Origin of the sequence: Coleofasciculus sp. D1-CHI-01 (assembly GCF_040218875.1) — a bacterium.
Taxonomy (GTDB): Bacteria; Cyanobacteriota; Cyanobacteriia; order Cyanobacteriales; family Coleofasciculaceae; genus Coleofasciculus.
Map to the genome: position 1 here is coordinate 1 of NZ_JAVJQP010000027.1, position 57,671 is coordinate 57,671.

The window sequence follows — 57,671 nt, forward strand, 5'->3', positions numbered from 1 at the left end:
CACGGAAGGGGGAGCATCAAAGCCCCTCCAAATAAAAAATATTATTCCGCTTCCCTCTCCTTGTAGGAGAGGGCTAGGGAGAGGTTCGGGGAGGGGGAAAGGGGAGGGGTCAGACCCCTCAGTTAATGACCAGCAGTATCCTTGAAGAAGTCGGGGATCTAATTTAGTTGCATGAATTGGAGCAAAATAGCTTGAGTGTCACTATTCCCATTCGCGCCATTAAACTAACTCCAGGTAGCACCATTCAGATTTCTGACGTATCTTGGCAAGACTTTGAACAAATTCTGGTAGAGTTAGGCGAACACCGTAACACCCGCATCGCCTACTACCAAGGCATTCTCTCAATCATGTCCCCGTTAGCCATTCATGAGCGTCCCCATCGCATCATTGCCGATATTGTTAAAACGATTTTAGATAGCCAAGAGCGGGATTGGGAAGACTTTGGTTCAACAACCTTCAAACGTCCAGTTATTGCTGGTGTTGAACCCGATACCTGTCTCTATATCCAGAACGCCAACCGTGTCCAAGGTTGCACATCTATGGATTTGGACATTTACCCACCCCCAGATCTGGCTATCGAGTGTGATGTTACCTCAAAAACCACCCTTGACGCCTACGCCGCGTTACAAGTTCCAGAAGTTTGGATTTATCGCCATCATCAGCTTAGGATATATATTTTCCGCAATGGGGACTATAGTCTTTCCTCAGAAACAGCCATCTTTCCTGATATGTCGATTACCGAACTGATTCCCCCATTAGTGCAACACGCCATTGAACAAGGAACCAGTCGGATGCTGCGGGAATTGAGACGAAAACTGCGTCGATAAGATTATAGAAACTCAGATCTTGCACTCGCGATCGCGATGATTCCAGCCATGTCTCCATTCTCTCTTGTATCAGAATACCGTCCCCAGGCTGAAGACACCAGTGTAGAAACAGATAAACTGACGTTCCACTTACTCCGACACGCCCTCAGCGAGTGTAGTTTTTCTGTCCCCAGTGTTGTGAAATTGGGTCGGATGAAAACCCTACAAATTACCGATATGGAGCGCATTAGCCGTGCTGATTTGCTGATAACCGGAATAGAGTAATTTGATCGCCTAAAGTTTGAGCGCCGACGGGTGATTGAGTTTGAAAACACAAGGCTCTATTTTGCTTCTCCTGAAGATGTTATCTTAAGTAAACTAAGATGAAGGCAGGGTTTATTTTTCACCTTTAATTACTGTAGGATAAGCAAGTGAATCTGGCTCTCCCATAGTTTATAATAAATAGTGCAAATTCTTGTACAATTGCCATTAACTCGCTAACCGTCTCTTCCTAACCCTTACCGACAAGATGATTGACGAAACTCTCAACAAAGAACGCCAGTTTCATGATACCTGGGCAGCCGCCATTGATGTCGATGGCATTCGCGTGGCTGATTATTTTGAAGCCTGTACCGCCCCAGAAAACCGATTTATTCTGCAACAACTGGGCGATATTCGCGGTAAACGTCTCTTAGATTTAGGCTGTGGTGCAGGTGAAAATAGCGTTTATTTTGCCCAAAAAGGAGCGAATTGTGTCGCCGCTGACTATTCACCCGGAATGGTAGACGTGGCGCTAAAATTAGCAGCGGCTAACGGCGTTAATATTCAGGGACACACAGCGAATGCTATGGCGCTGGATTTTGCCGACAATACGTTTGATATTGTTTATGCCTCCAATTTATTGCACCATATTCCCGATCCTAAAATCGCACTACAGGAAATGCACCGTGTCCTTAAACCGGGAGGAAAAGCCTGTTTTTGGGACCCGCTAAAGCATAATCCTGTGATTAATGTTTATCGGCGTATGGCGACTGAAGTGCGTACTGATGATGAAATGCCGTTGGATATTACTATTATCAAAGTGGTCAAGTCTCTTTTTTCGCAAGTAAGCTATGATACCTTTTGGCTGGCAAGCCTTTGGATTTTCTTGCGCTTCTATTTAATTGAAAAGGTTGATCCCAATCAGGAACGTTACTGGAAAAAGATTATTATCGAACATGAACAATTGAGTCCGACGTATCGGCGGCTGGAGACAATTGATCAGAGTCTAAAAAAGATTCCTTTGATCAAACGGTTGGCGTGGAATATCGCTGTTGTCGCGACGAAGTAAGTTAGCTAAATCATTGTGTTTTGGGTATCCTTCTGAAGAAAGAATAATCTAAATTAGCTGTGACAAAAAGGTAGGAGATGCACCGAACCCGACCCAATACCCACTCTCCCAGACGCGATCGCGTCAGTGCATCCAGGATTGATATGGCTGCTAACGGCGTTGCCTGGTATAGTTAATGGCAAAAACTTAAACTATAAAATCATTTCTACTCTTGCTACCGATGAAGTCTTATCTTGCCGCTGCTGTGCAAATGACAAGCTTGCCTGACCTAGAGAAGAATCTGGTTGAGGCAGAAACATTGATTGAACTGGCGGTGCGCCAAGGCGCTGAGCTGATTACTTTACCGGAAAACTTCTCGTTCCTCGGTAAAGAAGAAGATAAAGTGGCACAAGCTGACGCGATCGCCCTTCAGAGTGAAAAATTCCTCAAAACCATGGCACAGCGCTTTCAGATCACGCTGCTTGGGGGAGGATTTCCTGTGCCTGTAGACAATACAAAAGTTTACAACACCGCCTTGCTCATCGATCCCAATGGCGTCGAACTGGTGCGTTATCAAAAAGTTCACTTATTCGATGTGAATGTCCCCGATGGCAACACCTATCAAGAGTCGAGTACGGTGATGCCAGGGGATCAACTACCACCCGTTTGCCGCTCCGAAACATTGGGTAACTTAGGACTATCGGTGTGCTATGATGTTCGCTTCCCAGAACTTTACCGTCATTTAGCCTATAAAGGGGCTGACATTTTGTTTGTTCCGGCTGCCTTTACCGCGTATACGGGAAAAGATCATTGGCAAGTCCTACTCCAAGCACGAGCCATTGAAAACACCTGTTACGTGATTGCACCCGCCCAAACAGGGCGTCATTACGCCATGCGTAAAACCCACGGTCACGCCATGATTGTTGACCCTTGGGGGGTGATCTTAGCCGATGCTGGCGATCAACCGGGTGTCGCGATCGCAGAAATTAATCCGACTCGCCTTGAACAAGTTCGCCGCCAGATGCCATCCCTAGAACATCGGGTTTTTATTTGATGGGTCATTGCTCATTGGTCATTGGTCTTATGTTTTTTGGATGTGAAGTGACCAAACAGGATTAGACAACTGGTTTTGCCGTAAAAATTTGTTAAGCCTAAATTTACAACATAAAACCTATGGATGCTACAGAAATTCGGTCGCGTTATGCCGCAGGAGAAAGAAATTTTCGCAGTGTCAATCTGATTGGTGCTGACCTAAACCAAGCTGACCTAAGTTATTCTGACTTGAGTGGTGCTAATCTAAGCGAAGCTAACTTGCAAGGTGCCAATCTAACAGGTGCAGATCTCATTTTTACCACCCTCAGTGATGCGGATTTGAAAGGAGCTAACTTGAGTGAGGCGAACCTGATTGGCGCCAAGATGGGTGTTGCTAACCTGAGTGAGGCAAATCTGATCGGTGCCAACTTAATCAGTGCAGAACTCAGTGGTGCTAACCTCAAGAGCGCCAGCCTGAGTCGCGCTTATCTGAGTGATGCGAGTTTAATTAAAGTTAACTTGAGCGACGCTAACTTAAGCGGTGCTAATCTAAGTATTACGAATCTCATCGGAGCGGATCTCAGTGGTGCTAACCTAATTAGTGCTGATCTCAATGGGGCTAACTTGATTGAAGCCAATCTCAGTGGTGCCAATTTAAGTGAAGCCAAATTGTATCGAGCCAACCTAGCTCATGCCAAGCTAAATGGAGCATTATTGTGTCATGCCGATCTGCGCGACGCCAACTTAGCTAGCGCGGATTTGACCGATGCCAATCTAGATCAAGCTAAGCTAGAAGGAACCTTGATCAGTTTGACTGGAGATTCCCAAACCAGTTCCGTGAGTTAGGATTTCGGTATCCTCTGGTTCGTGCTAAAACTTAGCATTGGGAAAAGCTAGTTCAAGCTGAATTCCCAACAAACAAAACCTACCTACACCTATGGATGCAAACGAATTTCGGTCACGTTATGCAGCAGGAGAGCGAAGTTTTCAGAATGCTGACCTGCGTGATGCCGACTTGCGTAATGCTGACTTGCGCGATACTGACTTACGAGGGGCTGACCTCATGGGGGCTAACCTACGTAATGCTGACCTCAGTGATGCTAACTTACGAGATGCCAAACTAATTGGAGCAGATCTCAGTAAAGCTGATCTGATTATTGCCACGCTCAGTAATGCGGATCTTAGAGATGCTAACCTCAAGGATGCGAATTTGATTGGCAGCAAGCTTGGCGTTGCCAACCTGCGGTATGCCAATCTCAGTGGCGCTAACTTAAGTGGGGCTGAACTAAGTTGTGCGGATATGAGTCATAGCAGCCTGATGATTGCTTACCTGAGCGGCGCTAACCTGATCAAAGCGAATTTGAGTAACGCCGATCTCACCGGCGCTAATCTCAGTATCACCAATATGATTGGAGTCAACCTCACCAATGCTAATCTGAGTGGGGTTAACTTGAGTGGGGCGAACCTCATTGAAGCCAACCTCACAGAAGCTAAACTGAATGGAGCCAATTTAGGTCGGTCTAATTTAGCCTATGCCAAGCTAACGGCGGCGATTCTCAAAGATGCGGATTTAAGCGATGCCAATTTAGCGGGGACGGACTTGACAAATGTCAAACTAGATAGCACCAAACTAGAAGGAACCATCCTTGAGGTCACCTCTTTAAACTTAGTGGAATGAATTGGATATTTCTTCCCCCGACTGTAGAGACGTAGCATGCTACGTCTCTACCATAAGATGCGTCCTAACCGCTATGGCGATTGCTATATTTGGGAAAATACAGATTTGCTACAAATAAAATGAATCAACCAATTATTCAGTTCCTGGCAGCAAAAAATTATAAAAATATACAATTATATCCGTCGAACTATCTCAATAATCTTAACGTCTTTATCGGTTCAAATGGTTCAGGAAAAAGTAATTTTATTAGTTGCTTAGAGTTCTTAAAAAATTGCCTAACAACTATTCCTGATGAAAGTCGAGGGGTTAGTAGTTTTGAAAATGCCGTTGCCCAAATGGGTGGGAATAAAATTTTAGCTGGGAACCTGGATAGTCCGGCTAAAGTCAGCCTTGCCTATTGTTTTTCCAATCTTTCACAGACCAGTACTACACATAGACAAAATGGAATCCTTGATTTAAAGCTTTATATTGATCGAAATAACCCCAGAGTCAGTATTTCCGAAGAATATTTATACGGTGGAGCTGATTTACAGGAATCAGCATCAAGTTCACCGTTTTATTATTATAAATTTCATGAGCAAGAAGTCGGCAAAGGGGTTGTATCTGTTTATGATGAACCCGCTCAATCTAAAACACATTTTGAAAGATTAGAAAATATTTCAGCTAAGGATTTAGGACTTGCTTCTTTGCCAAAAGTGCTTGAATATAGCCAACATGCTCCGGAAAAAACTCCCGTCTATAGAATCAGAAGAGAATTGGTTGAATTGATTTCAATGTGGCAATTTTACAACGCCAATAATATGGATTTAAATCAAATAAGAATGGCAGAACCTAAAATAGGTGGCAGTGACATTTACTTATCTTCATCAGGTAATAATTTGCCGTTAGTTTTGCATAACTTAAGTCAAAAAAATATTGATTTTGAGGATAGTATTAATGTGGCAATGAAATCAATCTTGCCAAAAAGTCGTCGTCTGAGATCTATACATTCTGGTCGCTTATCTCTCACTGTCGAATGGTACTTCGATGGCATAGACGAACCATTTTACCTGAATGAAATGTCAGATGGAACCGTGAGAATGCTATGTTGGGCAATCCTTTTACATTCTCCCATGCTTCCTTCGTTGCTAGTCATTGATGAACCTGAATTAGGATTACACGTATCCTGGATGCAAATTTTAGCAGAGTGGATTAAGCAAGCGTCCCAGAAAACTCAAATCATTATTACAACACATAGTCCTGATCTTTTGGATCATTTTACTGATTGTTTAGACAACGTACTTTGTTTTTACTCAGAAAACCAAACCCATTTTTCAATTAAGTCTCTTTCTCAAGAAATGCTAGAACCAAAACTTGAAGAAGGATGGCAATTAGGTGATCTCTATCGGGTTGGCGATCCCAGTATTGGAGGATGGCCGTGGTAGTATGGGTTTTCGCTGGAGGTGGTGAATCTGAAGTTAGAGGATTAATTCCATTTTTAGAGAAAAATTTTCCAGGGTGTAGATTTGAACGGAAAACACCAGTTCGCCAAAAACCGGGTCCGAAACCGAATCGAGGAATCAGTTATGGTAGAACAGGTCAAAGCTTGATTGAGCAAATCAAAAATGAACTCCCTATCGCCTTGAAAGGAGAAGCCAATAAATGTGATCTCATTTTAGTGTTTGATGATCTGGATTGTCGCGATGCTGAAATGCAAAGGCAAAAAATATTGCAGGAGATATCACAAGTTCATGAATCTGCTGATATCGATAAATTTGTGGGATTCGCTGCACCTGAACTCGAAGCTTGGATTATTGCGGATTGGAATAATTCAATAGCTCAACATCCAGATTTTAGAGGTAGACATCAGCGTATGCGTTGGTGGCTTAGTACCCAAAAGCATATTCCTTTTGATCATCCAGAATCATTTAGCGAATACGATCCACAAAGAGATTGCTGTCGAGAAAAATTATCAGAGGCGCTGATTAATTCCAGTGTACAAGATGAGGATGATCGCAAAAAGCCGCGATTTTCTAAAAAAGAACATACCCCTGTGCTTTTAGGAAAAACAAATCCCCACATAGTTCAAGAAAAATGTCCATTATTTCGCGAACTGTATAACTACCTTAAACATTTCTGTTATTTAAATTAAATCTGCTCAAATGGCTCTGCTGTACTTAGTGATATAAATTTTTATAATTATAGCGCGATGGCGCTTAAGTGAGGTACACAGATCCCCGACTTCTCCAAGAAGTCGGGGATCTAGAGCGCCAGTGCAGTAATCGTATAATCCTATTTCAATGGGTCTATCCTAAGTTGAATCTCACGCTCCATAAACTAGATTCGTCGTAGGCACGAAGCGTGCCAGAAGCGCTCAAGCGCGTTCATCCGTTGAATATTCTTATAAATAGTCCGGTTAAGCGTATTCAGAATCGAATCGGATCAGTTTCGCGAATTTATTTTGACTTAAGAAAAATAGCTATATACGGCGATATGATGTAACTCTAATCCATCAAATAGGAAAATTATCATAACAGTTTCAATACAGGATCAACCAATAAATCTGCCCCAAACCGCACCACATCCGTACAAGGTAAACCAGTCTCATCCTGAACCTGGGCGATCGCGTCTTGTGCTTTCTTCTCTGGCAAATGCCCCGTATTTAAGGCAATTGCTACGACTGGAATTGGTGCAAACGCCCCTCCCGCCCTAGCCACAGTTTCATACAGTGTAATAACCTCTGGTAACGGTGGAATCAGCACATCCGGGCAATGGCGAATATGTCGTTGTCCAGCGCGATGAACTACGATTAACCCTGTCGGTTGTGTGCCTCGAATTAGGGGTAAGGTTGCCGTAGAACCGGGATGAATTAGTGAACCCTGCCCTTCTATGATTAACAACTGATAATCATTACCAAATTTCATCACGATTTGTTCAACCGCACCCGCCGCAAAATCGACCCGAATCGCATCTAAAGGAATACCATCCCCAGCAATCATTAACCCCGCTTGCCCGGTTGCCAAAAACTTAGACTTGATTCCCTTTCGACAAGCGGCGCGATGGAACTCAATACTGGTAGACATTTTCCCTACACTCATATCCGTACCCACGGTTAAAATCCGTTGACAAGACAGCGATCGCGCTTGGGCTTTGCCTATCCCTAAATCCTGGGGTTCCTGACGAATATCCCAAATTTGTTGATTCGGTTGAAGTAATTCCCGTAACTCTGGATCAGATGCCATTGGCGTATGCAAGCCGTTATAAACTGAAAGTCCCGCCGCGATTCCCTGCTTAACTTCTTGCCACCAAACCTCTGGCAACCGTCCCCCCGATGGGGCAATTCCAATCGCTAATATAGTCGGATTGTAGGCGAGGGCAGAACTGACTGAATCCACAATCGGCGCATTACAGTTAATTCCAGTTAATTCAGATAAAGACTCTCCCGCACAATCTTTGTCAATCACCGCTACCACCGTTGCTTCCCCATACCGTAGCAGCGTTAATCCGGTTTTGCCGTGATCGCCGCGAATCCCTTTATGTAATAAGATAGCGACGCGCTGATCACTCGTTAGATACATGGCGTTGCACTCCCAATCCTGATAAATTATTTGGTATCAATCGTCCATCTTGCAGCGTCGCCCCGGTGAAGGGATCGTCGGTTAAATTCAAATGACTGTCTAAATCTAGATAATCGGCGAACGAGGATAAATGAGAGGCGGCGGTATTGGCGAGGGTGCTATCGGAATAGCAGCCATACATCACCTGTAATCCACAGGCTTTAGCCGTATGTACCATCCGCAACGCTTCGGTTAATCCACCGGATTTCATTAGTTTGATATTAATCCCATGAATGCAATCCGCCAGGGGCGGAATATCCTCACTGGTAAAGCAGCTTTCATCCACAAAAATCGGTAGAGGCGATCGCGAATACAGGTGAGGCAAATCCGCCTCTTGTCCGGCTCTAAGAGGTTGTTCGACGTATTTAACACCCTGTTGGGCTAACCAGTCGCACATTTTTACCGCATCGTCTCTACTCCAACCGCCATTCGCATCAACAGTTAACTGGGCTTGGGGGGCGACATCTCGGATAGCTAATAGCATTTCGCGATCGGCTTCAATTCCGTCAGGGGAACCGAGTTTAATTTTAAGCACATTGCCCCCAGTAATCGGTATCCAATTTCGCACTCGTTGTTTTGCGGCTTCAGGTGTACCAATTCCTACCGTGGCGGAAATTGGCACAATCCGGTGACGATTACATCCCCACAATTTCCATAAGGGAACGCCTAAGTGTTTTCCTAACCAATCCTGTAATGCGATATCAATCGCCGCCCTAACCGCCGATGGTGCATCCGCATCTGCCAACACTCGTTCAATTTTCTGGCGTTCCCAGGGGGTGTAAGCTTCTAATGTCGGTATCACTAACTCCAGTGCATCCAACAACATCTGAGTCGTTTGGGGAGTTTGATTTAAGGGATGGGATGGAGTCGCGATCGCAAAGGGAGAGGCTTCGCCCCAACCCTCTATCCCCTGATGTTCTAGCCGCACCCAGATATTGGTGCTTTGGGAGGTTGTGCCGCGACTAATGGTTAAGGGGAATCGCTTGTGAACAGTAAAGGGTTCTAAGCTAAGACGCATAATCCAAGGGTGGTTTGGGGAAAAGGAAGCCCATACTAGGTTATGGTACTGGAATTTCGTGATCTCAACCGGAAGCCGATTGGGTAACGGGCTTAAAACTTGGCTTGACAGCGCTTGAGGTAAATCTGTAGGGTCAGGAGAGTGAAGCGTAACGCACCACTCACCGTTAAAGACTTTGGTGGAATAGATTTTACGGTTAAATCGGGCGCAAGCCTTGCGCCCCTACATTTGGGTGGGTGTACCTTAAACACTGGAGAACCGCTATATTTGTTCGTCACGACTAACCCGGACTCTGGCTCTACAACTAACGGAATAAAGGGCAGAGTAAATTTCAGGTTTCAAATACATTTCTTGGTTGCTAGTAAGCGATAAATAGGCTTTTCGTAATTCTGCCAACGTCTTCATCCGCAAGTTTTTATCTAGTTCTTGCCATAATCCTTCCGCATTGGAAGGATCTGACTTGAACCAGTTGTTGGCAAATTCCTTAATCTTAGGTTCATCAAATTCCAGCACTTCCATTGTCTGGAACCCAGTTAAACCACCGCGCCAGCCAGCCCGACGACAGGTAACTGCGATCGGAGCATTAGGAAATCGTGTGGCTAATTGATTGACTTGATTAACCGCCTGATTGTAAGCATTTTTCGCCTCAGCAGGACTTTTACCACCCAATATTTCGTCTATAAAGCTGATGTAACCACTGATTTACAAGGATATTTTGGCGATTATTCTTAAGAAACCCTCCTCCATTTTGAGTAAGGGCGGGTTTTGCTGAAATATTATGGGTGAGACTCGAAATTAAACGGCTAAACCCGCCCCTACAAGCCTCCACAGGTTTTTCTCTTGAGATGGGATATCCAAGCTTGACTACAGGGAATCCAAAATCGACGGGTTGAGAATGTTCTATTTTGTCACGTTATTTAAAGAATATTTAATAAATTATTTTCCTGCACCCCTCCGCCCCTCCACACTCCTGCACCTTTGTACTCCAACTCTTAACCGGGGGGCCAGTCCATCTGGCGTCCGCCTAAAATGTGTAAATGTAGATGATCCACGGTTTGACCGCCATCAGCACCGTTGTTGATCACCACCCGATACCCTTGATTCAAACCCACTTGTTCAGCCACTCGCTTGGCGGTTAACAGCAAATGTCCCATAAGGGCGTGATCGTCGGACTCCGCCGCCGCTAGCTGGGGAATCGGTTTTTTGGGAATGAGCAGAATATGAACGGGGGCTTTGGGTGCAACATCCTTGAACGCTAGGACTAGATCATCTTCATACACAATGTCAGCCGGGATTTCCCGACGGATAATCTTGCTAAAGATTGTCTCACTCATGGCTAATCGCGGTTTTTGTCTAAAGGCTTGATTAGAAAGTAGCATACAGGAACCAAAACCGCCTAAGATCGAGATAGAGTAAACAATTTGGGAGAAACCTCTCTAATTCAACCGCATCGGTTTTCTATAATTTGTTAGCCTTCAACGAGAGTGCATGGCATTCTCAATATTGGAACAAGACGTTAGTCAGCTATGTCTATCGAAAAACTTCAGCCTGCTGAAAAAGCCGCCGTCGGTGTCTACATGCCTTATTATCAAGGCGCTAAACGCAATGCTCTCCCTCTGGCGATTAGTCTGTATCAACAAGGATCGCTAGAAGGGAATCGCCGTATTGAAGGCGGTGAGAGCATTCCCTTTGTGGCAACCTGGTTTGTCTCCAAGCTACCTTCGGAACCAACTCGCTGCCGATTACAGTTTGACGGCAATGCGGAACTGAGTTATGAGGTAACGTTGCCGAATTCTGAATTTATTAATTACTTAATCGAAATCATTTTGAATTTCAAGCGCACCCGCCTGACCGATTTTTCCCAGACATTTTATCGCAAACTACTACGTGACGAGTAAACTCAAGTGGCATTTTGAACGGAGGAGCGAAATTAGGGGTGACAAAATCCGTGAATTATTTACTAATCGGATCAACTGAAGCATATAGTGGCAAGTCCGCCATCATTCTGGGCATCGCCCATCAGCTTAAAAGTAAAGGACTGGATATTGGTTATGGTAAGCTCTTAGGCTGCACTGAGTATGCGAATAAACTGAATCGGGAAGGCGATGATGTGCAGTTTATTCCGTCTATCCTAGATCTACCAGAAAAACGGGTGCGATCGCCTCTACTCTATCTGGATGATCAGACGATGCAGAAACGCTTGCGGGGTGAGGATTCGACCAATTACCGTCAATCGCTGAAGTCCTATCTCCAGCCGCCGATTGGTGATTTAATGGTACTCGAAGGACCGAGTACGTTGTTTGAAGGCAATTTATTTGACCTCTCGTTGCTGGATATTGCTCAGGAAATAGAGGCTTCAATTATATTAGTCAGCCGTTTTCATTCGGTGCTACTGGTGGAAAAACTGCTATCTGCCAAAAACCAACTTGGCGATCGCTTACGGGGAATTGTGATTAACGCGATTCCGGCTGATCAACTGGAAATCGTCCAATCCACTGTCCAACCGTTTCTAGAGGCGCAAGATATTCCTGTATTAGGGATGTTATCCCAGAACGATTTGCTCCGTAGCGTTACGGTTCGAGAATTGATTCATCAACTGGATGCTCAAGTGCTTTGCCGTCCAGATCGGGTGGATTTATTGGTTCAAAGTTTGACCATTGGCGCGATGAATGTCAACTCTGCCCTAAAATATTTCCGCAAAGGCAAGCACATGGCAGTCGTCACCGGAGGCGATCGCACGGATATCCAAATGGCAGCACTAGAAACCTCAACCCACTGTCTGATTCTAACGGGTAAAATACCACCCCAACCGTTGATTGTCAACCGGGCTGAAGAATTGGAAATTCCTATCTTATCAGTGGATCTCGATACCCTCACCACCGTGGAAATTATCGATCGCGCGTTTGGTCAAGTCCGCTTGCGCGAATCCATTAAAGCCCAGTGCATCCAACAACTGATGGCAGAACATTTTGATATTGAACGGTTGATGAATTTACTTGGTTTAAAAGCGGCTGTTTCAACGCATTAATAATTCATCATTTGTCATTTTTTCTTAATTTTTGGTCATAAATCTGTCTACCTTGCTAGGGCAGATTTTTTGTTTTAATCTTGACTTTTAACTTAGCTGGCTTAATGGTGTCACATCACTGAATAGAATCTCATGAAGTTAGATTTAGAACGATTTTTCGCGGCGTGTAATCCCAGCAAAACCCTAAACATGAAAAATGCTGAGGATCACAATTATTATATCGAATTTGCTGGAGTGCGGGGTGGTAAGGCAATTGAAGCATTAAAGCGGACGATCGCACGGCTATCACCCAACGAACCCACCTGTCAATTATTCACCGGACATATTGGCTGTGGCAAGTCTACAGAGTTATTGCGGTTAAAGATGGAGTTGGAGGCGTTGGACTTTCATGTCGTCTATTTTCAAGCCACAGATGATTTAGATGTCGCGGATGTTGATATTACCGATATTCTCCTCGCGATCGCCCGCCAAGTGAGTACCAGTTTGGAATCGAGTCGGGTGGCGCTACAACCGGGTGGATTTAAGGCGTTTTTACAGAAAACCATTGATGTGCTTCAGACACCGATAGAAGTAGGAGGGGAAGCCAAAGTTCCGGGGATTGGTACAGTTAAAGCGAGTACCGAGGGCAACTTTGAAATCTCCCTTCCCGATGAAATTGCCAAACTGACCATTAAAGCCAAAAATAGTCAGCAGATGCGTTCCAAACTCAGACAGCATTTGGAACCCCAAACCAGTCAAATTTTAGAGTATATTAATCATGAAATCCTCGAAGTTGCTATTGTCCAACTTAAGCAACAGGGTCAAAACGGATTAGTCGTCATTGTCGATAACTTAGATCGCATTCCCAACCAAGCAACCGCCGCCTCCAGTAAACCACTTCCTGAATATATTTTTGTCGATCGCGGCGAACAATTAAGTCAACTCAATTGCCATTTGCTGTATACCCTTCCCCTGTCGCTGATTTTCTCAAATTTACGAGAACCCTTGAAGAATCGCCTAGGAAATGGTCGCAGTCCGATTGTATTATCCATGGTGCCAGTATTTTCACGCGATGGCAAAGAACATCCCGGAGGAATCGCGCTGCTGCAACAGATGATTCTGGCTAGGGCGTTTCCAGACGCGACAGCCGAGGAACGCTTGGCTAGTGTTACGGAAGTCTTTGATAGTCTTGATACATTAGACCGACTGTGCAGAATAAGTGGCGGTCATGTACGAAGTTTATTGGGGATGCTTTATGCCTGTGTCCAGGAGCAAGATCCGCCGATTTCTCGCCCGATTTTGGAAATGGTAATTCGCCAGGAACGGGATAGTTTATTGTTGGCAATTGATAATCATGAATGGGAGTTATTGTTTCAAGTGGTGCGGGAACAACAGGTTAAAGGCGATCATGAATATCAAACATTACTGCAAAGCTTATTTGTATTTGAGTATCAAGATGAACAAGGGAGTTGGTTTGGCTTGAATCCATTATTATTTGAGACACAAAAATATCAGGCCTGGGTGCGGCAGAATGAGTAAATAGAAGATCAGGGTTGTAGGGGCGGGTTTTACCGATAACATATAGGAGAAAACCCCTAACTTAACTAAACCCGCCCTGCTTGGGGTACAAGGGAGACAAAGAAAAGCATTTCAACTTGACACATAACCGACTCCAACCCCCTCTGCGTCCCTCTGCGTTAAAAAAATATAATTTCCACTCTAACAAACTTACTATAAATTGTGATCATGAACACCCCAGATCCCCTAGCCGAAATTGCCGCCTGTAACGATCAGGCATTAAACACCCTAACCCGATCGCTTACTAATTCCCAGGGACGATTTTCCTTAATTCTGGCGCGGTGTAACTATACCTGTTTGCGATCGCAGATTCTCCACCTGCTACACCAACGCTGTTCCCTCAACTTAGTTGAGTTATCTCTAGAATCATCGGCGCAAACCATATATACCGCGATTCACAATCACGTAGAGAATCAGCAACCTGATGCTGTATTGGTAACGGGGTTAGAGTCTGTCGGGGATCTGGATGACTTACTCATCGCCACAAATCAGGTACGCGATTTATTTCGCGATTTTCCGTTCCCAGTAGTATTTTGGGCAACCGATAAGGTATGCAAACGGCTGATCCGAGTCGCCATGGATCTCTACAATTGGGCAAGTCCCAAGCTGGAATTTGTGCTACCTGAACCCGCACTAAGGGCATTAGTCGAGGAAACGGCAGATCAAGCTTTTGCTGATGCAGAAAACTTGAGTTTAGATTGTACTGAATTAGAGGCGATTCAGCAATCTTGCCACAATCAAGGACGAGACTTGCCGCCGAATTTTAATGCTATTTTATCTTTAACCCTGGGAGTCATTCACACCCAAAATAATCAAATCGATGAAGCCATTACTCACTGTCAGCAAAGTTTAACTCTTTGGCAACAGCATCAGTCAGGAGAACGGGTGGGAATTGTTTCGCTGCATCTCGCTTGGGCGTATGCGCTGAAAGGAGAACAGCATGAAGGGGAAATTCGCCAGTATGTTCAGCAATCTTGGCATCACTTACATCAGAAAAACTGTACCGATTCCTTGGCACACCATAGTTGCAAATTAGGGGATTTACTGCGACAGGTGGGTGACTGGGAAAATTTACAACAGTTAGCCGAAAAAGCGTTAGTTTGGCATCAGCAGCAGGGAGATGTACAGAAAATTGCCCAGGATTATGGGTTTTTAGCCGAAGTTGCTTTAAATAAACGTCAATGGCGAGATGCTAAAAAGTTGGCGCAGCAGGGAATTGATGATTGGCAACAGGTATCAGAGTTTGAGATCAAACGGTTAGGATTGTGTTATTTTATTCTGGCACAATCCCAGCAACACTTGGGTCAAGTAAAGGACGCGATCGCGACTTTAGCGACAGCGAGAGAGATGAGCTTAAATGCCACCATTCCCTTACATCAGTATGACCCAAAACTTTACGTTAATATTCTCCAAAACTTACGTACTCTAAAATTTGAACAAGGGGATTATTTAGACGCCTTTCATTTAAAATTAGAACAACGGCAAATTGAGACCCAATATGGATTACGGGCATTTATTGGGGCGGGACGACTGCACCCGCCGCGACAGGTAATTCAGCCCGGTGTCAGGGGAAGACAGCGGTTATCCTTATCCCAAATTGTCGCTTCCTCTGGACGCCAGAAGGATTTAGAGGAACTGCTGGAACGGATTCGACGGCGCGATCGCAAGTTGACGGTAATTTATGGGTCATCTGGGGTAGGAAAGAGTTCGATTTTGCAGGCGGGATTAGTTCCGATTCTGCAACAGACTTATTTTGAAGGGCGAGATATTGTCCCTGTTTTGCTACAAGTTTATAAGGATTGGATAGGGGAGTTAGATAAGGGTTTAGTGGAAGCCTTGAAGAAGGTTAATCGTTCATCTATTTCTGCTAAGGATTCCCTTGAGACTCAATCTGATCCCCCCCCCGCCCCCCTTAAAAAGGGGGGAGCCAACAAAGAATCTACCTTTGATTTAAGGGGAAATAATCAAGTTAACGTTACGAATGATAATAAGGATAGCCAAGAAAATTATGACTCCCTCCTTCCCCATCCCTCGTGCAACAAAAGCGAAGCATCCTCTGACTCCCCCCTTCCCTCGCAGGGAAGGGGGGCTGGGGGGGTTAGGTCAACCCTATCAAAAATTCTCAACCAATTGCGTCAAAATGAACACAGCGAAGTATTAACGGTGCTGATTTTTGACCAATTTGAGGAATTTTTCTTTGATCACAAAGATCCAGCCAGCCGACGAGAGTTTTATGAGTTTTTGCGCGAATGTGTAGAGATTCCTTATGTCAAAGTTATTTTATCTCTGCGGGAAGACTATATTTATTACCTATTAGAGTTAAACCGCACAACGCCGTTAACCAATATTGATAAAAATCATGAGCATATTCTCTATTACCTAGGTAATTTTTCAGCCGCAGATGCTAAAGCCGTTATTGAGAGTTTAACCGCGCGATCGCCTGTACCTTTTGAGCCAGATTTAGTTGACCAATTGGTGCAGGATTTAGCTCAGGATTTGGGAGAAGTGCGTCCGATTGAATTGCAGATTGTTGGCTATCAACTGGAAACAGAGAAGATTACCACGCGGAAAAACTATCGAAAATATGAATCTAAGGAAGAATGGGTTGAGGCGTTTTTAGCTGATGTTGTTCACGATTGTGGATCTGGAAATGAGCAGATTGCCAAACTTGTCTTGTACTTGCTAACTGATGAGAATAACACTCGCCCCCTAAAAACTCGTGCGGATTTGGAATTGGAGTTAGAGGTAAAGAGTGAAACGTTAGATTTAGTTTTAGAAGTGTTAGTCAAATCAGGGATAGTTTTGAGAGTTCCAGCTATTCCAGATGACCGCTATCAACTGGTTCACGATTATCTCGTATTATTTGTTCGTCATCAACAAGTAGGTGAAACAGTGCCCTTGCTGGATTAATCAACTGACTCAGACCATTCAAAACACCCAGCCAGTCTAGATGTGAATAATTATGTCGATTATGGAAGTTTTATTAAGAAAGTCGCATAACATACGCTGATAGGGCTAGTATACAGAGCAAGGTTCTGATAAAAACCTAATTTATATTGGTTGCATTACAGTAGTAGCTTTGAGCTGCCTGATACTGCGTTGGTGCGGACGGGACGAAGGTTGTCGGTGAGTATCAAAAGCTACTGGTCGCCGCTCAACTGGGATGTTGAGCCGACAAATCTCACCTAGCAAATACGGCATAGATTTACAACCCTTAAAATCCACGAAAAACATAAAACCCAAGGGAGATGAACCTTGGGCTTATGAGTCATTTGGAGTAGGCGATCGCTCCACCAATTCCTGCACAAAGGCTTGATGGATTGGGTCAGCAATCCCAGCTTGCAGCCCATTCAGCACCTCCATCATTCTGCCCTCTAATAAAGCTGGCACGTTCAGCCACAATCCGGGAAACACGCTACTGCGAATCATGCCATCGGCATCTGGTTCAATTAAGACAAATTCCTCTGCTTGCAACCGAAACCAACTGAGGCGGTTCTCAAAGGTTGACCACACCAAATATTCCTGTACCCCATTGCGTCGATAGGCATTGCGCTTGACTCCTAAATCAATTGCCGCACTGCTTGTGGCAATTTCCGCCACTAATTCTGGTGTCCCTTCGATATAGCCATCCTCGCTAATCGTTGAGTTACCGCCAACTTCAATTCGCAGCAGGGCATCCGGTTGCGGTTCATTGTCCATATCTAGCCGGGTTGTAGCGTTATCCGATCCGCTAACACCCGGAGTTGCTGTGCAATACACCCCCAGCCAGGTAATTAAATTAAAATGAGGATTACCGTGAAAAACTCTAACTGGGGATGCCACGTAAACCACTCCTTCAATCAGTTCCGCTTTAAATTTTTCTGGGGTCGCCTCATAGCGGCGCTCAAACTCAGCACGAGTCAATCGATCGCCACTTTCCAGGGGTGGAATTGGGATGGAACGAGCAGGCTGCTGCAACACCATAATCAAAAATCAAAGTTTAGAGGATGAAGGAGATGGTTGGTATCCATTTTACAGCACTTTTTTACAGCACTTTCTAACACGGTGTGGTACAGTAACAGCCATGAGCGAACCAATTTATTTATGTATAGCGCTTCGCGCTGGTCTATTTACACGCCTGCGAGATGTATCCTTGATCAGGATTTTATAGAGCATTTGTACTACACCCCCAGGAGAGCAAACTGCTTTCTTGAGTAATTAAGAGGCAGTTATGCGATCGCGTCAAACCGTTGTACCGCCAAGTCCAAATCACAGAGGCAGTTGGCAGTGGTTGCTCCAGTTGTGCGATCGCATTGTGCCAGCCTTAGCTAAACCCACGCTGGCGGGAAGTATTTCTAGGACAGTCGATCAAAAAGTTTTCGGTTGACATAGCCTGATAAATTTCAGCTTAAAGGCTTTGTCTGCCAAGCTTTTGAGTCGTCTCTACACAACATTTTTAGGGAACTTCAGTCTATCCACCAGCCACAGCAGGGACAATACTAACTTCATCGCCATCGCTGAGTTGGGTATTGGTGCCATCGAGAAAGCGAATATCTTCGCTATTGACGTAGAAGTTTAAAAAGCGGCGAGGCTTCCCTTGATCATCACACAAGCGTGCTTTAATTCCAGGACAACTAATTTCGAGTGAGTCCAAAAGTTCAGCAACATTGCCAGCGCTGCATTCAATCATAGCTTTATTGTCAGTGAATTTCTGGAGGGTGGTAGGAATTAAAACTTTTACAGCCATAGATTTGGAATCAGTGATTAATGGGTAAATGTTCGAGATGTTTCCAAGTAGAGATATAGGGAAACAACTTAAGGTGATAAGCAATACTGGTCAGCTTTTGGGCTGTGTACTCGCACTTTTTGCCTCCCTTCTTCTACCCAAGCCGGGTTAACTACCCCCTTCATGAGTAGAGACAAGGCAACAGGCTTTCATCGGCTAAGGGATAAAGGGGGTTCCTGTCGTCGGATTTGGTATTACTCCCCTCTCCCAAGCTTGGGAGAGGGGCTGGGGGTGAGGGTTGTCAACGTATTAAACCAAGACTTGTTGCCATTCCAAACGGTCAAGGGTGTGCGCCCGTTCTAATGCTCGCTCAAAGCTGTCTAATTTGGGTTCAATGGTGAGGGGTTCACCAATATAGCCTTGAACTGCTTCTTGGGTTTTAAGTCCATTCCCAGTTATATAAGCAACGGTGGTTTCATCGGGGTTAATTTTTCCAGCTTCCACCAATTTTTTGAGAACGGCGATGGTTGTACCACCAGCGGTTTCGGTAAAGATACCTTCAGTTTCAGCTAGCAGTTTCATGCCTTCGACGATTTCGGCGTCGGTGACGGATTCAATATTACCGTTGGTTTTCTGGGCGATCTCTAGGGCGTAAATGCCATCAGCAGGATTTCCGATCGCGATCGACTTAGCAATTGTACTCGGTTTTACCGGAGTGACGAAATCCCGTCCTTCCCGGAAAGCTTGGGCAATGGGAGAACAGCCTTCGGCTTGTGCGCCACTGAAGCGAACCGCTTTATCCGCCACTAAACCCGTTTTGACGAACTCTTGGAAGCCTTTGTAAATTTTTGTGAACAGAGAACCGGAAGCCAAGGGCGACACAATATGATCCGGTAGCTGCCAACCCAGTTGTTCGGCGACTTCAAAGCCCAGAGTTTTTGAGCCTTCTGAATAATAAGGACGCAAGTTAATGTTGACAAATCCCCAACCATGGGTATTGGCAACCTCACAACAGAGGCGGTTGACCTGATCATAATTGCCTTGCACCGCCATTACGGTAGGGTTGTAGATTAATGTACCTAAGACTTTGCCAGCTTCTAAGTCAGCCGGAATAAATACACAACAATCTAAGCCAGCATGTGCCGCGATCGCAGCGGTAGAATTGGCTAAGTTCCCTGTACTCGCACAAGATACGGTAGAAAATCCTAATTCTCTAGCTCTAGTTAAGGCTACAGATACCACCCGATCCTTGAAACTCAAGGTGGGCATATTTACAGCATCATTTTTAATATAAAGATTTTTTAGACCCAGGCGGCGGGCGAGGCGATGGGATTTGACTAGAGGTGTCATCCCTGTCCCCACATCAATAGGATTATCGGTAGCCACGGGTAGGAAGGAACGATAGCGCCAAATTGAATTCGGACCTGACTGAATCGTCTCACGGGTGACGTGGCGGCGCAGGGCGTCATAGTTGTAGGTGACTTCCAACGGACCGAAGCAGAACTCGCAAACGTGGATGGGTTGGAGTTCATATTCAGCACCACACTCTTTACAGGTGAGGTTCTTGAATGTGGCAGAAGTGCTGGAGATATGGGGGGTAGTTGCCTGGGTCATGATGTGGTCTCTCTCTTATTCGTCACTGTTTTGCTGATAGTATCACAGCGCAAAACCACCGTCAAATATACCCGACCTTTTTTGTCGGGTTTGATTTTGCCGAGGGGGAGATGGGTAAGATGGGGGAGCTGGGGAAGCTGGGGGAGCTGGGGAAGCTGGGTAAGATGGGGGAGCTGGGGAAGCTGGGGAAGCTGGGGGAGATGGGGGACAAAAGTTCTATAGCCCATTACCCTATTGCCTATTGCCTATTGCCTATTGCCTATTGCCTATTGCCTGACAAATGACGAACACTTCCCTTTATCAAGTCGGTGGGAGTCTACACAAAGATGCTCCCACCTATGTTCAACGAAAAGCCGATCGCGAACTGTATCAAGCTCTAAAACAGGGTGAGTTTTGCTATGTTCTCAACTGTCGGCAAATGGGAAAATCCTCTCTATTAGTTCAAACCCACCATCGCTTGCAAGAAGAAGGATTCCAATGTGCCACGCTTGATATGACCATGATAGGTTCGGAAACGATTACGCCTGATCAGTGGTATAAGGGATTAGTTCTGGATTTAACCCGCAAATTTAAACTGTTTAAAACGGTAAATTTAAAAAAGTGGTGGCAGGAGCAAGAAGATATTTCGTTGCCTCAACGATTTAATAAATTTATCAGCGAAATCCTTTTAACTCATTTCCCTACCAAAAACATTATTATATTCATCGATGAAATTGATAGTATTTTAAGCTTGAATTTTCCTATTGATGACTTTTTTGCTCTAATTCGGTTTTGTTATAATCAACGTAGTCTAGAATCTGACTACAATCGCCTCACCTTTGCCATTTTCGGTGTAGCTACACCCAGCGATTTAATTACCGACAAAAAGCGTACCCCATTTAATATTGGCAAAGCCATCGAACTACACGGCTTTCAACTGGACGAAGCCCAACCCTTAGCCCAAGGATTCAGCCAACAATTTGCTAAACCTGAAGCCATTATTAAAGAAATATTAGCCTGGACAGGAGGGCAACCTTTTTTAACCCAAAAGCTATGTCAACTGGTGCTAGACGTGGCGCAAAATACAGTGAGAGATGATCTAAAAATCCCACCTGGTACTGAAGCCTTTTGGGTTGAATCCGTGGTACGCGATCGCATAATTCGCCATTGGGAATCTCAGGATGAACCAGAACACCTACGTACCGTTCGCGATCGCCTGTTGAGAAACGAAGCACGGGCGGGTAGATTACTGGGCATTTATCAACAAATTTTACAGGAAATTGACATCGAAGCCGATGATAGTCGAGAGCAAACGGAATTATTATTATCAGGTTTAGTCGTCAAAGAACAAGGACAATTAAAACTAAAAAATAGAATTTATCCAGCCGTTTTTAACCGGGACTGGGTTGAAAAACAATTAAACCATCTGCGTCCTTACTCTCAAACCTTGGCAGCTTGGGTGGAATCTCAATTTGCTGATTCATCACGACTCTTGCGGGGACAAGCATTAAAAGATGCCCAAGACTGGTCTCAGGGCAAAAGTTTAAGTGATTTAGATTATCACTTCTTAGCCGCCAGTCAAACCTGCGATCGCAATGAAGTTCAACAGCAGATAGAAGCCGAACGTATCAAGGAAGTTGAAGCCCGCCTTGCTGCTGAACGTCAGATGGCAAAAAAGCAGCGACTACTATTAGTAACCTTTGCCATGATGTTGGTTATCGTCAGTGGATTAGCCGGAGCAATTATGGTTCAAAATCGCAGGTTAGCGATTAGTGAAATTGAAGCAATTACGACCTCTTCAGAATCACTATTTGCCCTGGATCAACGATTAGATGCATTAATCGCCGCCCTGCGAGCCAAACAGAAAGTACAGGCATTAGGTCGAGTAGATACCCAGACCCAAAATTCGGTTGAGAGAGTGATACGAAAGGCAGTGTATGGTGTCAGAGAACATAACCGCCTCTCTGGTCATCACCAGCAAGTCCATGATGTAACATTTAGTCCTGATGGTTCAATAATTGCCTCAGGAGGTGACGATAAAACAATTAAGCTTTGGCAACCTGATGGAACGTTATTAACTACATTTCAAGCACACAGCGATACCATCAAAAGCGTAGCGTTTAGCCCCGACAGTCAACTCATTGCTTCGGCAAGTAAGGATACAACAGTGAAACTGTGGCGACGCGATGGCACGTTAGTTACCACACTGAATGGGCATAATAAGCAAGTGAATAGTGTCACCTTTAGTCCCAATGGTCAGATGTTAGTCACTGGTAGTGATGATCAGACAATAAAACTTTGGACAATTGATCGGACTTGCCTGAATTTAGCAGACAAGGCAGATGAAGTTGGGTTTAATAATATCAGGGTAATAACACAGAATAGTCGTCAAAACTGCTTTGTCCCTAAAATTATCGAAGGGCATCGCGAACAAGTGCGGAGTGTGGCGTTTAGTCCAGATGGTCAATACTTTGCCTCTGCCAGTTGGGATAACACCGTTAAACTTTGGACGCCTAATGGTACGTTACTGAAAACTCTCAATGGTCATCAGAGTGGGGTAAATCATGTAACCGTTAGTCCCAATGGCAAATTTGTGGCTTCAAGTTCTATAGATGGAACCGTCAAACTCTGGCAGCCTGATGGAATATTACTGAAAACGTTAGTCGGACATACGGATGGAGTTTTTGGTTTAGCCTTTAGTCCTGATAGTCAAACCCTTGCTTCGGCAAGTTGGGATCAAACTGTTAGACTTTGGCAAACAGATGGAACTGAACTTACTGTTTTGAAAGGACATCAAAATGGACTCTGGGCGGTGGCGTTTAGCCCGGATGGTCAAATGTTGGCGTCTGCAAGTTTGGATAGTACCATTAAACTTTGGACGCCAGGAAAAACCTTGTTAACCTTTCTCCAAGGACATCAGGATGCGGTTTGGGGTATTGATTTTAGTCCGGATAGTCAAACTCTGGTTTCTGGGAGTTGGGATGGTGCGATAAAACTCTGGCGACGTGAGGGTCAGGTGTTGGCGTCTTTTGAGGGGCATAATCAAGCGGTGTTCGATGTTGCTGTTGCCCCTCCAGTGAAGGGTAATTTGTCCTCTGACAATGGCAGGGTGAAGAATAAAATAAATAATCAAGACAATAGGAAAATTATTGAATCACTGCCAACAAATGAGCTAATAATTGCCTCAGCGAGTCGAGATGAAACGATTAAACTTTGGCAGGGTGATGGGACGTTATTGAAAACGTTACGGGGACATAACAGTGAAATTTTCAGTGTCGCCTTTAGCCCAGAGGGTCAGTTGCTTGCCTCTGCTAGTAGCGATAAAACTGTCAAACTTTGGACACGAGACGGTGAATTGCAGAAAACTTTAACGGGACATAATGGTGTTGTTGACTGTGTAGCCTTTAGTCCAGATGGTCAGTTGATTGCCTCAGCAGGTGAAGATAAAACGATTAAACTTTGGACAAGGGAGGGCATCTTGTTGAATACCTTAACCGGACATGGTGATAGTATTCGTGCCTTAGCCTTTAGTCCCGATAGTCAACGCCTTGCCTCTGCCAGTTGGGATAATACAATTAAACTTTGGACAAGGGAGGGCATCTTACTAGCCACTCTAGACGGGCATCGCGATCGCGTCAACGATATTGCATTTAGTCCCGATGGGCAATTTCTGGCGTCTGCGAGTTTGGATAAGACGGTTAAACTGTGGCGCAATGATGGTACACTCCTAGTCACCTTAGAAGCCCATGGCGATCGCGTCTATGATGTCACCTTTAGTCCCGATGGTCGCACCCTTGCCTCTGCTAGTGTAGACAAAACGATCATTTTGTGGGATTTAGAGCGTACCATTGACCTGAATCAGATTTGGGCGTTTGGTTGCGATTGGGTGGAGGACTATCTGCGGACGAATGTTAACGTGAAGGAACAGGACAAAAAAGTTTGTGACAATGTTCGCCATCCTTAACACGAATCGCACGCTCCTGGTATGCTGGTGGGTTGAGCGGTGGGTTTCGACTTCGCTCAACCCACCCTACAGTATATTAAGGGTTTTGGCGATCCCAAACTTATCCTTATCGCTATATATTTTTATCAATACAGTGTGGTCATTCAGAACAAAAAATTGATATTTTTATCACTTCTACAATATGGATACTTTGACAAAATTAGCGAATCGCCGTTATTTTGACCAACACCTTCAACAAGAATGGCATCATTTACATATAGAACAATCCCCCCTATCCTTAATTTTATGTGACATTGATTGTTTCCAAACCTACAATAAAATTTATGGCACAGCAGCGGGGGATGAGTGCTTACAACGCATTGCTGATTGCCTACGTCGCTGTGTCAAGCGGACAACAGATATCGTCGCACGTTATGGGGGAGAAGAATTTGCGATTCTTTTACCGCATACTAATGCTATGGGAGCTTTTCAAGTAGCAGAAAAGATGCGAGAGAAAATCAAATCCCAAAGCATTGAATTTCAACCGCCTGGCACGTTCAATTTACCCGCGCCTGTTGTCACCGTTAGTTTTGGCGTTGCCTGTTTGGTTGACCCCCATACTGACATTGATGCTTTGATTATGGCGGCAAATCAAGCCCTTTATCTATCGAAACAGCAAGGACGCGATCGCGTTACCCTGAGTTCAGTATAAGTATGGATCTGTCTGCCGCAGAAAACTGACAGTTAGATTGGGTGTGGGGTGTGGGACATGTAGCTGTTCCCTAACCAATGACAAATGACTAATGTCACACATTGCAACGTATTGTAAACAGATGTTGCGACCAATTTAAAAATATGTTGCGAAATGCACCAAACCTTAAATCTGGTCTTATCCTTGGAACTTAAAGAAATGTGTCGAGGTTGATGATGGAACAATTTAACAAATATCGCTTGATCTGCACCCTGAGTTTTGGCGATATCTATGGACAAGTCATTGTGTGGTTAATCGTCATTTTCATAAGTCTTGCCTCTGCACTAGCGCTGTGGAGTGCCGATCGCCAAATTTATGCGTTGGCAACGGTGGGATTAGTATTGGTCTTGTCTTTGCCTTTTTTACTTTTTGCCTTTGTGACCACATTGCTCAATCATATTGAAATACTAGCAATGGATGAGCAGGAAACAACGGCTGCCGATCGCAGCAGTCGCGGTGCATCCCAACCGGCTCAGGCAACGAGCTAGTACCATTCGACTCTAAGTCAGACTAACGTTTCACGGGATGTGGTGTCTCTGTAGGGGCGGGTTTCACCACTATCTTTTCGGTTGCAACCGGATGTAACTAAACCCGCCCCGACTTTCGGTAAGGAATTTTAGTAATCAGTCAAGATAGATAACAGCAGAAATTCAATCGAGTTGAGATGCGAGAACACGATGTCATTATTGTCGGCGGTGGTTTAGCCGGGTGTCGGGCGGCGTTGGAAATTAAACGCACTGATCCGAAGCTGAATGTCGCACTGGTTGCCAAAACCCATCCGATTCGTTCCCACTCCGTTGCGGCGCAAGGGGGAATGGCGGCGACGCTGAAAAATGTGGATGCGGAGGATACCTGGGAAGCCCACGCTTTTGATACGGTTAAAGGTTCGGATTATCTGGCGGATCAAGATGCGGTGGAAATCCTCACCCGCGAAGCCCCCGATGTGGTGGTTGATTTAGAACATCTGGGGGTACTCTTTTCCCGCTTACCTGATGGTCGCATTGCCCAACGTGCCTTTGGGGGTCATTCCCATCGCCGAACCTGCTATGCTGCCGATAAAACGGGTCATGCGATTCTGCATGAACTGGTAAGTAATCTCCGCAAGAATGACGTGACGGTTTACGAAGAATGGTACGTCATGCGGCTGATTTTGGAAGATGGGCAGGCAAAAGGGGTGGTAATGTTTAACCTCCTGACGACTCACCTGCAAGTGGTACGGGCAAAGGCGGTGATGTTTGCCACCGGGGGCTATGGACGGGTGTTTAATACCACCTCCAATGATTTTGCCTCGACGGGGGATGGTTTAGCCATGTCTGCTTTAGCGGGGGTACCGTTGGAGGATATGGAGTTTGTCCAGTTTCATCCAACCGGGTTGTATCCTGTGGGTGTGTTAATTTCCGAAGCGGTACGAGGTGAAGGGGCGTATCTAATTAATAGCGAAGGCGATCGCTTCATGGCAAATTATGCCCCCAGTAAAATGGAACTCGCCCCACGAGATATTACCTCACGCGCGATCGCATTAGAAATTCGTGCGGGTCGCGGGGTGCATCCGGATGGGAATCCTGGAGGTCCTTGTGTCTATCTGGACTTGCGGCACATGGGCAAGGAAAAGATTATGAGTCGGATTCCCTTCTGTTGGGAAGAAGCCCACCGACTTGTTGGGGTTGATGCCGTATACGAACCCATGCCCGTGCGTCCTACTGCCCATTATTCCATGGGTGGCATCCCCGTCAATACCGATGGACAGGTGCGAAGTGGACCCGATGGATTGGTTGATGGATTTTTTGCCGCCGGGGAATCGGCTTGTGTCTCGGTTCACGGTGCCAATCGTTTGGGGAGTAATTCCCTGCTAGAATGCGTGGTTTACGGCAAACGAACGGGGGCTGCGATCGCGCAATATATTCAAAACCGCAAATTACCCGACATTGATGAGCAAGTCTACCTCAATGCTGCTCAAAATAAGATTAATGCATTGCTGGGTCAATCCGGAAGCCTACGCATCGACGAACTGCGTCAAAACTTCCAAGACTGCATGACTCAATACTGCGGCGTCTTCCGCACCGAGGCGTTAATGGAGGAAGGATTGAATCAACTGCAACAGTTGAAACAGCAGTATGAAACTATCTATTTAGATGACAAAGGAAGCTGCTGGAACACGGAATTAATCGAGGCTTTAGAACTGCGGAATCTGATGGTGGTTGGGGAAATTATTCTCACCTCTGCCCTAAATCGCCAAGAAAGTCGGGGTGCCCATTCTCGCGAGGATTATCCCCAACGGGATGATACCAATTTTTTGAAGCATACCTTGGCGTACTATTCCTCAGCCGGAATTGATTTGCAGTATAAATCGGTGGCGATGACCCGATTTGAACCCCAAGAACGCAAGTATTAAGCAATTCTTGCTCCCCTCTCCTCATTCTCCCCTTACTAAGGAGGAAACGTTCCCTCCCCTTGATCAGGGGAGGGTTAGGGAGAGGTTGTGTCAAACTATTGCGTTCGTAAATCATCCTCAAACCCTTACTGTTCCCTGTTCCCTGTTAAGAGTTCCCTAATCTCAACCGTTAACAACCTGCCCCAACATCTGGAAAGGGCGGGTTTTGAGCAAACGTTATCATCTAATAGCGAAACGAAAGTCCCTAAACCCGCCCCTACAAACCATGATCGACTAGCGCAGTGCGATCGCGCCACCCCACACTCACATCCCCAATCGGTGATTCAGCCTATATCCTTCAGGATAATGGATGGGAGTCTTGCAGTTAAAGTGGATGCTCATTACACTTCTCAGGCTTGTCCACACTGCGGTCACACATCTAAAGAAAATAGACCCAATAAAGGTCTAACTTTTGTGTGTCAGCAATGTGGTTATACTCTCCATGCCGATTTAGTAGGTGCTAGAAATGTTGCACTTAGAGTGTTGCTCTCCCACTCTTGGCGAGAGAGTATGGGGCGTATTTCAGCCGTCCCTGATGTATCTGGTGATGAAACCAAAACTGATTACCGCTTGAGGTATTCAGGGCTGAGGTGGAGCCAAGATGCAATCCCCAACTTCAACGAAGTGACACCTCAAGGCGGAACGGAGTAAGTTGGGGTAGTTGAACGCACCAGCCCTACCCAAAGCCAAAGCCCAACCTTTGCTGGGTATACTTGAATAAGTTGACTCTCCAGATTATCAGGTCAACTCGCATTTACGAAACAAGTAGGGGCACGGCACTGCCGTGTCCCTACTTATGTGTTATGTAACGATTGTGTTATGTAAAGGTAGTAACCCGCACCAAGAAAAAATTATCTTTTTAGACAACGTGGTATCAGGATGGATCAGATACAGGCAGAAATTGAGGCAATTCGCTCCCAACTCGAGGCACTACGTCAAGAACGGGATACTCTAACCAATCAGGAGGTTCAACCGGAGAATAATTCACCCAAAGCGATCGCGGCGGCTTATCGCCATCAAGCGAGGGTAGCCGCAGAGGTTTCCGCCGAAGTCCAAGGAATTGATAATGCGATCGCGGCGTTGCAGGCGCAGTTAGAGCAAAAACAGCAACAGCTACAGCCTCTCGCCAAACCCAAGCAACCCTTAACATTAGCTGATGAGGTAGAGATCGCCACTCAACAGGCTTATGATCATGCCAATCGGATTAACGAACTCGCCACTGAACTGGTGGAAGAACTGAGAGCTTTGAAGTCGATCGCCCATGATATGAGTCCTAGCTATTGGCAGTTGCATCACAAGCCGTTTATTACCGGATTTAAGGGTGCGTCTGTTCCCTATCTGCGATCGGATCAGGGGGTTTTAATGATTGGCAAAGTCATTATTTAGGGGTTGCTGAATAAGTCTTGTGGTGAGGATAGGGAACGGGGAACGGTTGTATGTAGTGCGAGCGTCTCGCTCGCTATTTTGTATGGGTTTTTATCTGTCGAGGCAATAGGCTTTCATAGGTTTGTGACTTTTTAAACCCTAGGCAAAAATTCTAAAGCAGTTGTTCTAACAGATTCATAGTTTACTTTTCCTTGCTCGTTGCGGGGCAATTGTTCAACAGGAACCCAATATTTAGGCTGCTTAAACCTACTTAACTGATTGATCAGCGCGGCTTTTAAAATATCCACAGAAACATCCAATGTACGAGGAACGTAAACTGCTGTAACGGCTTGACCCCAATAATTATGCGGTATGCCAATCACACACACATCACGCACTAATTGGGTGGCTAAAATAGCCGCCTCGACTTCGGCGGGGAAAATATTTTCACCTCCGCTAATGATTTTATGGCTCTGCCGTCCGACAATTGTTAGATACCCCTGCTCATCAAAAAATCCCAAATCATCGGATTGCAGCATTGGGATTTTATTAGGCGTTGCATGACTATTGGGGATTGGTGATTGGTGATTGGGGAAGTGTAGAGATGCGCTATTATTCGTCTGTAGGGGCGAGGTTTTAAAATTTGCGCCAGTGGTTGACGATAACATTTCCTCAAAACCCGCTCTGATTGCTCCTTCGCTTCGCTCAAGGACATGGTTTTGAGTTAACTCTTCATCTTCCTTATCTTCCTTATCTTCCTTATCTCCTGAAGAATAGTAACCCAATGCCAAAGACTCTGCTGCAATCGTGACAATTCCGATTTGATTCATCCCCAAAAATTCCCCAGTTGTACTGCGAATGGTAACGTGGGCGTGAGGGAGAACTTGACCGCAACTATTATTCCCCGCTAAAAATGCGTCCGGTTTCAGAGTAACCACTTGAGACGCCGTTTCAGTCATTCCATAAGTTGGCGCTAAACGAATACCCTGTTGTCTCGCCTGAGTTAAGAGAGACTCATAAGCTGGCGCACCACCTAACAAAACCGTGTGAAACTGAGATAACCAATTTGCTGCATTCGCACGGAGTAAGCGTTGTAACTGAGTGGGAACTAGGGAAATAAAAAAATCTCTGGGGTCAATATCTCGTCCTTTCCCCGCCACCACCTCTTTAAAGGGTAGAATAACGAGTCGTCCTCCTGTAGTTAGCGATCGCAGAAATTGCATTAACCCACTCACATGATACACAGGCAAGACACAGAAGGAGTTCACTGGCTTTTGGTCAAAATACAGATGAAACCCTCGCACCGACGCTATTAAAGTATCCCAACTGTGCATCACGAAGCGAATCTTACCAGAGGAACCCCCTGTAGGAATCATTATTTTAGGGTTCGTAGTAAGCACTTTAGTGCTATCAGCGTTCGTAGTAAGCACTTTAGTGCCATCAGGGTTCGTAGTAGGCACTTTAGTGCCATCAGCGCTAAAGCGCTGACTACAAACGCCTAATTCAGTGACACCCATTGTAGGTTCCTTCTTGATTATCCCTTGTCCCTTATTGTGGACAAATGACTCTTGACGAATCACCCTTGACAAATCTCCCCAAATTAAATCGGGTTGAACTAATGCTAAAACCTGCTGCCATTCCTGTTGTGTCCAATTGGGATTACCCAAAAACACTGAACAATCGGCAGCAATAGCAGCGCTCAAGGCAGCAAGGAATCGCCAAGGGTTAGATTCAGCCAGAATAATCTTAGGAACAGTTTGACATGGAAATAAGTTAGAAAATTGATCAAATAATTTCTGATTTATTTCTTGGAATTGATTATTGTCAAAACCAATGAGCCAATCATTGTTTCGCTGTTTTATATCGATTAAAATAGAATTCATTTCCTTAAACCCACCCCAACCAAAATTTAGGGCGGGTTTCGCATTTCAGTTAGGGAAAAAAACCGAAATTAATCCCTAAACCCGCCCCTACAAATACCCTGGTTCCCCTATCTCCTACCTTGCATAATTAATCTTACACCCGTGCTAGGCGCTAAGGTTACGCTCCGTCGCTGAGGGCGCTCAGGTTGCTGCTGTGCCAGAGTTAGTTGATACTGAGAGACAATTTTGGCGAGGACTAATTTCATTTCAAAGAATGCCAAAGCTTCACCAATACAGCGACGTATCCCACCGCCGAAAGGGAAAAACTCATAGGGAGAAAACTTGCGTTCTAAAAAGCGTTCTGGCTTAAATTGATGAGATTCTGGATATAAATCCTGGCGATGATGAGTTAAATAAATACAGCCATAAACTCGGGTTCCCGGTTGTAGCTGATATCCCATCAGTTCAACAGGTTCTTTCACGGCTCTCGGTACAGTTAAGACAGCCACAGGATAAATCCGCAAGCTTTCCTGGCACACGGCTGTGAGATAAGATAAACGAGCAATGTCCACAGGGTCTGCTTGTTGACCGAGAGAGTCCAATTCCTGCAACAGCTTGTTCTGCACATCAGGCGATCGATAAACCCAATACAGCGCCCACGCGATCGCGGTAGCGGTAGTTTCGTGACCGGCTACTAATAAAGTAAACAATTCATCATGCAATTCTTCATCTGTCATGGGTTTACCTTCTTCATCCTGTGCCGATAACAGTAGGGTGAGAATATCTGAACCCGAAGAGTCTTTCTGTTGACGGCGCTCTCGAATTTCCGCATAGATTAGCTGACTCACTTGCTGCTTTAAGCGACGAAACACACCCCAAGGTGTCCAATCTTTCTGTAGGGCTGGAAAAAAAAGTAATCCTGATGTGAAGGGAGATTTAAATTGATCCATCAGGCTAGCAATTAGCCCCTTCAGTTGATAAAAACGCTCTGGATCATGAATGCCAAAGACAGCATTTAAGATAACTTCCAAAGAGATCTCCTGAACCAGGGAACGAGCAACAAAGGTTTGACCTGGACGCACCTGTTGCATTATTTTATCGGTTAGGTCACAGATAAGTTGCCCATAAGTTCGGATGCGTTCGCCGTGGAATGGTGGCATTAAGAGTTTCCGTTCCCGACGATGATGATCGCCTTCTAGCACAAATATTGAATGATCTCCAACAACTGGCTGCAAAAGCCTATCTGAAGGAGCTGTAAATTGCTTGGTATCGTTGGTGAAAATCTGTTGTAGGGCTTGGGGATGACTGACAAACAACATACAGGAATGATTGCTAATAACAGGGGCATTGAAAATATCACCATATTGTTGTCCTGCTGCATCCATGTAATCCAGGGGCTTAGTAATCCACTGAATTTTTTGCCACCATTTGGGGGCTTTGGGTCCTTCGGGTTGTTTAGTTTTGATTTGAATCATAAGCTGTTCAGCCGTTGAATTTGGATGCTAAATTTATCAAAGGGAATAGGCAGTTTGAATGCACATCACCATTAGACAAACCAGTGATTAACTCCAAACCCAACTGCCCGATGGAGATGAGATAATTCTACAGCTAAATTGAGAACCGCTATTCTTGCGATCGCACTTTCAAAGACGGAGGAGAAAACCACGTCGATATCGTGGGCTTGACAAAATCGCCGTAGTTGTGTTGGAGATCCTGCGATCGCGGCTTTAATCACAAAAATTCCTCGCCATCCCTGCTGGTAACAGGTTTTGAGTTGGTTCAACGTGGCGACAGATTCATCAAGGGCGATCGGTGTCCTATACTGATCATGCATTGCCCTCATCACATCAAACTCCTCTGGTGGTAAGGGTTGTTCCAGAAACTCGACAATTCCCGCCTGATCCGCCACCTGCAACCACTGTTGAGCTTGATGCGGTGTAAGTCCGCCATTCGCATCTAAGCGTAATTGAGCCGATGGGGGTAAGATTTGAACCAATTGGTCAAACCACCTCAGTTCCGACTCCATAGAGGTTACACCAATTTTCCATTTAAACGTGCGATCGCCCTGTTGCCAACCTTGCTGCCAAGATGTTAACGCGGCTTCCCCTGTGGGCAAAAGATAGCTGTATTTCAGTGACGCATGGGTTAACGACTGGCTTATTTGTTCCGTTTCAATATGACTCTCTTCCCCATCTCCCCTATCTCCCCCATCTCCCTCATCTCCCCCATCTCCCTCATCTCCCCCATCTCCCCCATTCCTTGCGACTAAAGCATCCCACGCTGACTCAAAGCCAAACTGACAGGCGGGGAGTTCAGCCGGAATTGAGAAAATATCCGTTGATGTAATCTGAGACGGGAACTGCTGACAAAATGTTAGGGCTTGTTCTAAGGTTTCAGAACCAAACCAAGGAAGTGGGGCAATTTCTCCCCAACCCACTCGCCCTTTTTCATCTATCAGACGCAGGATAATTCCCTCGCGTACTTTCCAGATGCCATGATGAGTGGTTAGGGGATGTCGAAATTGGCGCTGGTAAAGATTAAACTCAAAACGATAAGTCACCGCAAACCTTAATTTTCAGTAGTCCGCGCAGGCGGCCTACCCTTCGGGAAGGCTTCGCCTATGTTTGTGTGGTTCCGCGATTTTAATCGCCACGGCTTAAATCTGATTGTCCCATATCCCTCCCCAACCTCCTATGCTAGGCTTTGTGGCATTTGAGAGAGATAGAGGAGTAAATGAGAATGGGAGAAATGATCCCAACCTATGAGTTAATGCCCAACATCTGGGAAGTTTCCGGCGGATTAACCGAACGCGCTTGGGTAGAAATCGATCGCGCGGCACTTGCCCATAACCTAAACCAATTAAAACAGCTTTTGTCTGCCAAAACCCAACTCATGGCGGTGGTGAAAGCAGACGCCTACGGACATGGTGCCACGATGGTTGCCCAAACCGCACTCGCCACAGGCGCTTATGGGCTATGTGTCGCCACAGTAGAAGAAGGCATTCAACTGCGAGAAGCCGGAATTGACGCACCCATCGTGATTTTAGGCGCAACCAATACCCCCGAACAAGTGCGTGCGATCGCGCATTGGCATTTACAACCCACTATCTGTACACCCCAACAGGCTTTGGTCTTTTCTGATACCCTAAGTCGTTGTCAAACCTCCTTATCGGTTCATCTCAACATCGATACAGGGATGTCTCGCTTAGGAATGCCTTGGCAACAAGCCACTGAGTTTGTGCAATTAGTCCAGCGATTACCCCATTTAGAACTCGCCAGTGTCTATTCCCATTTAGCCACAGCAGATAGTCCAGATCCCACAGTGATGAGACTACAGCATCAGCGGTTTGAAGCGGCTATTGCCGAACTTCATGCGGCGAATATCGTCCCATCCTGCTTACACTTAGCTAACTCCGCTGCCACGTTAACTGACCCCGCCTTGCATTACGATTGGGTTCGAGTCGGATTAGCGCTTTATGGACTCTATCCCGCACCACATTTACACCCAAAAGTCAACCTAAAACCCGTCATGCAAGTTAAAACGCGGGTCACTCAAGTGAAAACAATACCGGCGGGGACGGGGGTGAGTTATGGATATAAATTCAGGACACAAAAACAGTTACGTTTAGCGGTAGTGGGTATCGGTTACGCTGATGGCGTTCCCCGGAATCTCTCGAATAAAATGACCGGATTAATTCGGGGTCAACGGGTGTCCCAAATTGGGGCGATTACCATGGATCAACTGATGTTGGATGTGAGTAATATTCCCGATTTACAGGTTGGTGAAATCGTCACCCTAATTGGACGAGACGGGGACAGGCAAATCTCTGCGGATGACTGGGCGATATCGTTAAACACAATATCCTGGGAAATCCTTTGTGGCTTTAAGCACCGACTCCCGCGTATAAACTACCCAGACCTGCCTAACGGCTGAGGTCTGGATTTTCAGTAGCCCTGAAGTCATCGAACAAGCTAAGCTGAACATATCTGGGAGTTCGGTTTAGCTTGCACGATAACCCCGTGCCTCCAGGCTGGTTTATAGACAGCCCCACAAGTGCAATATTATTGGCTCCGTTGAAATCAGCGTCTCCATGCCAGCCACAATGCTCGCACTTGAAAATCTTGCCACTACGGTAAGACTTTCCTTTTACAGGGTGAATGTGCAGGCAATTGTGACACATTTGGGAGGTATAGGCAGGGGAAACAGGGATAACCTGAACACCAGCGCCAAGGGACTTGTACTCAATGAACAGGCGCAATTGGTAAAACGCCCATGAATTTGAGCGTCTGCGTTCAGTCTTGTTTCTGGGTTGCTTGTTAGTTCTTTCCCTAATCCCGGTTAAATCTTCTATAGCAATTGAGGCACTTAACTCAACCGCTCGTTTGACCACTGACTTGGAAATGTTGTGATTGAGCCATTGTTGATAACGTCTCTCCCTCCCCGACAGCCGTTTCAAAACTTCCCGGCATCTACGCCGAGTTGTCCTCGTGCCTTTCGGGGCTTTCTTCTGGAGAGATGCCCTAACTTGAGAAAACTTATCTCGAACTGATTGGATATGCTTACCGTCCCATTTTTTCTCTTCAGACGTAACGGCGATGTCGCGCCGCCCTAAGTCAATGCCAATTACTTTGTCGGTAATTGGCGAGTATGGGGCATCATCTTTGATTTGGATGTGCAAGTAGAACTGACGATCACGGTGTTTGCTTATGTGAGCAGAAGTCGGGTTTCTCCCTTTGAGTTTTCCTCTCTGGTAGTTGCCGACTTTTAATTTAACTCGCTCTCTACCATGAGTAGTTGCAAGGCTTACCGTCCAATCATGTTCGCGAAACCGAAACAAGTCTTTGTCACAGTCGATGCTGGTTGGGGCAAACCATTTAACAGGCTTACCTTTGTGTTTAGCTACCTTGCGGTTAGCTGCTACACGCGCACAAGCTCTGACTGCCATGTTGGCCACGAGGTTAAACTCGCTCTTGATGGTTTGGTAAGTCAGAGACTGAATCGCAATTTTGTTCGTCAGCTTTGGATCTGTGTGTTCATTGACATAGTTGCAAGCAGCAGCAAACGCCTGAAGGGTTGCCTCAATTTTGGCAGCTTGTTCAGGCGTAGGTTGAAGCTTTACGACTATCGTCAGCACTTGTTTCATGGCTACCATTATACCAACGGGCGTTACAGACGCGATGAAAGAAGCGTCTGTACAAATGGAAGTGCTACGGGTATCGAACCCTTGCACTTCCCGCTCTCCCCCTACCCCTTACTTCGTTGAAGGGGTAGCCCCTCGCGATTCGGGTGGTGATTTAAAAGGACTCAGGGATGAGGGTTCTGCCTTGTCAACTTGTCAAGGATTATATTTAAAATTTCAAAGAAGATTTAATTTTTGACCAAATCAACTCCCTTCCAGTCCTTTAAATCGGCTCAAACTATACTAAAAAGCCGACTTTAGCCCTTTTCCTGATTCCCCATATTTCGTCAGAACCACAATTCATCTAAAAACGGACTTTTTCATGCTAAAAGCTGCTAAACTAGCTACTGCACCAGTACCCACAAATGCAGCTAAACCAACCGGATAAGTTCCTCCTGCAATAGCCAAACCTGCTGCTCAAGTTGCGGATTCTTTAGCATTGTCGATAGCTTCTCGCAATTTCGGTTCTCCTCAATATTTTGTCATTATCAAAGCTATATTTAGTAGCTGTTGTAAGAAGGGTTAACGCCATAAAGCTGAGATAAATATGAGTAAATATTCTGTGAACCTAAATTGGCTTATGCCTTCAATAACGCAACAAATACTTATATAGCATCCGCCAAATAGCGCAATAGTCTTAGCAGCTATTGCTGAGGTAATCACTCACCTGAATCAGCTAGTTTAGAGGTGAAAAGACCCAGAAAGCGTAAACTATAACAAAGGAGTAATCAAATGGACGAAGCTGTTAGAAAAATTGCGGCACTAGGATTCCCAGGAGTTATTCTCCTGATTGCAATGGCTACCACAGGTTTTACAGGAGCAGCGGCAATCACAGCCGCCTTAGCAATGCTCGGACCAGGAGGAATGATTGGAGGCATCATGTTCCTTGGAGTCATAGGTATAGCTACCGATGCCTTATCTAAGTTTGGGCTGGAAGCTTTACTGGTGGGCGTATATCAAGATCGTCAGGAAAAGGGAGAAACCTTAGAGGCTCTTACAAAGGAGATTAGTGGACTATTTATTTCTGATGACTTGAAGCGCAAACTAAAAGAAGAGCTTGGCTGTTAAGCAGGCGACTTAAGACGAATGGCACGCTCCTCATAGTCTGATGGGCAATGCCCACCCTACGGAATATCAAGGGTTTTGGCGATCCGAAAATGCTTATTTAACTGCCACCGGATCGGGAAAAACATAACGCCTCCCTATCCCATCAAAAACACACCTCAAACCTCCAACAGATCATCGGCATTGTCATCAAAATATGATATGGGTTAGTGGCAGAGCGCATTGGCAAAATAATCCTTATCATTAGAGAGACGTATTAACAAAACTCAGCATTCAGGCATCGCAACGCCTATCCGTATCAAAAACATCTATGCAAATTTCCCCAGAAAAAGCCGTCGATACCCCCACCCCAACCGTTGAGCAAATAACCCTAGATGTTGGGGGGATGAAATGTGCAGGCTGTGTCAGTGCGGTAGAACGACAGCTAGAACAGCAACCCGGAGTTGTTTCCGCCCAGGTCAACTTGGTTACAGAAGTGGCTGTGGTTGAGTATGAAGTCGGTCAGGCTGATCCCGCCACCCTAGCGGAAAAATTAACCGCAACCGGGTTTCCGTCCCAACCCCGTGACTCCCAAGCCGGGGAAACCTCAGAAGAACGCCTCACCCCGACTCAACGCCATGAACAAGAGGCAAGGGAACAACTGCGGCAATTAATAATTGCTGGTGTCCTCGTCATTCTCTCGACCATTGGACATATTGGTCATTGGTTTAATGGACCCATGCTACCCGTGTTTAGCACGATCTGGTTTCATTGGGGATTGGCAACCTTAGCCCTGCTGGGACCTGGGCGTCCAATTATCAGCGATGGCTGGCGGGGATTGCGGCATCAAACCCCGAATATGAATACCTTGGTGGGACTAGGAACCTTGGCGGCTTATGGGGCTAGCTGTGCGGCATTCTTCTTGCCTCAATTGGGCTGGGAATGCTTCTTTGATGAACCCGTGATGTTACTTGGCTTTATCCTGCTAGGACGCACCTTGGAACAACGGGCAAGGCGTCAGGCATCAGCCGCTTATGAATCATTATTGGCACTGAAACCCAAAGTAGCCCGGTTAATTGGTAAATCAACACCCACAGCCACAGAACTGGGGATCGAGATTCCCGTCGAACAAGTTCGCGTGGGCGAGTGGTTGCGGGTTTTGCCGGGAGAAAAAATACCCGTTGATGGCGAAGTGGTGGCGGGTCAGTCGTCGGTGGATGAGTCCATGTTGACGGGAGAACCCTTACCTGTTCTCAAGCAACCCGGTGATCCGGTTACGGCTGGCACTTTAAATCAATCCGGTGCGATCGCCATTCAAGCCACACGCATTGGACAGGAAACCACGTTAGCGCAAATTGTCGCCCTGGTGGAACAAGCGCAAACCCGGAAAGCCCCGGTGCAGAATTTAGCCGATCAAGTCGCCGGTTATTTTACGTATGGGGTATTGACAATCGCCACCTTCACCTTCCTGTTTTGGGAGTTGGTGGGGACAAAAATCTGGACTCAGGTTTTAGGGGAAGGAGACTCCCTGATGGGTGATTCAACCTCACCTTTACTATTGAGCCTAAAATTAGCGATCGCGGTATTAGTGATCGCCTGTCCCTGTGCCTTGGGATTGGCAACCCCGACAGCGATTCTAGTCGGCACCAGCTTAGGGGCAGAACGGGGCTTACTGATTAAAGGGGGTGACATTTTAGAACGAGTCCATCAACTCGATACCATCGTCTTTGACAAAACAGGCACTTTGACTCAAGGAAAACCCACTGTAACTGATTGTCTATCTGTTGGAGAATGGGCAGAGGAAGATGGGGAGACGGGGGACACAGGAGGTGAACGCTCGGTCAGGGCGGGTTTTGAACAAAGCTTATCCTCAATAGCTGGCGCGAATTCCCTCAACCCGCCCCTACAGACGAATAATGGCATGTCTGGTTACTCAAAACTCCTTCAACTCGCCGCCGCAGCCGAAAGAGGCACAACTCATCCCCTCGGAGAAGCGATTTGTACAGCAGCAGCACAACAAGAGTTACCTCGATTAGCCGCCAAGGATTTTTATACCGAAGCCGGACTAGGAATATCTGCCCTAGTGGACAATCAATCGGTATTACTGGGGAATGAAGATTGGTTACGTCAGCAAGGCGTGACCCTTAGTGATACCGCCCAAGCCCAAGCCCAAACCTTAGCGGCTGTCGGGAAAACCGTGGTGTATTTAGCCGTAGATGGAGAATTGGCTGGACTCATTGCCCTAACCGATTTACCCAAACCTGATGCCAAAACCACCGTAGAACAGCTACAGGCGATGGGACTGCGCGTGATGCTGCTAACCGGAGATCAACCCAATGCCGCCGTGACAGTGGCACAACACCTTGCCATTGATTCAGCCAACATTATGGCAGGTATCCGTCCCGATGGCAAAGCCGCCGCGATCGCCCAACTGCAAACCCAGGGAAACTGCATCGCCATGGTTGGAGATGGAATTAACGATGGTCCCGCCTTAGCCCAAGCTGATGTTGGCATCGCCCTGCAAGCGGGAACAGATGTTGCCCGGGAAACGGCGGGGATTATTCTCATGCAACCGAGCGCTAACAGCCCTCAAGCTAGCGGTTTGCTGGATATTGTCCACGCGATTAAACTGTCTCGCGCTACCTTTAACAAAATTCGCCAAAACCTCTTCTGGGCGTTGGGATATAACACGTTGGGTATTCCCGTAGCGGCTGGCGTACTATTACCTGGATTTGGTATCGCTCTCAATCCGGCTGTAGCTGGCGCACTGATGGCATTTAGTTCGGTGACTGTAGTCAGCAACTCTCTGCTATTGCGTCGAGGTTGGAACTCTGTAGACAGGGTGTAGAGTGTGGGGTTTGGGGTCTGGGTAAAATACTCATCCCGCATTATTAGGCGAGACTGGGAAAATTCACACCCGTTCGTTCAATGGGTCCTAACCTTTATGTAGTAGAATACAAAGTAATGGTGGTGTCTGGATGATTCTTTTCAAGTCTCGCTTACCAAGCGGCGAAGGCTGGTAAATCTTAGGTTATCACCCGCTTTCCTCCCCGCCCATGTTAAGCATGGACTTTCTGCGGAGCAGGACAAAGTCCGGTATCCAGCGGGAAAGTAGGGTGAACGTGATAGCCAAATTGAGAAAGTTTTATCGGTACGAATTTACAGCCTACTTGTGGGATCTTCTAAACCGGGAGTGTAACGCAGCTATTAAGATCACCAGAGAGGAGTTATTACATAGTCCTCACGATAAAAGCCGGAATCACCGCCAATTAGCGGCACCCCAAAGGAAGCCTACAGGCTCTCCCGTCGGGTCAGTGTAAAAAAATGTCACAAAATTGTAACATTAGAGTCTGTGCCATGATCTGCATTAATGCTTATGATGATTGAATGGGGGAAGACCAAGTTGAAGGTCGGCAATTCGGTCATTTCTTCTTGATACGTTAAGGAAAGATAATTAAGCAGTTTGCTAATGTAAGAAAGCATAGACACAGCGACAGTGAATTAACTGCACTCTCTATCCCTATTTTTCGATGTTCAATGCCTGCAAAATCCAATCAAAACCATCTGTTAATTATTGAAGACGAAAAAGGACGCAAGGAATATACCTTGGAGGAACCCGTCTATTCTATAGGCAGAGATCCGGATGTGGATATTCGTTTGTTCTCACAATTTGTATCTCGCCGACACGCCACCTTAGTGCGGCGAGAACGAGAGGACGGCAGTCTCTACTACCGCATTGTCGATGGTAACCTCAAAGGTAAAGCCAGCGCCAACGGACTCGTAATTAACGGTCATAAACTTCAAGCCCACGATCTTGAAGATGAGGACGAAGTCGTCTTCGGACCTCAAGTTAGTGCCAAATATTACATACTCAAGCGAGACTCTGTTCCCACTGGACCTCCCGATGAGTTTGACATCACCCTGATTAGCCCAAATATGATGGGGGGAGATCCAGATGACTGGACACCCTGATTATTCGCCCAACTATGATCAGGGAAATCCAGAGGATTGAAACAAAACCAGAGGATGTCAACCAGCAACACTTTCTAAGAGTTGCCAATGGCGGTTTTGGGCAACCGCCTCTTGAACTTCATAAAACTTATCGTGACAGTGGTTGTCTACCTGTAAGGGCAACTCTTCATTTTTGATCACGAAATTCATGCGAATTTCCTGATCGGTAGCCATCGATTTGTCAATCAAGACTTCCACTGTCACGAGTTTGGCAAAGGCAACATGACCGGGGATCTCCCGTGCCATGATATAGTCTCCCGTATCATAAATAATGTCGAAATCGCAGGATTGTAAAACCTCAATCAACGATGGCTGAAGGTGATCGGGAGAAACTGCAACCGTAAATGAACAAGTGTAGCGAGCCATATTTAACCCTTGGCGTCAGATAGCTAGATCATTACATAAGATCTATCCAAAGCAACCCACAAGTGGGCATCTGGAGGTACTTACTTCCTGCTTCACTCTGGCTGTGACAGCACTGAACACCTCGACTACGCTCAGTGTTAACCAGTCCACAGGCTAACACCACCTGTACGGGCTTGGTTACCAAGCTCCTACGGCGGCTATCTAAAGTCACCTACCTAGCCGTGGTCTTTGGCTGGATAGGTATACCAATAAAGTATACATACTCTTGACGGTAGATTCCATCGGGACAAACATCTAGCCATCTTTCACTTTACTCGAGGACATGATTTTGGGTGACAATGGGGAGAGATGTAATCAGATGAGGCGTGGATAAGGGGAAATGCTGATCGTGTTTGAGGGAGTCGAAGGCAGTGGTAAAACCACCCAAATTCAGCGATCGCGCGATTGGTTCCTCAGCAGTGGCATACTAGACAAACTGGGCAATTACCGTCAACCGCCCCCTGTGATCATCACCCGCGAACCCGGAGGAACCCCCCTCGGCGTCAAACTACGTCAACTCTTGCTCCAAGAACAGTCCTCATCCCTACAACAGGGCACCGAACTCCTCCTCTACGCTGCTGATCGATCGCAGCATGTTGAAGAATTGTTACAGCCTCAGCTCGACGCCGGAGCGATTATTTTGTGCGATCGCTACACGGATTCAACGATTGCCTATCAGGGGTATGGACGAGGGATTGACCTAGCCTTGATTGAGCAAATCAACCACATCGCCACAGGAGGACTAGAAAGTGATTTGACCTTATGGTTAGATGTCGATGTCACAATAGGCTTACAACGGGCAAGAGAACGGGGAGTAGCCGATCGCATCGAACAAGCGGAGTTAGCCTTTCACCAACGAGTCCAACAAGGGTTTGCCCAGTTAGCCTCCCAGCATCCCCAGCGAATTGTCCGGATTGACGCCAATCAAAGCCCTGACGCCGTGCAATTGGATATTCAGATCGTGTTACGTCAACGGCTTCAAACACACTATGTCATGGAAAAATGACATAAGACATAAGACATAAGACGAATGACATAAGACGAACAAATGACAATAGTCGCACAAAAACAAGCGATCGCACTCTTAGAGGGAGCCATAACAGCCAACCGCATCGCCCCAGCTTATCTATTTGTCGGTTCTCCTGGAGTCGGGCGGGCTTTAGTCGCCCGGTGGTTCATTGAACGGTTATTTTGTCAAGATATTCCCCCCCAGAAGCAACCCTTAGTCCAGAAACGCCTCCAGCAAAGAAATCACCCGGATCTCCTCTGGGTTGAACCCACCTATCTACACAATGGTATTCGCCTATCCGCCAAAGAAGCCACAGAAAAAGGACTCAAGCGCAAAGCCCCCCCCCAAATCCGCCTGGAACAAATTCGCGAAATTAGCCAATTTTTAGGACGTTCTCCCCTAGAAGCCTCCCGCCAAATTGTGGTGCTAGAACAGACGGAAACCATGGCAGAATCAGCCGCAAATGGCTTGCTCAAGACGCTAGAAGAACCCGGAAACGCCACATTAATTTTAATCGCGCCCAGTCCCGATGCCTTATTACCCACCTTAGTGTCCCGGTGTCAGCGGATTCCCTTTTCCCGATTAGCACAAGACGACATGGCACAGGTACTACAGCAAACGGGTTATCAGCAGATTCTCCAAGAACCCTCTATACTAGCCATTGCCCAAGGGAGTCCCGGAGAAGCGATCGCGGCGTTTGAACAACTGCAAGCCATACCCCCAGAATTACTGGCAAAGTTGAACCAATTGCCCAACTCATCCCGTATGGCGCTAGAACTGGCGAAGGAAATTGATAAAACCCTTGATCCCCAAGCCCAATTGTGGTTAGTTGACTATTTACAGCATCAGTATTGGCAACACCAACCCCATACCCAAATCATTCACCAATTAGAGCAAGCCCGAACCTTCTTACTTGGTTATGCTCAACCTCGATTGGTTTGGGAAGTGACATTCTTAGAGTTAAAGCGATAGATTAGCTTGGGTTCGTAGTAAGGGCTTGAGCCCTAGATAGATTTTGCTGGGTTTCCTGTCGTCAACCCACCCTACTGGCGTGGCACACCTTATTTGGTGGATTAGAATTGTAGGGGCACCATCCTTGCGCCCAGTTTAAACGTTAAATCTATTCCACAATTTTAGCTGTGTCAAGCCACCCTACTGGCGTGGCACACCTTATTTGATGAATTAGAATTACGCCCGGAAACCGTAGGGGCGCATGGCGTGCGCCCAGTTTAAACGTCAAATCTATTTCACCATTTTAGCTGTGTCAGCCCACTACAACCTATTCCACCATGTTAGCTGTTTCACACCAGCAACAAAGGCTTGAGGAGAGGGCGACCTTTTAGATATGAGGGCAGAATCACCGGAACAAACCCTGCTCAAACTGATAGTTGATAGCACCTCAGATCGGATTGTGGGCGCTCAAATGGTTGGAGACTGTGCCTCTGAGATCATTCAGATGATTGCTTTAGCCATTAACGCCGGAGTAACCAAGGCAGATTTTAATCATACCATTGGTATTCATCCCTCCATCGGTGAAGAATTTTTCTGTTTATCACCGTAGGGGTTTAGTCTCCAAACCCCCACAGGTAACCCAATCCCTACTTAGGGCTTGCTGAATAAGTATTGGGGAGATGGGGTGAGGGGGAGATGAGGGAAACAGTAGTGCTTTTCGTCTGGCTATACAGCGCTTTTTGTGTAATAAAGTACAGTAGCTCGAAGTCCCCCTTCAGATCCCCCTCCCGTCCCCCTTTTGATCCCCCTTCCGTCCCCCTTTTGATCCCCCTTCCGTCCCCCTTCAAAAGGGGGAGACCAAAGGATGCGGGAGCTTTTGGTTCCATGGGGGAGACCAAAGGATGCGGGAGCTTTTTGTTCCATGGGGGAAGCCAAAGGATGCGGGAGCTTTTGGTTCCATGGGGGATTTAGGGGGATCGACAATGTACCGCATAGCAGAGCAAACTGCTATAAGTGCAAGCTTTTCAGCCATCCAGGAGGGATGGATTGCACTTATAGTCGGCTTTAAACCTCCTCTAACTCTTGATAGATAAGGGTTAGAGGGTTGTGCAGCAAACCCTACTTAATAACAGCAGCAATCAAACCCCCAGCTAACCAGATATAGGAGACAATCGCCAGCCAAAACAGCACCCGCTCAATGATACTTTTCTTACCACCGCCGTGATGCATTCCGCCCTTGTGTTCTTTTTTGCCACCCCAGCGCAGCCAAGCCAGAACCCCGGTGACAGCGAGAAAGGCAATGTTTAACCAAAATGTATAGTCAATCGCAAAACGTTGTGTTTCAGCTTGACTCTGCCCAGTGCTTTCTGGCAAAAGCCCGAATAGGGAAAAGCCATAGTGCATAACAATCGCTGTCGCCACCAACGCCGCTAAAAAGATACCTAGGATATAGAATGCCATTTTCCAGCCGTAGTATTTGGCATGAATCCGAATTACCGGGAACACAACTAAATCACTAAAGATAAACGCGATTACCCCAGCAAAACTTACCCCATTGGCATAGAGAACCGAAGCCAAGGGAATATTTCCCATGGAACCGATAAACGTAAAAAATGCCGCAACGGGTCCAATAATTGTATTTTCTAGAATTGCCAAAAATCCGGGATTACCACCTTGTCCAGAACCAATAAACAGAAACTGAAAGAACGATCGCGGCACAAATACAGCAATCGCACCCGCCACAGTAAAGCCGATGGTTACGTCTTTCCAAACCATCATCCATTCCATAAAATATTTGCGGGCAACCTGTTTCCATCCCTGTAGAGTTTGAATCTTCTCTTTCCAGTCGGGAACATCTTCTCCCTCATTTGCCTCGCCTTCATTATCCCGCAGTCGTTTGCGTACCTTTCTAATTAGCTTGGTGGGGCGGGTAAATTTCACAATCAACCACATGAAAATAATCAGCAGAAGTCCACCCACATACTCGCCAACGACAAATTGCCAACCGAGGAAGACGGCGATGATAAATCCTAACTCAATCACTAAATTGGTTGAGGCGAGTAAGAAAGCCAGGGACGGAACAAAACCGGCTCCTTTTTTAAATAATGATTTTGTTGTCGCTAGGGCAGCAAAACTACAGGAACTCGATATAAAGCCGAAAAACGTTCCCAAGGCGACGCTCCCTTTTCCCGCTTCACCCATGGTTTGTTTCATGCGTTCGCGAGTCACAAAAACTTGGATAGCGCTACTAATCACATAACCCAGGATAAACGCCCATAACGCTTTCCAGAAAAAGCCGAGTGAGGTTAGCACTGCCTCACTATACAGTTGCCAAAAGTTTGCATTGTTCATGCTAATTTTTTTATCGTCTTGTAACTAGCCAACGGACTTTCCTGATTGATTTCTGATCAATCTTGTTGAGAAAATCCATCAAACGGAATTGACCTAATTTCCCCCCGGAAACTCAATCACTGAGTAACCTGCTGCATAAGTGTTGTGGGGGGTGGGTAGAGAGCGATTTTAAGGTTGACTTAGATTACTGCCCTCTCACTTTTTACTGTAGAAACTTGTGGGTGCGATCGCGTCCAACTAAAGAATGAGCTGTAATATCTGACTAAGGGTGGACAACGGTTTCATTTTGATTTCATGACTAGATGATATGAGAATTTTTTTAGTCGAAGATGAACCCGATTTAGGCGCGGCGATTAAGCGGGCGTTGAATCAAGAGGCTTATGTGGTGGATTGGGTTTTGGATGGTGTCCAAGCCTGGGAATACCTAGAATTCGATTTGTCATTTGTGTGCTTCCTTGCTTCCTTAGCAGGGCGGGTTTAGTCATATCCAGGTGCAAAAGAAACGATAATAGTGAAACCCGCCCCTACACCCCTACACCCCTACACCCCATCTCCCTGATCAGATGAATCAAAATCGATTATTCCGCTCAACTCGATGGCGACTGGCTGGTTGGTATGCTGGCGTTATGGGTTTAATTTTAGGCGTTTCCGGGTTTTGGGTTCGCGCCAGGGTGTCTGGAGGTTCGGGGTTAGGGTTGTCGATTGCTCGTGCGATCGCCCAAGCTCATCAGGTACTATTCAGGTGGAGAGTGAGTTAGGCAAGGGTAGCCAGTTTACGATTCGCTTATCCAAGAAAATTTAAATGGATTTTTGTAACTTTTCATACATTTTGCTACCATGAAAGAATAGTAATTATAAACAAAGCAAAATAGAATTAGCTTCTAGGGTTCCGATTTCGGATTCAACCGCCGAAATGACTGGTCCAAGAGAAGCAGGCTACCCCAAAAAGATTTTATCAATCCGCATGGATTACTAAATCAGTAGCCCCACGGCGGGAGAAAAGCCCGGGAGATGTTGGCGAAGGCAAGAGTCGTCACACTCCTGGGTATTTTTCCTGTTTTTTAGTGACATTAATCTGGAGAAATTTATGAGTGAGTCATTTCCATTTCAACGCCCGAATAACAACCCCAATGGATACCCCAGCAAAGCTCAACGTGCTTTAGAACGAGAACAACAGCTTCCTTTAACTGGTTGGCAACAAGAAGTTGATCAAGGGTTAGACTACGGTTTAGAAGCGGCTGAAAGTATCCGCGATCGCACGATTCCTACGTTTTCGCGAGGTGAATTGCCCCACTATGCGGGGATTAATACCTTTATGAAAGCGCCCTATTTAGAAGATGTGCGTCAAGTTGGCAATTATGACGTGGCGATTATCGGGGTTCCCCATGATTCCGGTACAACTTATCGCCCGGGTACGCGGTTTGGTCCCCAAGGGATTCGTCGGATTAGCGCCTTGTATACGCCGTACAATTTTGAATTAGGTGTTGATTTACGGGAACAAATTACCCTCTGTGATGTGGGCGATGTTTTTACGATTCCGGCGAATAATGAAAAGTCTTTTGATCAAATATCCAAGGGAATTGCTCACGTTTTTAGTTCCGGTGCATTCCCAATTATTTTAGGTGGCGATCATTCGATTGGATTTGCCACAGTGCGGGGAATTTGTCGGCATCTGGGGGATAAAAAAGTCGGCATTATTCACTTTGATCGCCATGTCGATACCCAAGAAACCGATCTCGATGAACGGATGCATACTTGTCCTTGGTTTCACGCTACTAATATCAAAAATGCTCCGGCTAAAAACCTAGTCCAACTGGGAATTGGTGGCTGGCAAGTCCCGCGTCAAGGGGTTAAAGTTTGTCGAGAACGAGCTACGAATATTCTCACGGTTACCGATATTACAGAAATGGGATTAGATGCGGCAGCCGATTTTGCCATAAAACGCGCCACTGATGGGACAGATTGTGTCTGGATTAGTTTTGATATTGATTGTATTGATGCTGGATTTGTTCCCGGAACTGGGTGGCCCGAACCGGGTGGTTTACTGCCTCGTGAAGCCCTCTATTTGCTCAAGAAAGTTGTCCAAAATGTTCCCGTTTGTGGGTTAGAAGTGGTCGAAGTTTCACCCCCTTATGATATTAGTGATATGACCTCGCTCATGGCAACCCGGGTGATTTGTGATACGATGGGTCATTTAGTCGTATCGGGTCAGCTTCCTCGCCAGGAAAAGCCGGATTACATTCAAATGAATTATCAAGCTGAAATGGTGGAATGGGTTTAATTGATTTAAGTATAAAATGGCAGAAATTGAGAAAATTGGGGGAGGGATAAAGCGTGCATGAAACCGATATGACCAAAGCCTTAATTTTGACAGTGCGCCAATGGTGGGAGGAACAACCCTCTCGTCCGCAAATTGATAGGATTCACCTGACAGTGGGGCAATTCACTTGTGTGGAACCGGCTAGTTTGCACTTTGCGTTTGCGGCACAGACTCAAACGGGTTTTTTAGAGGGAGTAAAATTAGCGATTCACGAGACGCCTTTGGTCGCATTCTGTCACGCCTGTCAAGCAGAATATAAACCCGAAATTGGATTGCACTATTCTTGTCCTAGTTGTCAATCTCCGATGGAAGATATTCGTTCGGGACGAGAACTGAAAATCGATCGCATTGAATATGCTCAATCTTTTGCGGAAATTTAAGCTATCTAACTAATAATGCACCAAACCGTTGAAGCTGCTTTAGAAATTAACTTACTCCACGCTAACCAAGCGGGAGCCAATCACAATCGCGCCCATTTTGATCAGTGGGGAATTACCTGTCTGAATATCATGAGTAGCCCCGGTGCGGGAAAAACGGTGTTGTTAGAGCGTACTCTAGCCGCCCTGAATCATGACTTAAAAATGGCAGTAATTGAAGGGGATATGACAACGGAATTAGACGCCGAACGGCTGCGTCAATACGGTGTTCCTGTGATTGCGATTAATACCGGACGTTCCTGTCATCTTGACTCAAAGATGGTATCAGGAGGACTTCACACTTTAGCAGCGGACTACAATCCAGGGGAATTTGATCTCGTTTTTGTTGAGAATGTCGGTAATCTGGTTTGTCCGGCTGAATTTGAAGTGGGAGAACATGGGAAAGTGGCACTTCTAAGTGTCACTGAGGGAGAGGATAAACCCTTGAAATATCCAATTATGTTTCAAGAAGCCGACTGCTTATTAATTAGCAAAATTGACTTAGCTCCTTACCTGGATATTGATCTCAACCGTCTAGAATCTAACGTGCGTCAAATCAATCCCCAGGTAACGATTATTCGGCTCTCGGCTAAAACAGGTGAAGGATTAGAAACCTGGTTAAGTTGGTTGCGAACTCAGGTAAACTAATCAAAATGTCTATCTAATGGATGAATGCTGAATAGGGTTGAATGGGTTATGATTACAGAGTTCAAGTTCTAAAGTCTCAATTAAGTATGTTCAGGATAATCAATCCAGTTTCGGGCAATTCTCAACGATACCGGGCTAAAAAGATGCTGTCAGTTCTTTTGTCGATGGCATTAGTGGCATTGACTTGGACAGGCACTTTATTTAATCCTATGCCTACAGCCCAGGCTTTAACCGTGAAAATGACACCATTTATGGTTGCTGATAGTAACCCCGTTGACGAAGTATTCGGTTCGGGAACCAGCGACCAAATTCAAGGAAAAGCCAAAGAAGATATTGGCACAGTAGAACGAAATATGGGCAAAGCCAAGGAAGATATTAAAGGTGCAGCCAAGCAAGTCCAAGGGCGGGCGGAACAAGATACAGGGCGAGTGAAAAATCGCGCTGACGATGCAGGATCGGATATGGAAAAGGCGTCTGAAAATTTAGGAGATGCGATTAAGAGTTTGTTTGGAGAATAGTAGCTAATACCAAGTTGCAGTCTAAGGTAGAATCTGTCATGCTGAGCAGAATGCAGTGAAACGGAATGACGCGAAGCATCTGTCCAGATTCGCGTATCTCCTTCCTCGCTATAGCAAAAGCTTCACGCTTCGCTCTTCCTAGACATGATAGAACGGAACGCAACTCGGTATAAGACGGTTGTCTGAACGAATGGGCTACAAACTGCTCAACAAATGGTAAAATTAGTGAGTCAATAACGGCTTTTTTGACTTCAGTAGAAACGTTTCAGTAGAGCGTCTCTACTGAATTTTTAATTTTTTGATAGTATGGCGGCTCTTTCCCCAATTGTTAAACCCGTTAGCCAGATGCAACTAGCACCCGGCAGTGCTGTGACAATTCCTAATGTCAACTGGCAGAAATTTGAGTCTATTTTGTCAGAGTTAGGAGAAAAACGTGCAGCAAGACTTGCTTACAGCCAGGGAAGGTTAGAAATTAGGGTTCCTTTTCCTGAGCATGAAAAACCGAAGGATATTATTTCAGATATTGTCAAGCTATTGCTTAAGGCGACAAGTAGGCGATATGAACCTTTTGGTTCAACGACGTTTAAAAAGGAAGGTGCAGCAGGCGTTGAACCAGATGCCTGTTTCTATATTCAGAATTATCAACAAATGATTGGTCGTCGCCGACTTGAACCCGATGATCCACCGCCTGATTTGGCAATTGAGTCAGATGTTACCTCGAAAACAACATTGGATGCTTATCAAGCGATTGGCGTTCCAGAAGTCTGGGTTTATGATAGTGGCAAGTTGATAATTTATGTACTAAGAGAAGGGGAGTATAAACAATCAGATAGTAGTCCAACGTTTCCAGGAATTTCGATCACTCAGGTTATTCCGGCTACCGTAAAACGGTCATGGCAAGTGGGACATGTTCAGGCGTTAGAGGAATTTGAAAGCGCGGTTATTAGAGGAAATTGTTAACGTTTTATCAAGTCTGGTAGAGGTTATTATGGCAGAGTGAGGGGTCTCTGGATTTTCCGTTTGTCGTTTGTCGTTGCGCTGTCTTCGCCATAGTTGAAAAACCTAACCCCCCAGCCCCCTTCCCTGCGAGGGAAGGGGGAGTCAGAAAGGGGGAGTCAGAAAGGGGGAGTCAAAAAGGGGGAGTCAAAAAGGGGGAGTCAAAAAGGGGGAGAATGGTTTATTCTTTTCTCAATCCTTTATTAGTGAGTACGGGAATTATCATCTGGTTACAGACGCGATCGCATTCCCGGCGCTAATTTTAATCCCTCATCGGGATTCACGGAAATTCCAACATTCCAATAATTGTAGGGGCACGGCATTGCCCATCCGTGTCAACTTAAGGTGAAACTAATACAGGGGAAGCGTTTCACCCTCATCCCCTAACCCCTTCTCCCATCAAGGGAGAAGGGGAACCATCATATAAATAGGTTTCCAAAATACCCTAGAATACCGCTTCCTTCTTGCTCCAAGGTAGAATCTGTCATGCTGAGCAGAATGCAGTGAAACGGAATGACGCGAAGCATCTGTCCAGATTCTTCGCTTCGCTCAGAATGACATGATAGAACGCAACTTGGTATCAGGGGAATTTAGACCGGAAGTTTGCGCCATACCAATGCTTTTATTTTGGTTTCAATCCCTGATAGGGATTCAGGGGAATTTAGACCACTATGTGTAAATCGAATTACTGAAGAGGGTACGGGTTTCAATCCCTGATAGGGATTCAGGGGAATTTAGACTGCTGTACTCGCCACCTATAAAGGAAGTGGGAAAGTTTCAATCCCTGATAGGGATTCAGGGGAATTTAGACCGGCGGCGGAAAATTTTTCCCCAGAATTAACTGATTCTTGTTTCAATCCCTGATAGGGATTCAGGGGAATTTAGACCAGAAGAGATTATGTATTCTGAGTATTTCACTTAGTTAAGTTTCAATCCCTGATAGGGATTCAGGGGAATTTAGACTAGGTGGTAACGAGTACAGACCCTGCTTGTATCCCGAGTTTCAATCCCTGATAGGGATTCAGGGGAATTTAGACTGCCGACCTCTGAAACGCTTGCTGTATTTAGTTTTCAAGGTACAATTCCGAGAGACTCCATTAAATATATCATTTCAGACTTCGCTAGACAAGAGGCATCTCAAAAAAAAACTCCCAAATCCACTCCCAGTAAACGTTTCAAGATTTCCGAGAACCTCACCCTAAGGCAAATTTCCTCAAACCTAGATCAGACAAGGAATACAGCCCGAAAATAAGACTCGCCCAAAAAAACACCTACCCCCTCTCGGATTTCATCCCAAAACATCGACGTGATCATCCTTCATACTCAACCCATCTCCCTTATCGACACAGGTTGCAGTACAACCATCCTACCCCACCAGATTAGCAACGATACTGATTAGCTCTTGACTCTCCAGTAGAATGGAGACTTTATCCTATATCTATAACACCCTTTCAGCCTTAAAACCTGCCATCGCCCCTTTGCACCCCCAAACGCCCCAAATTGCAGATCTCCAGGAGTCAACCATGGAAACCAGCCATCTACGACTACAAGGAATGGGTTGCGCCTCTTGCGCCGCCACGATTGAACAAGCCATTCAAGGTGTTTCTGGCGTTGTTGACTGTAATGTTAACTTTGCCATGGAACAAGGTTCTGTAACCTATAATCCCAAAGCGACAACTTTAGACAGCATCCAACAAGCCGTCGCCGATGCAGGATATGGGGCGCATCCCTTAGATACCACCCAAATGGGTGAAGACACCGACGCCGAAAAAACCGCACGAGAAGCCCATCAACGGGATCTCAAACATAAAGTTATCGTCGGCGGCGTGATTAGTCTTCTCCTCGTGGTTGGTTCACTTCCGGCGATGACAGGATTACATATTCCCTACTTTCCCTCCTGGCTGCATAATGCTTGGGTGCAACTGGTTTTAAGTACACCTGTACTGTTTTGGTGCGGTCAATCTTTCTTTGTCGGCGCGTGGAAAGCCTTTAAACGCCATGGCGCGGATATGAATACACTGGTAGCGCTGGGGACAGGTTCCGCTTATTTCTATTCTCTCTTTGTTACCTTTTTCCCTGGCTTTTTAATCGCCCAAGGCTTGTCACCGGATGTCTACTACGAACCCGCCGCCGTGATTATTACCCTCATTTTATTAGGGCGACTGTTGGAAAATCGGGCAAAAGGTCAAACCTCAGAAGCGATTCGTAAGTTAATGGGATTACAAGCGAAAACAGCGCGAGTCATTCGTAAAGGAGAAGAGGTTGATATTCCGATTGAACAAGTTATTGTCGATGATGTTATAGTTGTTCGCCCTGGGGAAAAGATTCCCGTGGATGGAGAAGTAGTTGACGGGGCATCTACTATTGATGAATCTATGGTAACGGGTGAACCCATCCCGGTGAAAAAACAAGCTGGCGATGAAGTAATTGGCGCGACAATTAATAAAACCGGAAGTTTTAAATTCCGCGCCTCACGAGTGGGGAAAGATACGGTATTGGCGCAAATTGTCCAATTAGTCCAAGAGGCGCAAGGGTCAAAAGCCCCGATTCAGAAACTCGCGGATCAAGTCACAGGCTGGTTTGTACCCGTTGTAATTGCGGTTGCGATCGCGACGTTTGTGATCTGGTTTAATGTGATGGGTAATGTTACCCTTGCCACGATTACTACGGTTGGGGTTTTAATTATTGCTTGTCCCTGTGCCTTAGGTTTAGCTACTCCGACATCCATTATGGTGGGGACTGGCTTAGGTGCAGAAAATGGCATTTTAATTAAAGGGGGAGATAGTTTAGAACTCGCCCATAAACTTCAGGCAATTGTCCTGGATAAAACGGGTACGATTACCCAAGGGAAACCCAGCGTAACTAACTATGTTACCGTCAAAGGAACAGCCGATCATCATGAAATAAAACTGCTCCGATTCGCCGCCGCTGTAGAACGGCTTTCCGAACATCCCTTAGCTGAAGCCATTGTTGATTATGCCAAATCTCAAGGCGTAGAATTCCCATTACCCGACGTACAAAACTTTGAAGCCGTTGCTGGAATGGGAGTACAAGGAGAAGTGGAGAATCACTTCATCCAAATTGGCACTCAACGCTGGATGAATGCATTAGAAATTGATACCCAATCCCTACAATCTCAGAAACAAACCTGGGAAGCGGCGACAAAAACAACGGCTTGGATTGCTGTGGATGGTAAGATTGAGGGATTAGTCGGTATTGCTGATGCCATAAAACCTTCTTCTGTGGAGGCGGTAAAGAAACTGCAACGCTTGGGGTTGCAAGTTGTCATGTTAACCGGAGATAATCAACAAACAGCAGACGCGATCGCACGAGAAATTGGTATCCAGCATGTCTTTGCCGAAGTGCGCCCCGATCAGAAATCCGATGTCATCCGTTCCCTACAAACCGAACCAATTAAGAAGACTCCACAATCAACAAATAGCCAGGGCGGGTTTAGTGAAATTAGTGGTTTTTTCCTAAATATTATCGGTAAAACCCGCCCCTACACTATCAACAATCAACATTCCAATCGGATTGTTGCTATGGTAGGTGATGGAATTAATGACGCCCCCGCCTTAGCCCAAGCGGATGTGGGAATAGCGATTGGTACGGGTACGGATGTGGCTATGGCAGCCAGTGATATTACGTTGATTTCTGGGGATTTAAACGGGGTTGTCACGGCGATTCAACTTAGCCACGCCACGATGGGAAATATTCGCCAAAATCTGTTTTTTGCTTTTATTTATAACACCGCAGGGATTCCGATTGCGGCGGGAATTCTTTATCCCTTATTTGGTGTATTACTCAATCCCATTATAGCCGGAGGAGCCATGGCACTGAGTTCAATTTCTGTAGTCACAAATGCATTAAGATTACGGAATTTTAAGCCCCAAATTATCAGCGATCGCCTGTAGGGGCGACCCGCTGAAATCAATGAACAACTCAAATCTATTCAACTTTATCGGATCGCCCTTTATTAACCTTGAGGAGGAATCAAACCAATGGCAACTAAACCTAAAATCTTAGCCTATCTGATTAGTTTAGGACTTATATTCGGAGTTGCTGTTAATCCGGCTATGGCTAAATTGTCAGAACATCAGTCCCAGAAAACGAGTCAATTTAGCAAAATTGAGCAACCGTTACTCCTGAAAGTGGGTGTTACTTTAGGAGGAGTTGTATTAATTGGTGCAGAACTTTGGTGGTTTTTATTAAGTAAACATCAATCCAACAAGTCTTGAATAAGAATCGGCGAAGACAGTGCAACAAAGTAGGGGAGCTGGGGGAGCCATGTAGAGACGCGCCATGGCGCGTCTGGGAACTCTTTGAGCCGGGACACTGTAGCTAAAAATTAGGGTGGGCAATGGTTGTGGCTTAAGTTGACACCCATGAGTGTGGGGAACATCCTGTGAAAAGTGAGATCATGCTTGGCAACTCATCGCCTAGTCACAATGGGAAAATGGGAAACCAACATTCTTTATAATCGGGACGAACTGGCGATGGTAGCTATTCACCAGAGAGATAAACCCAAGCTTTACGATGCCTATACCATAAAACCGTTAGAGCTATCTCGCTCTACCAACGGTGTGTATCAGCATTCCAAATGGCATAGTGAGGGAGACATCCTAAACTGTCAACATCTGTTTTAAATGCTATTCGTGATCCTAATAACGAGATCTATCTGAGTGTTGAATGAAATTTGCCTGGGTTTTTATGAAAGTTCGCTTTTGTTCTACTTTTTATAGCTTGGAGACTTTTTCTGTGGAACCTTATGGCTGAGACTGGCGCTAAAGCGCAACTACAAGCGCAACTACAAGCGCGATGACAAGCACAAGGAGGAACCGGGATAATCTAGATAGGGCATTTCTCTAGCTAGGTGATGAATCTTTATGACTGCTTCCACTCCCCGTTTCCCCGATATCCAAAACCACTGGGCGCGTTCTTTTATTGAAGGGTTAGCCCTGGTGGGTATGATTAGTGGCTTTCCCGATGGGCGTTTTCGTCCTAATGATCCGATGAGTCGGGCGCAGTTTGCGGCGTTGTTACAGAATGCTTTTTCTAAACCGAGTAAACGCCCAAATGTTCCGTTTGTGGATGTTCCTACTAAACATTGGGCAACTGGGGCGATTGCTAAGGCGTATCAAACCGGGTTTATGTCGGGGTATCCGGGAAATCGGTTTCGCCCAGAGGCGAGTATAGCCAGAGTGGAGGTGTTGGTGTCTCTAATCACGGGATTGGAGATAACTACTGCTGGATTAACGGAGGTGAAAGCCGCCCTAGGGGAACTCTATGATGATTTTGGTGACATTCCCAACTATGCTATTGATCGGATTGCGATCGCAACCAATACGGGAATGGTGGTGAATTATCCCCAACTTAAGCGCTTCAATCCCCTCCAAGCCGCCACCCGTGCAGATGTTGCGGCGTTTATTTACCAGGCGTTAGTCTATACGGGTGAACTTGACGCCATTGGTTCAGACTATATTATCGTGCGCCAGAAAACCCTGAAACTGAGCCATCAACGGGAGTTTCGTGGGGTGTGGGTAGCGACAGTCTGGAACATCGATTGGCCCCCCCAACGAGGCTTATCTGTCGCCCAACAGCAACGGGAATTGTTACAAATTATTGACCGCATGGCTGAACTTCAGTTAAATGCGTTAATCTTGCAAGTTCGACCTACAGGTGATGCCTTTTATGCCTCCCCGTTAGAACCCTGGAGTGAATGGTTAACCGGCATACAAGGTCAAGCTCCCGATCCTTATTATGACCCCTTAGAGTTTGCGATCGCGGCTTGTCATCAGCGCAATATTGAACTCCACGCCTGGTTTAACCCCTACCGCGCCAAAACTTCTTCCCAAAGTTCCACCAATGTCGCCCCTCATATTAGCGTCACCCATCCCGAATACGTGTATAAATATGGCAATCAGCAGTGGATGGACCCTGGGGTGAAAGTAGTTCAAGATTTAACCTATAACGTAATCATGGATGTCGTGCGGCGCTACGACGTTGATGGCATTCATCTGGATGATTATTTTTATCCCTATCCCATCGCGGGAGAAGAGTTCCCCGATGAAAAAACATATAACGCTTATCAAGCCGAAGGCGGCACTCTTAGCTTAAGTGATTGGCGGCGGGAAAATGTGAATCAAATGGTGCAGCGCCTTTATACCGGAATTCGCGCTACTAAGAAACATGTTAAATTTGGCATTAGTCCCTTTGGCATTTATCGTCCCGGACAACCACCTCAAATTAAAGGCTTAGATCAATACGAATCCCTCTATGCTGACCCGAAACAATGGTTAGAAGCAGGATGGATTGATTATATCGCCCCGCAATTATACTGGCGCATTGACCCCCCCGCCCAAAGTTATCCCGTTCTCCTGCAATGGTGGACAGACAATAATCCCAAACAGCGCCATATTTATCCCGGCAATCGGTTAAGTATGTTGGATGCTCAAGACTGGTCTTTCTTAGAATATGAACGGCAAGTTGATATTACCCGCAACCTGGCTCCCCAACTCTCCCTCGGCAATATCTTTTATAACATGAAAGTCTTTAATGAAAATCGTTTGGGAGTGGTTGAAAAGTTCCAAGCCTCTGTTTATAATCAACCCGCCTTATCTCCAACCATGTCGTGGCTGAGTGATACACCGCCAGCGATTCCGGTTCGGGTGAGAGTGATTGGAAATAAGCTAATTTGGAATGCAGCGATTAACGCCAAGATTCGCTCTTGGACAGTGTATCAGCAGCAAGGCGAAAACTGGACACTGCACAAAATTTTGCCAGAGGAGATAACCGAGGCAGAATTAGCACCGGGAACCTATGCGGTATGTGCTGTAGACAGACTAGCGAATGAAAGTTTAGGCGTTGTGGCGTCTATTCAATAATGTCTTTGAGATGTGGAAATCAGGGTAGACAAAGGGAACGGGGAACAGGGAACAGGGAACAGTAAGGGTTTGGGGGGGTTACAAAACTTAATTAGCGTACCGTTTTCTTTTGTCCGACTACTTATAGATGTTCTAACTGCTATTACTAGACTAATAATCTTGGGCAAAGATATGAATACTGTCACCTTAAATTTAGACACCATTCACTTAACTGACGAACAATTCTATCAATTATGTCAAAATAATCGCGAGTTTAACTTTGAA

The 57,671-nt window shown here is 45.9% G+C and carries 50 protein-coding genes, 1 pseudogene, 1 CRISPR repeat array and 1 riboswitch (1 of these 53 running past the window's edge); of the genes and pseudogenes, 38 read left to right on the forward strand and 13 right to left on the reverse strand.

All coding sequences use genetic code 11. The features are described from left to right. Window positions 1-191 precede the first annotated feature (191 nt). The 8 genes from RIB93_RS04745 (at window position 192) to RIB93_RS04780 (ending at window position 6,956) form a co-directional block, all read left to right on the forward strand. Window positions 192-827: a Uma2 family endonuclease gene (locus tag RIB93_RS04745; protein WP_446370784.1), complete on the forward strand. Its 636-nt coding sequence runs from the start codon at window positions 192-194 to the stop codon at window positions 825-827. Window positions 828-875: 48 nt separating this feature from the next. Next, the gene (locus tag RIB93_RS04750; protein WP_446370786.1) at window positions 876-1,091 is read left to right on the forward strand and encodes a hypothetical protein; all 216 of its coding nucleotides are present in this window, start codon (window positions 876-878) and stop codon (window positions 1,089-1,091) included. A gap of 244 nt (window positions 1,092-1,335) precedes the next feature. After that, the gene (locus RIB93_RS04755) at window positions 1,336-2,136 is read left to right on the forward strand and encodes a class I SAM-dependent methyltransferase (protein WP_446370788.1); all 801 of its coding nucleotides are present in this window, start codon (window positions 1,336-1,338) and stop codon (window positions 2,134-2,136) included. A gap of 220 nt (window positions 2,137-2,356) precedes the next feature. Further along, window positions 2,357-3,169: a carbon-nitrogen hydrolase family protein gene (locus RIB93_RS04760; protein ID WP_446370790.1), complete on the forward strand. Its 813-nt coding sequence runs from the start codon at window positions 2,357-2,359 to the stop codon at window positions 3,167-3,169. Window positions 3,170-3,288: 119 nt separating this feature from the next. Next, window positions 3,289-3,993 carry a pentapeptide repeat-containing protein gene (locus tag RIB93_RS04765; RefSeq protein ID WP_446370792.1) on the forward strand — a complete coding sequence of 235 codons (705 nt, stop codon included), beginning with the start codon at window positions 3,289-3,291 and terminating at the stop codon, window positions 3,991-3,993. A gap of 91 nt (window positions 3,994-4,084) precedes the next feature. After that, entirely contained in the window at window positions 4,085-4,825 is a 741-nt protein-coding gene (locus RIB93_RS04770; protein ID WP_446370794.1) for a pentapeptide repeat-containing protein, read from the forward strand. Window positions 4,826-4,944: 119 nt separating this feature from the next. Continuing rightward, window positions 4,945-6,249 (forward strand): AAA family ATPase, encoded by a 1,305-nt coding sequence (locus RIB93_RS04775; protein WP_446370796.1) that lies wholly within the window; start codon window positions 4,945-4,947, stop codon window positions 6,247-6,249. Then, complete coding sequence (locus RIB93_RS04780) at window positions 6,237-6,956, forward strand: hypothetical protein (RefSeq protein WP_446370798.1); 720 nt, start codon at window positions 6,237-6,239, stop codon at window positions 6,954-6,956. Before RIB93_RS04775 ends, RIB93_RS04780 begins: the two co-directional genes overlap by 13 nt. A 376-nt stretch (window positions 6,957-7,332) precedes the next feature. On the opposite strand, the gene RIB93_RS04785 is transcribed toward RIB93_RS04780, so the two are convergent. The 4 genes from RIB93_RS04785 to RIB93_RS04800 form a co-directional block, all read right to left on the reverse strand. Continuing rightward, window positions 7,333-8,382 (reverse strand): DUF1611 domain-containing protein, encoded by a 1,050-nt coding sequence (locus RIB93_RS04785; protein ID WP_446370800.1) that lies wholly within the window; start codon window positions 8,380-8,382, stop codon window positions 7,333-7,335. Continuing rightward, window positions 8,366-9,439 carry a dipeptide epimerase gene (locus RIB93_RS04790; RefSeq protein ID WP_446370802.1) on the reverse strand — a complete coding sequence of 358 codons (1,074 nt, stop codon included), beginning with the start codon at window positions 9,437-9,439 and terminating at the stop codon, window positions 8,366-8,368. The genes RIB93_RS04785 and RIB93_RS04790 overlap by 17 nt, the downstream gene beginning before the upstream one ends. Window positions 9,440-9,700: 261 nt before the next feature. After that, window positions 9,701-10,108: an NACHT domain-containing protein gene (locus tag RIB93_RS04795; protein ID WP_446370804.1), complete on the reverse strand. Its 408-nt coding sequence runs from the start codon at window positions 10,106-10,108 to the stop codon at window positions 9,701-9,703. A gap of 323 nt (window positions 10,109-10,431) precedes the next feature. Next, window positions 10,432-10,773: a histidine triad nucleotide-binding protein gene (locus RIB93_RS04800; RefSeq protein WP_446370956.1), complete on the reverse strand. Its 342-nt coding sequence runs from the start codon at window positions 10,771-10,773 to the stop codon at window positions 10,432-10,434. 192 nt (window positions 10,774-10,965) lie between these two features. On the opposite strand from RIB93_RS04800, the gene ebsA reads away from it, so the two are divergent. The 4 genes from ebsA to RIB93_RS04820 all read left to right on the forward strand — a co-directional run bounded on the left by ebsA (window position 10,966) and on the right by RIB93_RS04820 (window position 16,934). Beyond that, window positions 10,966-11,337: a type IV pilus biogenesis protein EbsA gene (ebsA, locus tag RIB93_RS04805; protein WP_446370806.1), complete on the forward strand. Its 372-nt coding sequence runs from the start codon at window positions 10,966-10,968 to the stop codon at window positions 11,335-11,337. 38 nt (window positions 11,338-11,375) lie between these two features. Next, window positions 11,376-12,467 (forward strand): phosphotransacetylase family protein, encoded by a 1,092-nt coding sequence (locus RIB93_RS04810; protein ID WP_446370808.1) that lies wholly within the window; start codon window positions 11,376-11,378, stop codon window positions 12,465-12,467. A 132-nt stretch (window positions 12,468-12,599) separates the two neighbouring features. Further along, window positions 12,600-13,985 carry an ATP-binding protein gene (locus RIB93_RS04815; protein ID WP_446370810.1) on the forward strand — a complete coding sequence of 462 codons (1,386 nt, stop codon included), beginning with the start codon at window positions 12,600-12,602 and terminating at the stop codon, window positions 13,983-13,985. Window positions 13,986-14,192: 207 nt separating this feature from the next. Further along, a complete protein-coding gene (locus RIB93_RS04820; RefSeq protein ID WP_446370812.1) occupies window positions 14,193-16,934 on the forward strand; it encodes an nSTAND1 domain-containing NTPase in 2,742 nt (913 codons plus the stop codon). Between the two features lie 351 nt (window positions 16,935-17,285). Here the strand turns inward: RIB93_RS04820 and RIB93_RS04825 are convergent, their stop codons facing one another. Continuing rightward, window positions 17,286-17,987 (reverse strand): Uma2 family endonuclease, encoded by a 702-nt coding sequence (locus RIB93_RS04825; protein WP_446370814.1) that lies wholly within the window; start codon window positions 17,985-17,987, stop codon window positions 17,286-17,288. Between the two features lie 247 nt (window positions 17,988-18,234). Between RIB93_RS04825 and RIB93_RS04830 the strand changes: the two genes are divergently transcribed. Next, window positions 18,235-18,390: a hypothetical protein gene (locus tag RIB93_RS04830; protein ID WP_446370816.1), complete on the forward strand. Its 156-nt coding sequence runs from the start codon at window positions 18,235-18,237 to the stop codon at window positions 18,388-18,390. Between the two features lie 84 nt (window positions 18,391-18,474). On the opposite strand, the gene RIB93_RS04835 is transcribed toward RIB93_RS04830, so the two are convergent. Together RIB93_RS04835 and thrC are read right to left on the reverse strand one after the other, a co-directional pair. Then, window positions 18,475-18,750 (reverse strand): MoaD/ThiS family protein, encoded by a 276-nt coding sequence (locus RIB93_RS04835; RefSeq protein WP_446370818.1) that lies wholly within the window; start codon window positions 18,748-18,750, stop codon window positions 18,475-18,477. A gap of 288 nt (window positions 18,751-19,038) precedes the next feature. Then, window positions 19,039-20,343, reverse strand: coding sequence for a threonine synthase (gene thrC / locus RIB93_RS04840; protein ID WP_446370820.1), 1,305 nt, complete (start codon window positions 20,341-20,343; stop codon window positions 19,039-19,041). Between the two features lie 280 nt (window positions 20,344-20,623). Here thrC and RIB93_RS04845 point away from each other — a divergent pair, with 280 nt between their 5' ends. From RIB93_RS04845 to RIB93_RS04870, 6 genes are all read left to right on the forward strand, one after another. Continuing rightward, window positions 20,624-24,286, forward strand: coding sequence for a WD40 domain-containing protein (locus RIB93_RS04845; protein WP_446370822.1), 3,663 nt, complete (start codon window positions 20,624-20,626; stop codon window positions 24,284-24,286). A gap of 181 nt (window positions 24,287-24,467) precedes the next feature. Further along, complete coding sequence (locus RIB93_RS04850; protein ID WP_446370824.1) at window positions 24,468-24,977, forward strand: diguanylate cyclase; 510 nt, start codon at window positions 24,468-24,470, stop codon at window positions 24,975-24,977. 215 nt (window positions 24,978-25,192) lie between these two features. Further along, a complete protein-coding gene (locus RIB93_RS04855) occupies window positions 25,193-25,504 on the forward strand; it encodes a hypothetical protein (RefSeq protein WP_446370958.1) in 312 nt (103 codons plus the stop codon). 176 nt (window positions 25,505-25,680) lie between these two features. Continuing rightward, window positions 25,681-27,408 carry a succinate dehydrogenase/fumarate reductase flavoprotein subunit gene (locus RIB93_RS04860; protein WP_446370826.1) on the forward strand — a complete coding sequence of 576 codons (1,728 nt, stop codon included), beginning with the start codon at window positions 25,681-25,683 and terminating at the stop codon, window positions 27,406-27,408. Window positions 27,409-27,495: 87 nt separating this feature from the next. Further along, complete coding sequence (locus tag RIB93_RS04865; RefSeq protein ID WP_446370828.1) at window positions 27,496-28,098, forward strand: zinc ribbon domain-containing protein; 603 nt, start codon at window positions 27,496-27,498, stop codon at window positions 28,096-28,098. Window positions 28,099-28,326: 228 nt separating this feature from the next. Next, on the forward strand, window positions 28,327-28,833 hold the full coding sequence (locus tag RIB93_RS04870) for a hypothetical protein (protein ID WP_446370830.1): 507 nt from the start codon (window positions 28,327-28,329) through the stop codon (window positions 28,831-28,833). A 131-nt stretch (window positions 28,834-28,964) separates the two neighbouring features. Here the strand turns inward: RIB93_RS04870 and RIB93_RS04875 are convergent, their stop codons facing one another. From RIB93_RS04875 to RIB93_RS04885, 3 genes are all read right to left on the reverse strand, one after another. Further along, window positions 28,965-30,695 carry a 2-succinylbenzoate--CoA ligase gene (locus tag RIB93_RS04875; protein ID WP_446370832.1) on the reverse strand — a complete coding sequence of 577 codons (1,731 nt, stop codon included), beginning with the start codon at window positions 30,693-30,695 and terminating at the stop codon, window positions 28,965-28,967. A gap of 107 nt (window positions 30,696-30,802) precedes the next feature. Next, complete coding sequence (locus RIB93_RS04880) at window positions 30,803-32,149, reverse strand: cytochrome P450 (RefSeq protein ID WP_446370834.1); 1,347 nt, start codon at window positions 32,147-32,149, stop codon at window positions 30,803-30,805. Between the two features lie 71 nt (window positions 32,150-32,220). Continuing rightward, complete coding sequence (locus tag RIB93_RS04885; RefSeq protein ID WP_446370836.1) at window positions 32,221-33,234, reverse strand: o-succinylbenzoate synthase; 1,014 nt, start codon at window positions 33,232-33,234, stop codon at window positions 32,221-32,223. Window positions 33,235-33,422: 188 nt separating this feature from the next. On the opposite strand from RIB93_RS04885, the gene alr reads away from it, so the two are divergent. Further along, window positions 33,423-34,607, forward strand: coding sequence for an alanine racemase (alr, locus tag RIB93_RS04890; protein WP_446370960.1), 1,185 nt, complete (start codon window positions 33,423-33,425; stop codon window positions 34,605-34,607). Here the strand turns inward: alr and RIB93_RS04895 are convergent. After that, window positions 34,597-35,817: an RNA-guided endonuclease InsQ/TnpB family protein gene (locus RIB93_RS04895; protein ID WP_446370838.1), complete on the reverse strand. Its 1,221-nt coding sequence runs from the start codon at window positions 35,815-35,817 to the stop codon at window positions 34,597-34,599. The genes alr and RIB93_RS04895 overlap by 11 nt on opposite strands. A 768-nt stretch (window positions 35,818-36,585) precedes the next feature. Between RIB93_RS04895 and RIB93_RS04900 the strand changes: the two genes are divergently transcribed. From RIB93_RS04900 to RIB93_RS04910, 3 genes are all read left to right on the forward strand, one after another. Beyond that, window positions 36,586-36,921: a hypothetical protein gene (locus RIB93_RS04900; protein WP_446365171.1), complete on the forward strand. Its 336-nt coding sequence runs from the start codon at window positions 36,586-36,588 to the stop codon at window positions 36,919-36,921. A gap of 307 nt (window positions 36,922-37,228) precedes the next feature. Continuing rightward, window positions 37,229-39,745 carry a heavy metal translocating P-type ATPase gene (locus tag RIB93_RS04905; protein WP_446370840.1) on the forward strand — a complete coding sequence of 839 codons (2,517 nt, stop codon included), beginning with the start codon at window positions 37,229-37,231 and terminating at the stop codon, window positions 39,743-39,745. Window positions 39,746-40,434: 689 nt separating this feature from the next. Next, entirely contained in the window at window positions 40,435-40,869 is a 435-nt protein-coding gene (locus tag RIB93_RS04910; RefSeq protein WP_446370842.1) for an FHA domain-containing protein, read from the forward strand. Window positions 40,870-40,926: 57 nt separating this feature from the next. Here RIB93_RS04910 and RIB93_RS04915 read toward each other — a convergent pair whose 3' ends face one another. Then, complete coding sequence (locus tag RIB93_RS04915) at window positions 40,927-41,274, reverse strand: hypothetical protein (RefSeq protein WP_006104062.1); 348 nt, start codon at window positions 41,272-41,274, stop codon at window positions 40,927-40,929. Window positions 41,275-41,653: 379 nt separating this feature from the next. Between RIB93_RS04915 and tmk the strand changes: the two genes are divergently transcribed. The 3 genes from tmk to RIB93_RS04930 all read left to right on the forward strand — a co-directional run bounded on the left by tmk (window position 41,654) and on the right by RIB93_RS04930 (window position 43,883). Then, a complete protein-coding gene (gene tmk, locus RIB93_RS04920) occupies window positions 41,654-42,319 on the forward strand; it encodes a dTMP kinase (RefSeq protein ID WP_446370844.1) in 666 nt (221 codons plus the stop codon). Window positions 42,320-42,361: 42 nt separating this feature from the next. Then, window positions 42,362-43,294, forward strand: a complete 933-nt coding sequence (gene holB, locus RIB93_RS04925; RefSeq protein ID WP_446370846.1) for a DNA polymerase III subunit delta' — start codon at window positions 42,362-42,364, stop codon at window positions 43,292-43,294. 373 nt (window positions 43,295-43,667) lie between these two features. Then, window positions 43,668-43,883: a hypothetical protein gene (locus RIB93_RS04930; protein WP_446370848.1), complete on the forward strand. Its 216-nt coding sequence runs from the start codon at window positions 43,668-43,670 to the stop codon at window positions 43,881-43,883. 509 nt (window positions 43,884-44,392) lie between these two features. Here RIB93_RS04930 and RIB93_RS04935 read toward each other — a convergent pair. Further along, window positions 44,393-45,625 carry a permease gene (locus RIB93_RS04935; RefSeq protein ID WP_446370850.1) on the reverse strand — a complete coding sequence of 411 codons (1,233 nt, stop codon included), beginning with the start codon at window positions 45,623-45,625 and terminating at the stop codon, window positions 44,393-44,395. 307 nt (window positions 45,626-45,932) lie between these two features. Here RIB93_RS04935 and RIB93_RS04940 point away from each other — a divergent pair. From RIB93_RS04940 to RIB93_RS04995, 12 genes and pseudogenes are all read left to right on the forward strand, one after another. Further along, window positions 45,933-46,055: pseudogene (locus tag RIB93_RS04940) on the forward strand (DNA-binding response regulator); the annotation flags it as partial. 133 nt (window positions 46,056-46,188) lie between these two features. Then, the gene (locus RIB93_RS04945) at window positions 46,189-46,383 is read left to right on the forward strand and encodes a hypothetical protein (protein WP_446370972.1); all 195 of its coding nucleotides are present in this window, start codon (window positions 46,189-46,191) and stop codon (window positions 46,381-46,383) included. A 112-nt stretch (window positions 46,384-46,495) separates the two neighbouring features. Continuing rightward, a riboswitch (guanidine-I (ykkC/yxkD leader) is annotated at window positions 46,496-46,638 on the forward strand. Window positions 46,639-46,712: 74 nt separating this feature from the next. Then, window positions 46,713-47,906: an agmatinase family protein gene (locus tag RIB93_RS04950; protein ID WP_446370852.1), complete on the forward strand. Its 1,194-nt coding sequence runs from the start codon at window positions 46,713-46,715 to the stop codon at window positions 47,904-47,906. A gap of 53 nt (window positions 47,907-47,959) precedes the next feature. After that, the gene (gene hypA, locus RIB93_RS04955; protein WP_446370854.1) at window positions 47,960-48,325 is read left to right on the forward strand and encodes a hydrogenase maturation nickel metallochaperone HypA; all 366 of its coding nucleotides are present in this window, start codon (window positions 47,960-47,962) and stop codon (window positions 48,323-48,325) included. A 15-nt stretch (window positions 48,326-48,340) separates the two neighbouring features. Next, complete coding sequence (gene hypB, locus RIB93_RS04960; RefSeq protein WP_446370856.1) at window positions 48,341-49,009, forward strand: hydrogenase nickel incorporation protein HypB; 669 nt, start codon at window positions 48,341-48,343, stop codon at window positions 49,007-49,009. 143 nt (window positions 49,010-49,152) lie between these two features. Further along, a complete protein-coding gene (locus RIB93_RS04965) occupies window positions 49,153-49,527 on the forward strand; it encodes a CsbD family protein (protein WP_446370858.1) in 375 nt (124 codons plus the stop codon). Window positions 49,528-49,833: 306 nt separating this feature from the next. Next, a complete protein-coding gene (locus tag RIB93_RS04970) occupies window positions 49,834-50,487 on the forward strand; it encodes a Uma2 family endonuclease (RefSeq protein WP_446370860.1) in 654 nt (217 codons plus the stop codon). 666 nt (window positions 50,488-51,153) lie between these two features. Continuing rightward, window positions 51,154-51,560: direct repeats of the CRISPR family, unit length 37 nt; unit sequence GTTTCAATCCCTGATAGGGATTCAGGGGAATTTAGAC. 486 nt (window positions 51,561-52,046) lie between these two features. Further along, window positions 52,047-54,437, forward strand: a complete 2,391-nt coding sequence (locus RIB93_RS04975; RefSeq protein ID WP_446370962.1) for a heavy metal translocating P-type ATPase — start codon at window positions 52,047-52,049, stop codon at window positions 54,435-54,437. 87 nt (window positions 54,438-54,524) lie between these two features. Beyond that, window positions 54,525-54,761: a hypothetical protein gene (locus RIB93_RS04980; protein ID WP_446370862.1), complete on the forward strand. Its 237-nt coding sequence runs from the start codon at window positions 54,525-54,527 to the stop codon at window positions 54,759-54,761. A gap of 186 nt (window positions 54,762-54,947) precedes the next feature. Beyond that, a complete protein-coding gene (locus RIB93_RS04985) occupies window positions 54,948-55,169 on the forward strand; it encodes a hypothetical protein (protein WP_446370864.1) in 222 nt (73 codons plus the stop codon). A 240-nt stretch (window positions 55,170-55,409) separates the two neighbouring features. Beyond that, window positions 55,410-57,407, forward strand: a complete 1,998-nt coding sequence (locus tag RIB93_RS04990) for a glycoside hydrolase family 10 protein (RefSeq protein ID WP_446370866.1) — start codon at window positions 55,410-55,412, stop codon at window positions 57,405-57,407. A 171-nt stretch (window positions 57,408-57,578) separates the two neighbouring features. Next, window positions 57,579-57,671 carry the beginning of a Uma2 family endonuclease gene (locus RIB93_RS04995; protein ID WP_446370868.1) on the forward strand. The gene runs 528 nt beyond the window's last position, so only the first 93 of its 621 coding nucleotides appear in the window; the start codon lies at window positions 57,579-57,581; the stop codon falls past the right edge of the window.

Bases quoted from the DNA above. Each gene is read 5' to 3' on its own strand.
- RIB93_RS04870 (WP_446370830.1), top strand. From the start codon at position 28,327: ATGGATCAGATACAGGCAGAAATTGAGGCAATTCGCTCCCAACTCGAG.
- RIB93_RS04895 (WP_446370838.1), bottom strand. From the start codon at position 35,817: ATGAAACAAGTGCTGACGATAGTCGTAAAGCTTCAACCTACGCCTGAA.
- RIB93_RS04850 (WP_446370824.1), top strand. From the start codon at position 24,468: ATGGATACTTTGACAAAATTAGCGAATCGCCGTTATTTTGACCAACAC.
- RIB93_RS04915 (WP_006104062.1), bottom strand. From the start codon at position 41,274: ATGGCTCGCTACACTTGTTCATTTACGGTTGCAGTTTCTCCCGATCAC.
- RIB93_RS04855 (WP_446370958.1), top strand. From the start codon at position 25,193: ATGGAACAATTTAACAAATATCGCTTGATCTGCACCCTGAGTTTTGGC.
- RIB93_RS04825 (WP_446370814.1), bottom strand. From the start codon at position 17,987: ATGGTGTTGCAGCAGCCTGCTCGTTCCATCCCAATTCCACCCCTGGAA.
- ebsA (WP_446370806.1), top strand. From the start codon at position 10,966: ATGTCTATCGAAAAACTTCAGCCTGCTGAAAAAGCCGCCGTCGGTGTC.
- RIB93_RS04860 (WP_446370826.1), top strand. From the start codon at position 25,681: ATGCGAGAACACGATGTCATTATTGTCGGCGGTGGTTTAGCCGGGTGT.
- RIB93_RS04965 (WP_446370858.1), top strand. From the start codon at position 49,153: ATGCTGTCAGTTCTTTTGTCGATGGCATTAGTGGCATTGACTTGGACA.
- RIB93_RS04910 (WP_446370842.1), top strand. From the start codon at position 40,435: ATGCCTGCAAAATCCAATCAAAACCATCTGTTAATTATTGAAGACGAA.
- RIB93_RS04875 (WP_446370832.1), bottom strand. From the start codon at position 30,695: ATGAATTCTATTTTAATCGATATAAAACAGCGAAACAATGATTGGCTC.
- tmk (WP_446370844.1), top strand. From the start codon at position 41,654: ATGCTGATCGTGTTTGAGGGAGTCGAAGGCAGTGGTAAAACCACCCAA.
- hypB (WP_446370856.1), top strand. From the start codon at position 48,341: ATGCACCAAACCGTTGAAGCTGCTTTAGAAATTAACTTACTCCACGCT.
- RIB93_RS04975 (WP_446370962.1), top strand. From the start codon at position 52,047: ATGGAAACCAGCCATCTACGACTACAAGGAATGGGTTGCGCCTCTTGC.
- RIB93_RS04950 (WP_446370852.1), top strand. From the start codon at position 46,713: ATGAGTGAGTCATTTCCATTTCAACGCCCGAATAACAACCCCAATGGA.
- RIB93_RS04945 (WP_446370972.1), top strand. From the start codon at position 46,189: ATGAATCAAAATCGATTATTCCGCTCAACTCGATGGCGACTGGCTGGT.
- RIB93_RS04830 (WP_446370816.1), top strand. From the start codon at position 18,235: ATGCGATCGCGTCAAACCGTTGTACCGCCAAGTCCAAATCACAGAGGC.
- RIB93_RS04765 (WP_446370792.1), top strand. From the start codon at position 3,289: ATGGATGCTACAGAAATTCGGTCGCGTTATGCCGCAGGAGAAAGAAAT.
- RIB93_RS04800 (WP_446370956.1), bottom strand. From the start codon at position 10,773: ATGAGTGAGACAATCTTTAGCAAGATTATCCGTCGGGAAATCCCGGCT.
- thrC (WP_446370820.1), bottom strand. From the start codon at position 20,343: ATGACCCAGGCAACTACCCCCCATATCTCCAGCACTTCTGCCACATTC.
- RIB93_RS04780 (WP_446370798.1), top strand. From the start codon at position 6,237: ATGGCCGTGGTAGTATGGGTTTTCGCTGGAGGTGGTGAATCTGAAGTT.
- RIB93_RS04980 (WP_446370862.1), top strand. From the start codon at position 54,525: ATGGCAACTAAACCTAAAATCTTAGCCTATCTGATTAGTTTAGGACTT.
- RIB93_RS04750 (WP_446370786.1), top strand. From the start codon at position 876: ATGTCTCCATTCTCTCTTGTATCAGAATACCGTCCCCAGGCTGAAGAC.
- RIB93_RS04785 (WP_446370800.1), bottom strand. From the start codon at position 8,382: ATGTATCTAACGAGTGATCAGCGCGTCGCTATCTTATTACATAAAGGG.
- RIB93_RS04905 (WP_446370840.1), top strand. From the start codon at position 37,229: ATGCAAATTTCCCCAGAAAAAGCCGTCGATACCCCCACCCCAACCGTT.
- RIB93_RS04990 (WP_446370866.1), top strand. From the start codon at position 55,410: ATGACTGCTTCCACTCCCCGTTTCCCCGATATCCAAAACCACTGGGCG.
- RIB93_RS04900 (WP_446365171.1), top strand. From the start codon at position 36,586: ATGGACGAAGCTGTTAGAAAAATTGCGGCACTAGGATTCCCAGGAGTT.
- holB (WP_446370846.1), top strand. From the start codon at position 42,362: ATGACAATAGTCGCACAAAAACAAGCGATCGCACTCTTAGAGGGAGCC.
- RIB93_RS04820 (WP_446370812.1), top strand. From the start codon at position 14,193: ATGAACACCCCAGATCCCCTAGCCGAAATTGCCGCCTGTAACGATCAG.
- RIB93_RS04760 (WP_446370790.1), top strand. From the start codon at position 2,357: ATGAAGTCTTATCTTGCCGCTGCTGTGCAAATGACAAGCTTGCCTGAC.
- RIB93_RS04845 (WP_446370822.1), top strand. From the start codon at position 20,624: ATGACGAACACTTCCCTTTATCAAGTCGGTGGGAGTCTACACAAAGAT.
- alr (WP_446370960.1), top strand. From the start codon at position 33,423: ATGATCCCAACCTATGAGTTAATGCCCAACATCTGGGAAGTTTCCGGC.
- RIB93_RS04835 (WP_446370818.1), bottom strand. From the start codon at position 18,750: ATGGCTGTAAAAGTTTTAATTCCTACCACCCTCCAGAAATTCACTGAC.
- RIB93_RS04775 (WP_446370796.1), top strand. From the start codon at position 4,945: ATGAATCAACCAATTATTCAGTTCCTGGCAGCAAAAAATTATAAAAAT.
- RIB93_RS04970 (WP_446370860.1), top strand. From the start codon at position 49,834: ATGGCGGCTCTTTCCCCAATTGTTAAACCCGTTAGCCAGATGCAACTA.
- RIB93_RS04880 (WP_446370834.1), bottom strand. From the start codon at position 32,149: ATGATTCAAATCAAAACTAAACAACCCGAAGGACCCAAAGCCCCCAAA.
- RIB93_RS04930 (WP_446370848.1), top strand. From the start codon at position 43,668: ATGAGGGCAGAATCACCGGAACAAACCCTGCTCAAACTGATAGTTGAT.
- RIB93_RS04815 (WP_446370810.1), top strand. From the start codon at position 12,600: ATGAAGTTAGATTTAGAACGATTTTTCGCGGCGTGTAATCCCAGCAAA.
- RIB93_RS04790 (WP_446370802.1), bottom strand. From the start codon at position 9,439: ATGCGTCTTAGCTTAGAACCCTTTACTGTTCACAAGCGATTCCCCTTA.
- RIB93_RS04935 (WP_446370850.1), bottom strand. From the start codon at position 45,625: ATGAACAATGCAAACTTTTGGCAACTGTATAGTGAGGCAGTGCTAACC.
- RIB93_RS04770 (WP_446370794.1), top strand. From the start codon at position 4,085: ATGGATGCAAACGAATTTCGGTCACGTTATGCAGCAGGAGAGCGAAGT.
- RIB93_RS04755 (WP_446370788.1), top strand. From the start codon at position 1,336: ATGATTGACGAAACTCTCAACAAAGAACGCCAGTTTCATGATACCTGG.